The following is a 55,247-nucleotide window of genomic DNA, read 5'->3' as shown; positions in this document are numbered from 1 at the left end:
CCTTCTGCTTGATGTCGACGCCGACGCCCGGGTCGGACAGGGCGACCTCCACCCGGCTTTCGCTGTTCTTGCCGCGTCGGAAGACCACGTCCTGCACACTGGCGGTCGCCGAACTGGCGCTCGGTGAACTGTCGAAGTGAGCCGGCGCCGCGGTACCGGGAGCGTTGTCCGATCCACGCAAGGTGACAAGTACCCGGTTGCCTTCGTTCTTGAGATCGTAGGTGGCTGGCCCGGTCAGGTCGACGACCACACGGGTCCGGTCGGCGGTCTGGGCGATGTTGTAGCCCCGGATGACGCCGGTGTTGACCGTTTCGGACGCGCGCCCCTGCGGGTTCTGTATCCCCGGCAGGTCGATGACGATACGGTGCGGGTTCGTCGTGGTGAAATGCATCGGCGTGCTCGTCAACCCCTCGCTCAGGGCGATGGTGAGCACCTGGGCCTGGCCGCCTCCCTGGCCAACCTTGACGGATTGCAGGGTATTGGCCAGCGCGGAAGCTGCCACCAGTAGCATGCTGACCGCGGCGGCCATGCTGAAAATCCGGGTCCCGGTCGATTTCGCCATAGTGAGCCTCAATTCATTTGCTGTATGCAGAGTCGCCATCTTCATTGGGTATCCTGGGTCATGCTCATGACCGCCTTGGACGCCGCCCATTCGCCATTGGCGTCCTGGATGAGTTCGCTGATATCCAGGCCGTCTTCGTGGATGGCGGTAACCTTGCCATAGTTCTGCCCGATGTGTCCGCCCACCAGGATCATGTGCAGCGTGCCTTTCGGATCCTTGACTACGGCACGGACTGGCTGGCCAGGCTTCTTCAGTGTCCCCACCATGCGCAACGCATCGAGCGGGAATTCCTCGAGGGGCTCCCTCGGCCGCGACGCATCCGGGGCGCCCTTTCCCGTCGGCCGCAGGGTGCGCGCCGCGAACGGATCGAGCAACCCGTCACCCTGGTATACGAAGGCGTCCACCTTCTTGATCGCGGGCAAGGGTTCGATCTTGGCTCCGCCATCCTTGCCGGTTTCCGCCATGAAGGTGCGCAGATCGTCGAAGCCGTCGTCACCGCATCCGGACAGTAGCGCCAGGCTCAACAACAGGGGGGCCGGAAACGAAGCTATTCTCATGTCTTCTTACCCTTGGCCTGGTTCTTGCCCGCGGCTTTCGGCTTCGCGGGCATTTCACTCGGATCGAGGTAGCGATAAGTGCGCACCGTGGCCTCCATGACGAGACGGCCGGATTTGTTCGGTGTCAGGATGATGTTGTGTATGGTGACCACGCGCGGCAACTTGGCAATGTCACTGACGAAATTGCCCAAGTCGTGGTAGCCGCCATTGACCTTGATGGTCACCGGCAGGGTTGCGTAGAAATCCGCCTTCTGTTCGTTGCCCGGGCGGAACAGGTCGAACTCCAGCCCGCGACCGATGCCGATCTGGTTGACGTCGGAGAGCAGGTTGTCCATCTCGGACTTGTTGGGCAACTGCTTCAGCAACGCCGACAACGCCTTCTCAGTGTCGGCTAGGCGTTGCTTGTAGGCTTGGTAATGGATGGCTTGCCGTTTCTTTGTCGTATAGGTATCGCGCAGGCGCATCTCTTCGGTCTGCGCCACTTTCAGGCTGTCCATGGCCGGCGACCAGTCCATGTAATAGCCGACGGCGACGATGGCAATCAGGATGAAGCCGGCAACGACGGCCTTCACCGCCATGGGTGCCTGGGCCAGCTCGTTCGGGTTGAGACTGATCTCGTTGAAGTCGGACAATTTCATGATTGGCCGCCCTTCTTCGTGTCGGTAGCCCCCTGCTTGGCGGCCGTGCTGCCGGTGCCCTTGTTCGCGTCATCTGGCGCACCGGGCACGTTGGGAATCTTCTGCATCGCCTCGAGGCTGAACTCGTTCACGCGCATCTTGTTTTGCGAGGACACCTTCACCTCGATCAGGCGTGGCGCGGTAAGCCACTGCGAGCTCTCGATGTTACGCATCAACGCCGAAACCCGGGCACTGGATTGCGCATAGCCGCTGAGCGCGAGTTTATCCCCGGTCTGCTTGAGCGACTTGAGGTACATGCCGTCCGGCATCTCGCGTGCCAGTTCGTCAAACAGGTGCACCACCTGGGCGCGATTGACCTGCAAGTCTTCCACGACCTGCTTGCGGGCAAGCAGGGCGTTGGTCTTTTCCTTGAGCTGGGCGATTTCCTTGATCTGGGCGTCCAACTTGGCGATTTCGACTTTCAGGAATTCGTTACGTTTGTCCTGATGATCCTTCATGCCGGCAATGACGAAGTGGCCAAGCAAGACTGCGGCGAGGCCGGCCACGGCGGCACCGCCCAGCATGGCAAGCAGCGCCTTTTGCTGGAGCGCGCGACGTTGTTCGCGGTGCGGGAGCAGGTTGATGCGGATGGCGGTCATGCTGGATCGAACCTCCGCAAGGCGAGGCCGCAGGCGACGAACAGCGCCGGGGCGTCAACGGCGAGTTGGCGCGCTTTGACGTGATTGGAGACCGCCATCTTGGCAAACGGGTTGGTGATGACGGTGCTGATCTGGGTCTTGCCGAAGATGGCTTCGTCCAACCCGGGCACCGAGGAGCAGCCACCGGCAAGCAGCAGATGATCGACCTGCTGTTGGGGGGATGAGGCGAAAAAGAGCTGCAACGCGCGGCTGATCTCCTGTGCCGCGGAATCCAGGAAGGGACGCAGTACCTCCGATTCGAAACTTTCCGGAAGCAAGCCCTTGCATTTCGCGTCCTCGGCCTCTTCCCACGGCAGGCCGAAGCGGCGGCTGATCTCCTGGGTCAGTATCTGGCCGCCGAACGGGTGTTCGCGCTGATAGACGGGTTTGTTGTCGTGCAGGATGTTGATATGCGTGGTGGTGTGACCGATGTCCAGGATCGCGACGGTCTGGCCCTTGCCGCCGTTGGGCAGTTGGAAAGCGATCTGGTCGAAAGCGCTCAAGGTCGCGTAGGTGTCGACATCCATTACCGTGGTCTTGAGCCCGGCCGACTCGGCCACGGCGACACGCTCGTCGACACGATCCTTGCGCGTGATGACGACCAGCACCTCGTTGTCGTTCGGGTTGCGCTCGGAGGGGCCGAGGACCTGGAAGTCCAGCGTGATTTCCTCCATCGGGAAGGGGACCACCTGGGTGGCTTCCGAGATCGCCTGGGCCTCGAGGTCGGCGTCGGTGGCCTCCTTGGGCAGAATCAGCTTCTTCGCCGTTACGGCCGACGCCGGCAGGGCGAGCACGATGTCCCGCGTGCGCGTATCCAGCGCTTGCCAGGCTTCGCGCATTGCCACCTCGACCGCTTCGGGCTTGGTGAGGTTGCCTTCCGTGACGGCCTCGCGAGGCAGACGGGCGATCGCATAGCGTTCGACGCGATAGGAGCCGTCACCGCCAGCGCCGAGCTCAAGCATTTTCACCGCTGATGAGCTAATATCGACGCCGATCAACGGTTTCGACTTGCTGCTGAATAATCCGAAGCCCAAGATTTCCCTTTCATGCGGCCTGGTTAGCGCTTTTATTTAAGTTTCTTCTGCAAATCCTAGCAACAAATTTTTTTAAGGCGCAACTATATTTTCGCGCCGTGGCGTGGTCATGGCGGTGCGGGGATTGGCTTTGGGTCTGACCGAAGGAATGGCTTGATGCATAAGAAGTGGTGGTATTTCGCCCTATTGACCGGCGCGGGGTTGCTGGTTGGGGCGGTGGCCCTGGCGGGTGTCGCCGTGGCCATGATCTATCCCTCCCTGCCTAGCTTAGATGCCTTGACGGACTACCGGCCCAAGATGCCGCTCAAGGTGTACTCCGAAGACGGCGGGCTGTTGGCCGAGTTCGGCCAGGAGCGGCGCTCCGTGGTCCGTCTGAAAGACGTGCCGCTGGTTCTGCGACAGGCGATCCTGGCGGCCGAGGATGAGCGCTTCTACGAGCACGGCGGGGTCGATACCCAGGGTGTGTTGCGCGCCACCGTCGCCAACCTGCTCTCCGGCGGCGTCAAGGAAGGTGCCTCGACGATCACCATGCAGGTCGCGCGCAATTTCTTCCTGTCCTCCGAGCGCACCATGCGGCGCAAGTTGAACGAGGTGTTGCTGGCCTTCAAGATCGAGCACGCCCTGTCCAAGGACGAAATCTTCGAGCTGTACCTCAACCAGATATACCTGGGCCAGCGTGCCTACGGTTTTGCGGCGGCGGCGCAGACCTACTACGGCAAGCCGATCGGCCAGATCAACCTGGCTGAAGCGGCCATGCTCGCCGGCCTGCCCAAGGCCCCCTCCTCATATAACCCGGTGGTGAACCCGGCCCGCGCCAAGGCGCGGCAGCAGTACGTCCTGAACCGCATGCGCGAGCTGCGCTATATCAGCGCGGCCGACCTGGCCAAGGCCAAGGCGACCCACCTGGTGATCCGCGGTTCGGCTCAGATGTACGGTGCCGCGGCCAGCCATATCGCGGAGATGGCCAGGCAGTATGCCTACCAGCGTTACGGCGACCAGATCTACGTGAGCGGGATGCGTATCTACACCACCATACGCATGACCGAGCAGCGGGCGGCCGAGGATGCCGTGCGGGCCGGCGTCGTCGACTTCAACCGACGCCGCGGCTACCCGGGGCCCGAGGCCCAGGTCGCCCAGACCGGGGACGCCGACGCGCTGGCGCGGTCAGAAGCCGACGCACTTGCGCGCGACGAGGTCAACGGGATGTTGCCGGCCATCGTTACCGAGATCGGCAAGAAGCAGATCCGGGTACGGCTACGGAGTGGTGATGTGGTCTCCCTGGGCGAGAGCGAAGTCAAGTTCGCGCGCAATGCCCTGGCCGCCAAGACGGCCGCCAAACGCCTGCGGGTCGGCTCGCTCGTGCGGGTGGTGCAACTGGGCGCGGGGCAGCCCTGGCAACTGACCTATCTGCCCCAGGTCGAGGCGGCCCTGGTGGCGATCTCGCCGGATACCGGTGCGATCCGTGCGCTGGTCGGCGGCTTCGACTTCGCGCGCAACCAGTTCAACCATGTGACCCAGGCATGGCGTCAGCCGGGCTCCTCGTTCAAGCCGTTCATCTATTCTGCGGCGCTCGAACGAGGCATCACGCCGGCAACTGTCTTCGACGACGCGCCGCTGGAAGTCGACCCGGCGCAAACGGGCGACCAACTGTGGGAACCGAAGAACTACGACGGCGAAACCGATGGCCCGGTCACGGTGCGTACCGGCTTGATCAAGTCGAAGAACCTGGTGGCGATACGGGTCCTGCAGGCCACTGGTGTCGAGTTCGCCCAGGCCCATGCGCTCCGCTTCGGCTTCACGCCCGGGCGCATTCCCCCCTATCTGACCATGGCCCTGGGGGCCGGCGAGGTGACTCCGCTGCAGTTGGTCGCGGCCTACGGCGTGTTCGCCAATGGTGGCACGCTGATGCGGCCGTACTTCCTGACCAAGGTGACGGACAAGGACGGCAACGTCCTGGAGTCGTTCACCGCCCAGGCCGGCGAGCGAGTGCTGGAGCCGCGCAACGCCTTCGTGATGACAACCCTGATGCAGGACGTGGTGCGCCGCGGCACGGCCGCGGCCGCGTCCAGTCTGGGTCGCACGGACCTGGCGGGGAAGACCGGTACGACCAACGATCATCGCGACACATGGTTCGCCGGATACAGCCCGGATCGCGTCGCCGTGACCTGGATGGGATACGACCAGCCGAGGCCGCTCGGGCCCGGCGAGACGGGCAGCCAGGCGGCCCTGCCGATCTGGATGCGCTACATGGCTGCGGCATTGCGGAACGTGCCCGTGAAGACCTATGTGGTGCCGGATGGGGTGGTCACCGTGAACGTGAATCCGGATACCGGTGTACCTGACGCGTTCGGACAGCCGGAATATTTCTATCAGGAGTTCACCCCGGTTGCGCCTTTGCCGTTCGGTATCGGCGTCGGGGGCGTGAATGCCCCGTGATGGCCAGCGCAACCAGCACCTGCGCCAGCGTGTCGCCCAGTTGGCGGCCCAGTTGATGATGGAACACGGCATCAACGACCATGCCCAGGCCAAGCGTAAGGCGGCCAGGCAGTTGGGGCTGCCGGCGGGGACCGGGTTGCCGAGCAACGAGGAAGTCGATTCGGAACTGCGCCTGTATGCGTCCCTGTACGAAACAGACCTGCTCGACAATGAACTCGAGGTTCGCCAGCGCCAGGCCTTGGAAGTGATGGAGACCTTGGCCGCGTTCCAGCCGCGCCTCGTGGGGGGGCTGGCCCAGGGTATCGCGGCCCGGCATGGCGACATCGAGTTGGAGGTGTATGCGGATTCGAGCAAGGAATTCGAGCAATTCCTGCTCAACGCGGACATCGAGTTCAAGTCCGAGGAGCGCCGCGGGGGGTCGTTCTTTAACTTGTTTTCACATCCGGCCGATGTCCAGATTCGCGTATTGCCGGTACAGTCGATGCAAAGTGCCTCCAGGAATCTCCCGGAATCGCGCCGTCGGTTGACCGCGGACCAGTTGCGGCACCAGATGTCGGCCCAGATCGTCGGGCGGGAGGCCGAAGACGACGAGGCCGCGATGGACGTGACTGCTTATCCCGATTCCGACGCTTCGGCGACAGGCCGAGGCAGAACATGAACCTGGACGCCTGCACCCCCGAGGAGATCGAACGTTTCCGCATCGATCACGCCGGGGAGATCGAACGGATCCTGCGTGCGGTCATGGCCAAACGGGCTCTGGTGACCGCCTATTGCGAAGACGAACGGGACTTCCTGGTGACCACCCTGGTCGCGCTGGACAGCGCCAAGCACGCGCTGTACTTCGGCACCGGGCCGGATGCGGCGATCGACCGGGCCCTCACGGTCAGTCGCGTGGTGACCTTCAACACTTCGCACGATCAAGTCCGCGTCGTCTTCAAGACGCCGGCCATGACCGTGGTCGAACGCGACGGCGAGAAATTGCTGCGCGCCGACATGCCTGCCGAATTGCTGCGCTTTCAGCGGCGTGAATACTATCGGCTGCCGACGCCGATGACGCACCCGGTCAAGTGCCAGATCGACCTCGGCGGTTACGTCCTCGACGCCGTGGTGGTGGACATCAGCATCGGCGGCGTCGGGCTGCTGGCGTACAGCCAGGATGCCGCGCTCAAGGAAGGCGAGGTCCATCACGGCTGCCGATTGTCCTTGCCGGATGCCGGCAGCTTCGCCGTCAGTCTGCGGGTCAGGACGGTCTATGAACAGGTCATGAAGAACGGGCTCGCCTCGCGCAGGCTGGGCTGCCAGTTCATCGATCTGGCCCCCAGCCTGGAAACGGACATCCAGCGTTACATCATCCGGGTCGAGCGCGACCGCCGTCTGCACGGGCTCTGAACCGGCCCGGCAAGGTCCTCAGGCGGTCAGCCAGCGTGCTGCGTCGAGGGCGAAATAGGTCAGCACGGCGTCCGCGCCGGCGCGCTTGAAGCCGAGCAGGCTCTCCAGCACGCAGGCCCGCTCATTCAGCCAGCCGTTCTGTGCCGCGGCTTTGAGCATGGCGTATTCGCCGCTGACCTGATAGACGAAGGTCGGTACCTTGTAGGTCTCCTTGACCGAGCGGACGATGTCCAGATACGGCATGCCCGGCTTGACCATCACCATGTCGGCGCCCTCCTGGAGGTCGAGGCCGACTTCCCAGAGTGCCTCGTCGGCATTCGCCGGGTCCATCTGGTAGGTGTACTTGTTGCCGGCGCCCAGGTTGGCGGCCGAACCGACGGCATCGCGGAAGGGGCCGTAGAAACTGGACGCGTATTTCGCGGAATAGGCGAGGATGCGGGTATGGATGTGCCCGGCGGCGTCGAGTGCCTCGCGGACGGCGTGGATGCGCCCGTCCATCATGTCCGAAGGCGCCACGATGTCGGCGCCGGCCCCGGCATGGCATTCCGCCTGGCGGGTCAGTACGGCGATGGTCTCGTCGTTGAGCACGTAACCGCTGACGTCGATCAGACCGTCCTGGCCGTGGCTGGTGTAGGGGTCGAGGGCGACGTCGGTGATGATGCCCAGTTCCGGGAAACGGGCCTTCAGGGCCGCCACGGTGCGCGGGACCAGACCATCCGGATTGAAGGCTTCTTCGGCGCCGTCCGACTTGAGCGGGGCGTCGATGACCGGAAACAAGGCCAGTGCCGGCACGCCCAGGCGCAGGCAATCCTCGGCGACCGTGTACAGGCGGTCCAGGCTGAGGCGCTTCACGCCCGGCATCGAGACGATGTCCTCCTCTCGGTTACTGCCGTCGAGGACGAATACCGGCAGGATGAGATCCGCACTGGTCAGGGTGTGTTCCCGCATGAGGCGCCGGGAAAAGTCGTCACGGCGCATGCGGCGCATGCGCTTGCGGGGGAAACGGGCTAGGTCGAACATGAATCGGTCCAATCGTTCGGAAGATGAAAAATACTAACGAATACGCCACGGCGTCGGGGAACTTCTTGGTGACGCCCGTGGTCATTTAGCCAGACGGTCCCCTTCGTCTCCCGCTTTCTCCCTGAGCGGGTGTCCCGGCGCAAAGCCGGGGCGCAGTTCGCCCGGTTCTCATCCCCTTGAGCCGGGTTTTTTTTTGCCATCCTGTCCGGTCGCTGGCTTGGCAATCGGTTTCGGCATGTCGAGCCAGATCCGCAACTGTGCTTCGGCTTCTTCGACGCCAACCCGCTTGGTGCTCGAAAAAAGCTGTGCGGTCCCTTCCAGGCCGAGTTCCTGGAGCGTTGCGCGTGCCTTGCGCAGCGTCAGCGTGCATTCACTCCGGTTTAGCTTGTCGGATTTTGACAGCAGCACCAGCACCGGTTTGCCGGTCGCCCGGAACCACTCCAGCAACTGCACGTCCAGGTCGGTGAAGGGGTGGCGCGCGTCCATGATCAGGACCAGTCCGCGCAGCGGGGCACGGGAGGCCAGGTAGCCGCCGATCAACGACTGCCAGCCGCGTTGCTGTTCCAGCGGCGCGCGTGCGAAACCGTAGCCGGGCAGGTCGACCAGAAAACGCTGGTCGGCGACGCGGAAGAAGTTGAGGTGCTGCGTGCGCCCTGGGGTCTTGCTCACGAAGGCCAGCCGCTTGTGCAGCGCCAGCGTGTTGATCGCACTCGACTTCCCCGCGTTGGAACGGCCGGCAAAGGCGACCTCGGCGAGGCTCTCGGTCGGCAGGTCGGCAATGTGGGCGACGGTGATGAAGAACGAGGCGTTGAGCAAAGGCGGGAGTCCGGGGTGGTTGGCAGGGCTGAATCAATGCCGCTAGAATGCACAGGTTTGAATGTCCCGCGCAAGAATAACAGGAGCCATAGTGATGAAGCACCTTATTGTATTGCTGAGCAGTCTTTTTGTGGCCGGCGTCGCCTCGGCGGAAACCGGCGATGCGGCCAAGGGCCAGCCGATCGTCGACAAGGTCTGTGGCGCCTGCCACGGTGCCGACGGCAACAGCACCTCGCCCATCTACCCCAATCTGGCCGGCCAGCATCCGGAATACATCAACAAGCAGCTGAACGATTTCAAGGCCGGTCTGCGCAAGAACGCGACCATGGCGCCGAACGTGGCCAACCTGACCACCCAGGACATGCTCAATCTGGCCGCCTACTTCTCCGCCCAGCAGCCCAAGGTGCGCATGGCCAAGGACGCCGCGCTGGTGGCCGAGGGCCAGAAGATCTACAAGGGTGGCAACCCCGGCAGCGGTGTCCCCGCCTGTGCTTCCTGCCACGGGCCGACGGGTGCCGGCATCCCGGTGCAATTCCCCCGCCTGGCCGGCCAGCATTCCAAGTACGTGCTGAGCCAGCTGAAGAACTTCCGCAGTGGCGATCGTGCCAACGACGGCGGCAAGATGATGCAGGTCATTGCCCGCAAGCTGACCGACCACGAGATGCAGGCGGTGGCCGAGTACATTTCCGGCCTGCGTTGAGGCGAGCCATTTCGCGCACGTATCAAGAAGGCGGTTTCAACCGCCTTTTTTCGTTGTCCGCCCCGTATGAACATTCGTTGCACGGGGGTACTATTCGCCGTCGGATTTCGTGATGTTTGTACCGTTAACATTCGGCGCTGAATCGACGTTAATGCAGCTGGATTAGGACAGATCCGAAACCCGCTCGAGGAGGGCGGTTTGTAACACTCAACTAGGAGACACTGTATGAACAACGATCGCAGAAACATCCTGAAGGGCGCGGGTGCCGCCAGTGTGGTGACGGTGGCGGCGGCGGCCGGGCTGCTGAAGCCGGGGACGGTATGGGCGGCCGGGTGGAACAAGGCGGCGTTCGAGGCCAAGGATATGGCGGGTGCGCTGTCGAGCGAGGGAGCGAGTGGCGGCGCGGACAGCGGCCAGATCACGGTGAAGGCGCCGGACATTGCCGAGAACGGCGCGGTGGTGCCTGTGGAAGTGATTTCGGCGATTCCGGGCACGGAACACATCATCATTCTGGCGGAGAAGAACGGTTTTCCGCTGATTGCCGATTTTGGTCTGCAGAACGGAGCGGAAGGCTACGTGTCGACGCGGATCAAGATGGGAGCGACGTCGAACGTTGTTGCGGTCGTGAAGGCTGGCGGCAAGGTTTACAAGGCGGCGAAGGAAGTCAAGGTCACCATTGGTGGCTGCGGCGGCTGATCGGCAACGGATAGAGAAAGGAAGACAAGATGGCTGGGATGAAGATTCGTGCCTCGATGGCTGGAGATGTTGCTGAGATCAAGGCGCTGATGAACCACGTGATGGAGACGGGTCTGCGCAAGGATGCGAAGACGGGCGAGATCGTGCCGGCGCACCACATCACGAACGTGACGGCGACGGTGGGTGGCAAGGTGGTGCTGGACGCGCAGTGGGGCGGCGGCATTTCCAAGAACCCGTACCTGGCGTTCAAGGTGAAGGGTGCCAAGGCGGGCGACAAGGTCGTGATCGAGACCCTGGACAACAAGGGCGAGAAGGATAGCGCTGAAGCCGACATCGGCTGATTGCTTCCCGCTAGAGGAAGGGCCCGCCCGGCTCGGGCCGGCCCTTTTTTTGCGCCTGCTGCGCGCTGCCTCGTCGCCACCTGCCCTGGCGTTCGACCGAAAGTCCGTCATGTCTGCAAAGCTTGCAGTAACGCTGTGCGGCCTGCTGGCCGGCATTGCCGTTTCCGCCGCGGCGGAAGGCGTCAAACCGGTCAACATCACCCGCGACCTTCCCAGGGTCGAGGTGTTGCACCGCGGCATCAAGACTGTCATCGAACGCAATCCGGATCCCGACAACATGGTCGACCCGGATTATTCGCTCACCTCGCGGCCGTGCCCACCGTATTGCATCCAGCCGATGCAACTCGCCCCCGGCGTGGAAACCATCGGCGAACTGGAGATGCTGAATTACCTGCAGCGTGCCGGCCGCGATGATTCTGTCCTGGTCATCGATTCCCGAGACGGCGACTGGCCGTTGCGCAGTGGCGTCATTCCCGGGGCCGTGGTGATTCCGTGGACCGAATTGCACCCGGCGCACAACGACCCGGACAAGATCGCCGACATCCTGGCGCTACGTTTCGGGGCCGCGCGTGCCGGCGGGTTGTGGAACTTCGAGAATGCGCGTACCTTGATTTTCTACTGCAATGGCCCCTGGTGCGGGCAGTCGCCGACCAATATCAAGCAGTTGTTGGCCTACGGCTATCCGGCCCACAAGATCAAGTGGTACCGGGGTGGCATGCAGGATTGGAAGTTGCTGGGGCTGACCACAGTCCCGGCGAAATAGCTGTTTCGAAGCAAATAACTAAAGGAAGAGACAGATGAAACGAGTCGTCCCGTTGGTGTTGTCGCTGTCCCTGGCTGCTGCCGTTTGTGCGGCGGACCCCGCTCCCCTCCAGAATCCCTACCTTGCCAACGTCCCGATCTCCACCGGCCCGATGGTCTGGCCCATCACGCCGGGCAGTCGCGGCGTCGGGCCGTACGAGATGTCTCGCATCATCGCACCTGAAGAAAAGATGAAGATGATGAAGCAGATGATCCCGATGATGAACATGGCCACCCGCATGGACGTCAAGGATGTCATGAACATCATGACCACCAAGTACAAGGCCAAGGCGGGACTTTCCTTCGACGAAGTCGTCGAGTCCATGAAGCTGCGCGCCAACATGGACAACCTCAAGCTGGTCGGCCATTCGCCGATGTGGAAGGACATCCAGGCGGTGCTCGGGGATACCTCCGCCCCGCGCGTCGAGGTGTTCCATTTCTGCGACATCGCGGCTGGCCGCGAGGTCCTGAAATACGCCCCCGAGGCGGTCGTGTTCCTGCCTTGCCGGATTGCGGTCATGGAAGACGGCGAGAAGAACGTCTGGATACTCACCCTGGACTGGGACGTTTCCTGGCTCGATTCCATCTCGGGCCGGATGGGCTTGGACAAGCAGGCTGACGCGCTGGTCAAGTACGCCGCCCAGATCCGCAGCGAGATCGACGATGTCATGAAGGCGGCCGCGAACGGCGACCTTTGATGTGCTTCGGAAAGGAAAATCCATGAAATCCAAATACTTGGTCATCGCCCTGGCGCTGACCGCAGGACCTGCCGCGGCGGGATTCGAGAGCATGATGAACCCGATGGCCATGATGAACCCGGCTGGCATGATGAATCCGATGAGCATGGGCGGCATGATGAATCCCATGACCATGATGATGCCGATGACCATGATGGCGGCGCCCATGGGCATGGGGATGATGAACCCCATGGGCAGCATGATGAGCCCCATGGGCGGCATGATGAACCCGATGACCATGGCGGCACCGATGATGGGCATGGGCAGCGCCATGTATCCGGCCATGCAGATGGCCCCCAACATGATGAGCTTCGGCTATCAGGCGCCCCAGATGATGACCAATCCGTACATGGGTGGTCCGGCATCGGCCATGCCCTCGGGCATCATGCCCATGCCGTTCCAGAGCCAGGCCGCCCCGGCGGCCGCGGCGCCGTCGTTCATGCCGTTCATGCCCATGCCGCAGGCCGCCCCGGCTCAGCCGGCCGCCGTGGCGCCCGCTCAGGCGGCGACCCCGTTCGACCCGATGATGTGGATGAACATGTTCGCTCCGCAGCCGGCCCAGCCGGCCAAGTAGCAGGGCGCGGTCCCGCCCCGGAAAGGCACGCATCGCGTGCCTTTTTCGTTTCCGGGTTCAGGCCAGGCTGCGCAGGTCGGCCAGGATTGGGGCGATGACGGGTTCCAGCTTGCGCCGCATAAGGGAGCCGATGGCCGTACTGCGGCTGAATACCGGGTCGGCCAGCTTCGCGCCGACCTCGGCCAGCCGGGCCCGCGCGGCATCGCCCGGCTCGGGGTGGCCGGAGAAGTGCCGGCCGATGGCGTTGAGCGTGCGGCTGACCACCTCCTGGGTGTCCGGCCTGACCAGTATCTCGACGCAGGCATCGACGAACGCCCGGCTGTCCGCCCCGGGCAGGTCGTCCGGGCAGGACTCCAGGAAGGCCACGTAATAGCTGTTCTGACGCTTGCCTCGGCGCCAGATGGCGTCGCGCTGCTCGGCGGAGAGGGTGCCGGCGTAGAGCAACACCGCCACGGTGTCCATTATGGCCAGGTGATCCTCCTGGAGGAAGGGCAGGTGTTCGACCAGGAAATCGGTCAGGACCGGCCCCATGCGACCCTTGGCCACGGCTTGGCGCATCAGCATCAGGCGGGCGTGCTCGATGGTGGGCATGGCCCACCAGGCGTATTCGGCCAGTTGGTCGGTGAGGGCGGGCGAGTGGACGACCGCGACCACCGCCTCGGGTTCGCCGATCATCAGCAGTTGGCCCAGGTTGGCGCTTTCCATCTGGCCGTGCCGGGTCCAGCGCGACAGGTAGACGGGATAGCCGCCCGGCGAGCCGAGGGCGTGGCCGGACAGGGCTTCGCGGGCTAGGCGCAGGTATTTGTCGGCCCGGCAATCCGGGTGGAGTGGCATGGAGGCCTCCTCCCCGTTGCCGAGCAAGGCATGCAGGACCAGGCTGCCCTCATCCAGGCGTACCGCCTTGACGTCCTGGGCGAGCAGGACGTTGAGGCGGAACTGGTCCTCGTGGCTGAGCTCGTCGTTCATGGCGCCAGCTTGGCGAACACCCTGGCTGCGGCCGCGATGGTGGCGTCGATGTCGGCGTCGCTGTGGGCCGCGGAGACGAAACCGGCCTCGAACGCCGATGGCGCCAGATAGACGCCCTCGAGCAGCATCATGTGGAAGAAGCGGTTGAAGGACTCCTTGTCGCAGGCCATGACCTCGGCGTAGGAAGTGGGCGGAGCGGCCCGGAAGTAGAGGCCGAACATGCCGCCCACCGACTGGGCCGAGAACGGCACGCCGGCGTCGCGGGCGGCCTGCGCGAGGCCGTCGACCAGGCGCTGGGTGCGCGCGGTCAGGGTCTCGAAGAAACCGGGCTGGGTGACCTTGTGCAGCGTGACCAGGCCGGCCGCGACGGCCACCGGGTTGCCGGACAGCGTGCCGGCCTGGTAGACCGGGCCGGTCGGGGCCAGCTTGGCCATGATCTCGGCCTTGCCCCCGAAGGCGCCTACCGGCATGCCGCCGCCGATCACCTTGCCGAGGGTGGTCAGGTCGGGGGTGATGCCGTAGAGCCCCTGGGCGCACTTGGGGCCGGTCCGGAAGCCGGTCATCACCTCGTCCAGGATCAGCACGGCGCCGTGCCGGGTGCAGTTCTCGCGCAGGCACGCCAGGAAGCCGGGCGCCGGCTTGATCAGGTTCATGTTGCCGGCGACCGGCTCGACGATGACGCAGGCGATCTCGCCGCCGCGTTCGGCGAACACCCGGTTCACCTGGTCGATGTCGTTGTAGTCCAGCACCAGGGTGTGCTTGGAGGTGTCCGCGGGCACGCCGGCCGAACTGGGCGAACCGAAGGTGAGCAGGCCGGAACCGGCCTTCACCAGGAGGCTGTCGGCGTGGCCGTGATAACAGCCCTCGAACTTGATCATCAGGTCGCGGCCGGTGTGGCCACGGGCCAGCCGGATGGCGCTCATCGTCGCCTCGGTGCCCGACGACACCAGGCGTACCTGGTCGAGGCCGGGCAGCCAGGCGGTGAGGAATTCGGCCATCTCCAATTCGCGCGCCGTCGGGGCGCCGAAGGACAGGCCGAGGGCGGCCGTCTCCTGGACCGCCCGGACGGCGTCCGGATGCGCGTGGCCGAGGATCAACGGGCCCCAGGAACCGACGTAGTCGAGGTATTCCTTGCCGTCGGCGTCCCAGACCCGGCTGCCCAGGCCGCGCTCGAAGAAACGCGGCGTGCCGCCCACCGAGCGGAAGGCACGCACCGGCGAGTTGACGCCGCCGGGGATGTGTTTCTGGGATTCTGCGAATAGCTGGTCGTTGCGGGAGGTCATGGGCGGTGAGTCTCAAAGAGTTTCGTAAAGTCGCGGCTGGCGCGTTCCGGGTCCGGGCTATTGTATACGGCGCTGATAACCGCCAGCAGGTTGGCGCCGGCCGCCACCAGGGGCGCGGCGTTGCCGAGGTCGATGCCGCCGATGGCGCACACCGGCAGACCGGTGCGGGCCTTGGCGGTTCCGATCAGGCCCGGGTCGGCACGCTTGGCCAGCGGCTTGGTCGGCGAGGCGTAGAAACTGCCGAAGGCGACGTAGTCGGCACCCGCGCCCGCCGCCGCCTCGGCCAGGTCCAGGCTCTGGTAGCAGGAGGCGCCGAGCAGGCGCGCCGGCCCGATGCGCTTGCGGGCCTCGGCCAGGTCGCCGTCCTCGCCGCCCAGATGGACGCCGTCCGCCGCGCAGGCCTCGGCCAGTTCGATGTCGTCGTTGACGATCAGCAGGGCGCCGTAACGCCGGGTCAGGCCGCGCAGGGCCGCCGCCTGTTCGTCCCGGTGGCAGGCCGTGGTGGCCTTGTTGCGGTATTGCAGGATGCGGCAGCCACCCTTGAGGATCGCTTCGGTGACCGTGACCAGACGCGCCGTGTCGCCCCAGTCCGGGGTGATGGCATAGAGCCCTTCAGGAAGCATCGGCCTCGTCGCGCGCCCAGAACAGGCGGTCAGGGATATTCTGGCCCATGCCGATGCGATAGCCGTTGCGCAGGGCCTCCCAAGTGTACTCCTGGGCCGACTTGACGGCGTCGGCGATGCCCAGCCCCTGGGCGAGGAGGGCGGCGGCGGCCGAGGCCAGGGTGCAGCCGGAGCCGTGGTAGCCGCCCGGCAGGCGCTCCCATTCCAGGGTCTGGATGACCCCTTCGAGGCCGTACAGGGTGTTGATCACTTTGGGCGTCTGCTCGTGCGAGCCGGTGATCAGCACGTATTCGCAGCCCAGGTCGATGAGGCGGCTGGCACACTCCTCCAGGTCGAGGTCGTCCTCGCCCAGTTCGTCCTCGGCCAGGCGCCGGGCCTCCATGCTGTTGGGCGTGATCAGGGTGGTTTGCGGCAGGAGCAGGTCCTGCATGGCGGCGATCAGGTTTTCGCCGGCCAGCTCGTCGCCCCGGCCGGAGGCCAGTACCGGGTCCAGGATGAGCGGGATGTCGGGATAGTCCGAGACGATCTCGGCGATGGTGGCGACCGCCTCGACGCTGCCCAGCATGCCCAGCTTGAAGGCCGCGACCGGCACGTCCTCCAGGACGCCGCGCGCCTGGTCGGCGATCCAGGTGGCGTCGAGGGGCAGGAAATCCTCGACCCCGACCGTGTCCTGGACGGTGACCGCGGTGACCACGGTGAGCGGGTGACAGCCCAGACTGACGATGGTCAGCAGGTCGGCCTGCGAGCCGGCTCCGCTGGTGGGGTCGGTGGCGGCAAAGCTCAGAACGGTGGGCAGTTGTGGAGACATGGTTTGAGGCTTATGGTACAAATCAGTATGAGTAATTATCCCATATGCAAACTGCGGACGATGTCGTACGGGTGGGCACGCTGGGATCGAGGAGCATCAATGGTAAAGCGTTGGTTGCCGCTGCTGGGGGCCGCCCTGATCGGCGTCTCCCAAGGTGCGTGGGCTCTGGTCATGAACGTTACCCTGGATTATGACCAGGATCGCGACCATGTCGCCACACAAAGTGCCTTCAACGAACTCGCCGCGCGCATCGGCAAGTCGCTCGGCCAGCCGGTGCGCCTGGTCATGACCCAGAATACCGAGCGGGTCGGCGAAGAGGTGCGCCAGGGCGGCTACGACATCCTCCTCGCGCCGGCCCAGATCGTCGGCCTGGCCATGCGCCACGGCTACGTCCCGGTTGCCCGTACCGAGGCCGAGGCGCGCATCGTCCTGGTGACCGACAAGTCCAGCGGGGTCCGGACCTTCGAGCAGGCCAAGGGGCACAGCGTCGCGCTGCCCAATCCGGAGTCCCTGGTCAGCTACATGGTCAAGGGTGAACTCAACGCCCAGGGGTTGTCGATCGGCGGTTACTTCGGCCCGGTCACCTACGTGAACCGCTATGGCGCGGTCCTCTATGCCCTCGACATCGGCCAGGCCGAGATCGGGGCGGTCAAGGAAGGCCCGGCCAAGGACTGGCTGGTGCGCCATCCGGGCGCCCTCGTGATCAAGGCCTACGACCCCGTGCCGCTGGCCGGCGTGGTGGTCAGCGGGAAACTCGACGAGGCCATGCGCGACAAGGTCGGGCGTGCTTTCGTCGGCCTCGGGGCCGACATGGCCGGTCGCCTGGCGAAGAGCGGCATGGGCGCGTTCGACCAGGCCGACAGTGCCGATTTCACCAAGGTTTCCACGCGCGGTTTCTATACTCCGGAAGTGCTGCCCGGGGCGACCATCGTGACGGCCGAGCAGGCCCGCCGGCTCATGGCCCAGGGAGTACCCCTGTACGACGTGCGTCCGGACAGCCATTATCGCGAAGGCCACATCAAGGGGGCGCGCCACGTGCCGTATGAGATCAACAGCCCGAAGGAGCCGGACTACGACGACTCGGTCGACAAGTTCAACCTGGCCAAGCTGCCGCAGGACAAGGGCGCGCCGATGATCTTCCAGTGCAACGGTGCCGAATGCTGGTACAGCTACAAGGCGGCCCGCTACATGCTGAAACGCGGCTACAAGCAGGTCTACTGGTTCCGCACCGGGTTGCCGGCCTGGAAGGCGGCGGGTTACCCGGTCGAATAGGGAGGTCGATGGCATGGATCTGCAAGGCACCCGCGTGATGGTGATCGACGACAGCAACACCATCCGGCGCAGCGCGGAAATCTTCCTGCAGCAGGCCGGCTGCGACGTCATCCTGGCCGAGGACGGCTTCGATGCCCTGGCCAAGATCGCCGACCATCACCCGGACGTCATCTTCGTCGACATCATGATGCCGCGCCTGGACGGTTACCAGACCTGTGCCCTGATCAAGAAGAACAGCCGCTACCGCGAGACGCCGGTGATCATGCTGTCGTCCAAGGACGGCCTGTTCGACCGCGCCCGCGGCCGCCTGGTCGGCTCGGACGAGTATTTGACCAAACCATTTTCCAAGGATGCCCTGCTGTCGGCGGTGAACCGCCACCACGGCGGGGCCGGGACGGACAGCTAGGAGTGGAGTGAATGCCGATCAAGAAAGTGCTGGTGGTGGACGATTCGCCGACTGAACGATTCCACCTGGTGGAAATCCTGCAGCGGGGCGGATTCGAGGCGGAGACCGCCGAGAACGGCGAGGAGGGCATTGCCAAGGCCAAGCTGGTTCGTCCGGACCTGATCCTGATGGATGTCGTGATGCCGGGCGTCAACGGCTTCCAGGTCACCCGCACGCTGTCGCGCGATCCCGATACCAAGGACATCCCGGTCATCATGTGCACCTCCAAGGGACAGGAGACGGATCGCGTCTGGGGCATGCGCCAAGGGGCGGTCGCCTACCTGGTCAAGCCCATCGTCGCCGAGGACCTGCTGGACAAGATCGAGCACCTAAGCTGATGGAAGAACGGCTCAACCTGAGGGAATTCCAGAGCCGCCTGGCGGAACGCCTGAAGGCGAGCGCGGAGCAGACCGGCGAGGCCGCCAAGCTGGGCTTCCTGGCCGGCGGCCGCTACTGGCTGACCGCCCTCGACCAGGTCAGCGAGGTGGTGACGGTGACGCGCCTGGCGCGCACGCCCTGGACCCGGCCCTGGTTCCTCGGCGTCGCCGGGGTGCGCGGCACCATCTACGGATGCACCGACCTGGCCGCCTTTCTCGGCCTCGCCTCCGCCGAGACGCCCGACGAGGTGCGCCTGCTGCTGGCCAATCCCCGGTTCGGCGCCCACGCCGCGTTCCGGGTCGACCAGGCGCTCGGTCTGCGCAACAGCGCGGACATGGAGCGCATCCCGCGCGCGGACGACGACGCCCCCTGGTTGCTGACGCGTTTCCGCGATGGCGACGGCACCGAATGGACGGAAATCGCCCTGGAGGGCATGCTGGCAGAACCGCGCTTCCTGCGGGTGGCTTGACAGTGGCGTAACAGGCTCTTGACGGAGATGAGAACAAAATGGACAAACCGCAAGTGAACGCGGCCAGCGGCGAGCAGGGCAATCTGGGCGCAAGGCTGTCGGCCTGGCAGGAACGCATGTCGAGCCTGGACCCGCGCCGGTTGAAGATGCTCCAGGGCATGACTTCGGAGCGCCGCTACCAGGTCCTGGTGCTGACCATGATCCTTTCCGTGCTGCTGACGGCGGTGTTCATGCTGCTCTACGTGGTCCAGGTGGGACACCGCACCGAACGGGTGGAGGTCGCCAGCCATCTGCAGATGTTGTCGCAGCGTTATTCGAAGACCGCCCTCCAGGCCGCGCTCGGCAACAAGGCCGCCTTCGGCCAACTCAAGGAAAGCGAGCAGGCCTTCGTGAAGGGCCTGGATGCCCTGACCGCGCGCGCCGCGGTGTTCTCGGGCCAGGCCGAGCTGGCGGGCTTGAAGAAGCGCTGGGAGACCTCGCGCAAGGACATCGACACCCTGCTGACCCAGCAGGATGTCCTGGTCGCCCTGGGCCAGTCGATCAGCCAGATCAACGCACGCAACAACGACCTGCTCGACCTTACCGAGCAGGTGACCGCCCTGCTGCCGCCCGGGCGAGCCTTGTCGTTTGCCCACCAGCAGGCCCTGTGGACCCAGCGCATGGCGAAGAACGCCAATGCGCTGGTGGCCGGCGAGGTCATCAACCCCGAGGTGGCTTATCAACTGGGCCAGGACGTCAAGACCTTCGGCGACGTGCTCAACGGCATGCTCAACGGCGACGCCGAACTGGGCATCGCGGCCGTCGGTGCCGGCGCGGCGCGCGACAAGCTGCTCGAGCTCAAGGAGTCCTTCGGCGCCTTCTCCACCCAGGTCAACCTGATCCTGAACAACATGCCCAAGCTGCTCGGCGCCAAGCGTGCGGCGCGCGAGTTGTTCGACGAGAGCGAGCAGATCCTGGCCATGACCGGCAAGCTCACCGCCGCCTACCAGAACGATTCCAGCTGGGTCTTCCTCACCCTGGGCGTGTTCATGGGCCTTGCCGCCCTGGCCAGCCTGGTCATGCTGGCCCTGACCAACGTCGCCGAGTCGCGTCTGCGCGCCGAGCAGGCGGCGCATGAGCAGGAGGCGGCGGCGCGCGAGAACCGGCGCAACCAGGAGGCCATCCTGCGCCTGCTCAACGAGATGGGCGACCTCGCGGACGGCAACCTGACCGTGCGCGCCACGGTGACCGAGGACATCACCGGCGCCATCGCGGACTCGGTCAACTTCGCCATCGAGGAATTGCGTACCCTGGTCGACAACGTCAACCGGGCGGTCCACCAGGTGACCCAGGCCACCGAGGACGCCAAGCAACTGTCGGAAGGCATGCTGGCCACGACCGAACGTCAGGCCGGCGAGATCGGCCAGGCCACGGACTCGGTCGCGGTCATGACCGAGTCGGTCAACCGGGTGGCCCTGAACGCCTCCGACTCCGCCCACGTGGCCGAGCAGTCGCTCGAGTTCGCGCGCAAGGGCGGCGACTCGGTGCGGGCGGCCATCGCCGGCATGAACGCCATCCGCGACCAGATCCAGGAGACCTCGAAGCGCATCAAGCGCCTCGGCGAGTCGTCCCAGGAGATCGGCGAGATCGTCGAGCTGATCGGGGACATTACCGAACAGACCAACGTCCTCGCCCTCAACGCCGCCATCCAGGCCGCGGCGGCCGGCGAGGCCGGGCGCGGCTTCTCCGTGGTGGCCGAGGAAGTGCAGCGCCTGGCGGAACGCTCCGGCCAGGCGACCCGGCGCATCGGTGCCATCGTCAAGACCATCCAGACCGACACCCAGGACACCATCAACGCTATGGAGGCGAGCACGCGCGGCGTGGTCGAGGGCGCGACCCTGTCGGACAACGCCGGCCACGCCCTGCAGGACATCGAGTCGGTGTCGGACGAACTGGCACGCCTGATCCAGAGCATTTCGGACGCCACTCAGGAACAGGTCGACATCGCCAACCGGATCGCCGAGACCATGCAGCAGGTGCTCGGCCAGACCCGCGAGGCGGCCGACGGGGCCCGCAAGAGCGCCGAATCGGTCGGCCAGCTCACCGTGCTGGCCGACGACCTGCGCGTGTCGGTGGCGGGCTTCACCCTGTAAGGGATAGGTGAACGTGAACAGTCTGAACGATTTCGATCTCGGTCCCCTGACTTGGGTCAAGGGTGAGATCGACGTGGCCTGCAACGCCGGGATCGCCGCCTTGCAGGCGTGGAACGGCGAGGACCTGACCCCGCTCAAGCAGGCGTTGACCTATTTGCACCAGGTCTCCGGGGCCATCCAGATCGTCGGCCTGCAAGGCGTCCACCAGCTCGGCAGCGCCATCGAGGGCCTGCTCGCCGACATGCAGAGCAGAGCGGACTTGCGCAACGCCGACAGCGCCGCCCTGGCGGTGCGCGCGGTGCAGGCGCTCCAGGGCTACCTGGACAATCTCATGGCCGGGGCGGCGAATGCGGAACTGGCCCTGATGCCGATCTACGGCGAGGTGCAAATCCGGCGCGGCGCGGAGGCGCCGCCGCCGAGCGAGCTGTTCTATCCGGATACCGGCCTGCGCGCACGCCGGCCGGGTGGCGAACCCGCCCTCGACGACGGCGAGCGCGGACGCGCCATGCGCCAGGTCCGCAGCAAGTACCAGAAGGGTTTGTTGCGCTACCTGCAGAACCAGGATGCCGCTGCCGGCCTCGCGGCCATGGCGGAGGCGGTACGCGAACTCCAGGCCCTGGTGCCCGGCGCCGCCCAGTACACCTTCTGGTGGACGGCCGAGGCCATGCTGGAGGCGCTCGCCGCCGACGGCGCCGCCCCCGACGCCTGGCTCAAACGCCTGCTCGGCCGTCTGGACCTGCAGATGCGCCGGCTGGCCGAAGGCGCCCGGCAGTTGGCCGACAGCCTGTTCCGCGATGTCCTCTATTGCCTGCTGCGCACCCCGGGCGGGGGCGAGCGGGCCGATGCGGTGCGCGAGCTGTTCGAGCTCGAACGCTACCGCCCGGCCGCCTGGAGCGGCGTCGACGAGCAGCGTGCCGAGGCCCTGCGGCCCATGCTGGGCCGTCTGCGCGAGGTGCTCAATGCCGCCAAGGATCACTGGCTGCACCTGTGTTCCGGGCGCAAGGACAGCCTCGATCCCCTGCGTGCCAGCGTGGCCCAGATCGGCGACAGTGCCGGCCGGATCGGCGACCCCGCCCTGTCGACGCTGGCCGACGCGATCCGCCAGGTGATCGCCGGCCATGCCGACGAGGCGGCCCAGAACGAGGCCCTGCAGGTCGAGATGGCCACGGCCATGCTCCTGCTGCAACACGGCGCCGAGAACTATTTCAAACTCGGCCAGGACTTTGGCAGCCATGCCGAGGTACAGGCCGGGCGCCTGCGCGCCGCGGTGTCGGGCGAAGCCCCGCTGGTCGCCGCGCCGGGCGAACCGCTGCTCGACGAGATCGCCCGCCAGGCCCAGGAGAAGCTCCTGCTGGCCCAGGTGACGCGGGAGATCCAGAGCAACCTGAACCAGATCGAGGAGATCCTCGACAAGTTCTTCCGCAACCAGCAGGACCGTGGCAGCCTGCCCCTGGTACCGAGCCTGCTGAAGCAGGTCCAGGGGGCGCTCAGCATCCTGCAGCTCGAACCCGCGGTCGAGCTGGTCCGCGTCGTCACCGACCGGGTCGGCCTGATCTCCGAGGCGGACCATGCCATCGTCCCGGACGAACTCAACTGGATCGCCGAGGCGGTCTCCACCCTCGGCCTGTATGTCGAGGCCTTGCGCAACGGCCGTGACGACCCGGCCGGACTGATCCGGCTGCTGCACCCCGAGGCCGAGGCGGAACCGGCGGAGACGAGCGTCGAGGAACACCTGGCCGCGCTCAAGGAAGGCCTGGTCGCCACCGTCGACCGCCTGGCGGAAGGCGGCGAGGCGGACACCCTGCGCGGCGAGTTGCGCGCCGATCTCCAGCGCATCGCCCAGGATGCCGATCTGGTCGGCGACGCGGCCCTGCGCGGCCAGGCCGACGAGGTCAGGCGCCTGCTCGACGACAACGCCGCCACCGACACCGTGCGCGTGGCGACCCACGCCCTGGCGGGGTACCCCTGCCGGCTCCGGTCGTCCCCGAGGCGCCCGCCGCCCCGGCGCCGGCGAGCACCCAGGAGGTCGACAGCGAGCTTCTGGAGATCTACCTGGAGGAGGCCAAGGAGGTTCTCGCCGGCATGGCCGAGCGCCTGGCCCGCCTGCGCGAATCGACCCAGGCCCACGACGACTTCGTCGACATCCGGCGCGGTTTCCATACCCTGAAGGGCAGCGGCCGCATGGTCGGGCTGATCGACCTCGCCGAGGTGGCTTGGGAGGCCGAGCAGACCCTGAACCTGTGGCTGCGCGACGAACGCGCCATCAACGTCGCGATACTCGACTTCGTCGACCAGGCGGCGACCGGCTTCCGGCGCTGGGTGGGCGAACTCGCCGAGACCGGCGCGATAGGCCGGCTCGATGCCGACGCGGTGGTCGCCCTGGCCCGCCGCCTGCGCGGCGAGGAGGTCGAGGCGCCCACTGCACCAGCGGCCCCGCCGGCCATGCCGGAGGCCCCGGTCGCCGCGCCCGCGGCGGTCGCGCCGCCTGAGCCGGAGATCGTGCAGATCGGCCGGCACAGCCTGTCCGCCGCCCTGTTCGCCATCTTCTCGGACGAGGCGACACGCCGCCTCGCCGATCTCCGCCAGCATCTCGCCGACCTCGCCGTGGTCGCCGACGAACATGTCTGGGCCGAGTTCGCCCGCGCCGCCCATACCCTGGCCGGCATCGCCCGGACCACCGGGCTGACCCCGCTGGCCGAGGCCGCCTACGCGCTGGAAACCTGGATCGGTGCCTGGCCGGACAAGCAGCGGCCGCTGGCGGCCGAGCCGGAGGGCGTGTTGTCGGGTGTCGTCGACCTGCTCGGCAACGGCTTGGAGCAGATTGCCCGGCACGAATGGCCGAGCTTCCCGGATGACCTGGCCGAGCGCCTGACGGGCCTGAGCCCGGCACCGGCGGAGTCCGCGACGGGGGCTGCGGAGGAGGAACTGTTCGCCGCCCTGCTGGCCGAGCCGGAACTGCCGGAAGCCGGTTCGGAGCCCACCCCGGAACCTGTCCCCGAGCCTGTCCCGGAACCCCTCGTTGCGCCCGACTGGCCGGCCGAGGCGCCGCTCGAAATTCCCTTCCAGCCGGCCCTGGAACCGGTTTCGGAGCCGCCCTTCGAGCCGCTGCCGGAGGCCGTGCCGCCGGCCCCCGAGCCGCCCGTGCCGGAGCCCTGGGTGCCCGTGCCGACCCCGGAATTCCCCGTCGAGCCGGTACCCGTCGAGTTCTTGCCGGAGACGGTCCCCGAATTCCAGCCCGAAGGCATGCCGGCGTCCTTCGCTCCGGTGGCCGAGCTGGCTCCGCCAGTCGCCCCCGAGGTGCCGGTCGAGCCGGCCCCGGCGATCGCGGCCGAACCGCCCGAGGAGTGCGACCCGCAACTGCTGCCGATCTTCCTCGCCGAGGCCGAGGAATTGCTGCCGCGCATCGGCGACAGCCTGCGCCGCTGGCGCGCCGCGCCCACCGATGCCGAGCCCTGCCAGGCCCTCCAGCGCACCCTGCACACCCTCAAGGGGAGTGCCCGCATGGCCGGTGCCATGCGCCTCGGCGATGCCACCCATGCCATGGAGACGCGCATCGTCGACCTCGGCACGCTGGCCCCGGAAGCGGCCTTCCTGGACAGCCTGGAGCACGACTACGACGCCCTGGCCGAGCGTGTCGACCGCCTGCGCCAGCCGGCGCCGGTGGCAGCCGTCGCGCCGGCGGTCGGCGTCGCCGCGCCGGAGGCGGCTCCGGTCGCCGTGCCGCTGGCCCCGACCGCGGAGGACGACAACGCCCTGCGTCAGGCCTTCCGGGCCAATGCCAACATACTCGACGCCCTGATCAACGAGGCCGGCGAGGTCAGTATCGCCCGTTCGCGTATCGAGGACCTGGTCACCCACTACAAGCTCACCGCCCAGGAGTTGACCGCCAACGTCGAACGCCTGCGTGGCCAGTTGCGCGAACTGGAGATCGAGGCCGAGACCCAGATCGGCGCCCGCATGTCGAAGCTGGACGAGAGCCATTTCGACCCCCTGGAGTTCGACCGCTACACGCGCCTGCAGGAACTCACGCGCCTGATGGCGGAGAGCGTCAACGACGTTTCGACCGCCCAGGAGAACCTGCTCGGCAGCCTGAACGACGTCGAGTACGCGCTGCTCCAGCAGTCGCGCACCACGCGCAGCCTGCAGCAGGAACTCATGCACATCCGCATGGTGCGCCTGAACAGCCAGGCCGAGCGTCTGCACCGCATCGTCCGCCAGGCCGCCAAGGAGGTCGGGCGGCGCGCCCACCTGCTCATCGAGGGGGGCGACATCGAGCTCGACCGCTCGGTGCTCGACAAGGCCATGGCGCCCTTCGAGCATCTTTTGCGCAACGCCGTCGCGCACGGCATCGAGGCGGCCGAGCGGCGCCAGGCGCTGGGCAAGCCGGAGTACGGCGACATCCGCCTGACGGCGCGCCAGGACGGCACCGAGGTGGTGTTGACCCTGAGCGACGACGGCGGCGGCATCGACCTCGACAAGGTGCGTGCGCGCGCCGAGGCCATGGGCTGGGTGACGCCGGACGACAGCGTGGAACGCGAACGCCTGGAGTCCTTCCTGTTCATGCCCGGCTTCTCGACCATGGAGACGGTCACCCAGGTGGCCGGCCGCGGCGTCGGCTTGGACGTGGTGCGCAGCGAGATCGCCTCGGTGGGCGGTCGTATCCGTCTCGACAGCGAGGTCGGTCGCGGCACCCGGTTCACCATCCGCTTGCCCACCACCCTGGCCCTGACCCAGGTGGTCCTGGCCCGGGCCGGCGACCAGGTGTACGCCTTCCCGGCCGGCATGGTGGTGCTGGTGCGCGAGGTCAGGGAGGCCGACTGGCATGCCATCGTCAGCGCCAGCGGGGTCGAACTGGACGGCCAGAACTACCCGCTCCGTTCCCTCGCCGAGCTCACCGGCCAGCAGCCGCAGCCTGCCGAGGGACACTACCGGACGGTGCTCCTGCTGCGTTCGGGCGACGAACGCGTGGCCATGCGCGTCGACAAGTTGCAGGGCAACGTCGAAGCGGTGGTCAAGGCGATCGGCCCGCAGCTGTCCCGGGTGCCCGGGGTGGCCGGTGCCACCGTCCTGCCGGACGGCCGCGTCGCCCTCATACTCAACCCGTTCGCGCTCATGGAAAGCGCGCCGGGGCAGGCCTTGTCGGTGGTCGAAGGGGTCCGCACGGAGGCCGTCCAGCCGCTGGTGCTGGTGGTCGACGATTCCCTGACCGTGCGCAAGATCACCGGGCGCCTGCTGCACCGCGAAGGCTACCGCGTGGCCACCGCCAAGGACGGCGTCGAGGCCCTCGAGTACCTGCAGGGCGAGGTGCCGGCGGTCATGCTGCTGGATATCGAGATGCCGCGCATGGACGGCTTCGAGGTCGCCCGCCACGTGCGGGCCGATGTCCGTACCCGGGGCGTGCCGATCGTCATGATCACCTCGCGCACGGCGGACAAGCACCGCGACCATGCCCTGGACCTCGGGGTCAACCTGTACATGGGGAAACCCTACCAGGAAGAAGAACTGCTGGCGGCAATCGCCGGCTTCGTCGCAGGACAAGGCTGATCGGCGGGCCTGGGCAGCGCGCCTGCCCGGCCCGACCGTCCCTGCACCATTTCGGAACGCGGTCGGCCGCCCCGGTCCCGGCCGCGACCTAACAATCATCTCCCCAGGATCGCCTCGGCGATGCGAACGGCCAGATGTTCGCTACGAGGCTTACGTATGTAAAAAACATTGCCGTTATGTCGTTCGTTTCGTAACGGCACGGCCCTGGTGCGCCCGGTCCGCCGATAGTGCGGTGGTTGGGGATGAAATCCGATGGATTTTCTCAGTTATTGCATTGTATCCATTTAAAACAATTGGATACGTAATAAAAAAGGTGTTGGCACAGTGCTTGCTGAACGCTCGACCGGCAGTTGTTAAACCGTTTCATTTGTTAGGAGCGTTCCATGTCGGGTGTAAATCACAAAGACAAGCTGGCCGAGGTTCTCGCGAAGGGGTTGGATCGCCGCGGCTTTCTCAAGATGGTCGGTGCGGGTGCCGGCCTGGCGGCGGCCAACGCCCTGACCGGCGGCGGCCTGGTACAGGGTGCCATGGCGGCGGCGCCGAAACGGGGCGGCACCATCAAGCTGGCCTGGATCGACGCGGTTGACACCCTGGATCCGCATTTCACCTCCTCGCTGGGTTCGGTGAAGATCCTGAACAACATCTACAACGGCCTGCTCAAGGTGGCCTACGACGGCAAGAAGGTCTCCTTCGTGCCCGACCTGGCGACCAAGTGGGACATGCCGGACGACAAGACCCACGTCTTCACCCTGCGCAAAGGGGTGAAGTTCCACAACGGCGACCCCTGCGACGCCGCCGCCGTGAAGTGGAGCCTGGAACGGGTCAAGGACCCGGCCGTGGCCTCGCCCCATGCCTGGAAGTTCGAACAGCTGGCCGGCATCGACATCGTCGACGACCACACCATCCGCATGCGCTTCAACAAGCCCTACGCCTTCCTGCCCGTCGCCCTGACCGGCAGCACCGGGCGGGCCGGCACCATCGTCAGCAAGAGCGCGGTGGAGAAGTACGGCAAGGCCTTCGGGCGCAACCCGGTCGGCACCGGCCCGTTCAGGTTCGTCGGCTGGCGCGAGAACGAGTCGATCACCCTGGAACGCAACCCTGACTATTTCGAGCCGGGCCTGCCCTACCTGGACGGCGTCCAGATCCTCCTGATCAAGGAGCCCACCGCCGCCGTGGCCGCCATGATGGCCGGCCAGGTGGACGGCATGAGCCTGTCGCCCTTCCAGTTCATCCCCCAGTTGCGCGCCAACAAGGACCTGCGCGTCTACGGCGAGGTGGAAGGCAACTACAGCTACGTCGGCATGAACAACCGCCGCGCCCCGTTCGACGACCCCATGCTGCGCAAGGCGGTCGCCTACGCCATTGACCGCAATGTCATCGTCAAGCAGGGCTACTTCGGCGAGGCCATCCCGGCCTACAGCCCGATCTCGCCGCCCATGACCGGCTTCTACGACAAGAACATCGGCAAGACCGGGCGCGGCCAGTTCCTCGACCTCAAGAAGGCCATGGAGTACCGCAAGAAGTCCAAGTACCAGGGCGAGGTGAATCCGGTCTACATCGTCAGCCAGGGCTTCACCGGCTCGGGCGGCAGCGGCACCCGCAACTCCCAGCTCCTGCTGCCCATGCTGGAGAAGATCGGCATCAAGCCGAAGATCGAACTGCTCGACCGGGCGGTCTGGACCAAGCGGCGCAACAGCGGCGACTTCGACATGTACGACGAGGCCTGGATCGCCGACCTGGACCCGGACGAGACCATCTACCCGGAATGGCACTCGGGCAAGCCGTGGAACTTCGTCGGCTACAGCAACGCCGAGTTCGACAAGCTGATCTCGGACGCCCAGGACACCCTCAACCAAGGCGTGCGCAAGAAGCTCTACACCAAGGCCGAGGACATCCTCATGGCCGATGCCCCCCTGGCGGTGCTGGCCCACATGAAGGTGTTCAAGATCCTGCACAAGCGGGTCCAGGGCTTCCAGTACATCCCGGTCGACCTGCTCAACCTGCATTCGGTCTGGCTGCCCTGATGCTCGGTTCCGCCGCCGCCAAACTGGGCCAGACCCTGCTCGTGCTGCTGATCGTCTCGGTGGCGAGCTTCGCCTTCCTGAAGCTCGCCCCGGGCGACCCGGTCAGTATCATGCTGGGTTCAGACTTCTCCCAGGGGGCCTACGACCAGCTGGTCCACGACCTCGGCCTCGACCGGCCCATGGCCGTGCAGTACTGGCATTGGCTGGCCGCGTTCGTCAAAGGCGACTGGGGTACCTCCTACATCACCAGCCAGGACATCTTCGAACTGGCGGTCATGCAGGCCCTGCCGGTGACCCTGACCCTCGCCGCCCTGTCCCTGCTGGTGGCGCTGGTGATCGGCATCCCGGCCGGCGTGCTGGCCGCCCTCCATCGCAACAGCTGGGTCGACGTTGCCGCCACGGCCCTGGCCATCGGCGGCAACGCCTTCCCCAGCTTCTATCTCGGCATCATCCTGATCTGGGTGTTCGGCGTCGGCCTCGGCTGGTTCCCCACCCTCGGTTTCGTCGCGCCCTGGGAGGACTTCTGGCAAGGCCTGTGGCACCTGGTCCTGCCGGCCATCACCCTGGGCGCCTGGTACGTCGGCCTGATCGCCCGCATCACCCGCTCCAGCCTGCTGGAGGTCCTCGGCCAGCCCTACATCCAGGCCGCCCGGGCGCGTGGCGAGCCCGGCTGGCGGGTGGTCTGGGTGCACGGCATGCGCAACGTGCTGATGCCCCTGGTCACCGTGATCGGCCTACAACTGGGCGGCATGCTGCGCGGCGCCGTGATGACCGAGGTGGTGTTCGCCCTGCCCGGCCTGGGCATGATGGTGACCACCGCCGTGCTCAACCGCGAATACATCGTCGTGCAGGCCGGCATCATGCTGACCGGCCTGCTGTTCGTCGTCGTCAACCTGGCCGTGGACCAGACCTACCAGTTCCTCGACCCCCGCCTGCGGAGGCGCACATGAGCGACGCCACCCCCATGCCGGCGTCCGCCTGGCGGCGCCGCTTCCTGACCCCCATCGCGCGCCAGCGCACCGCCATGGTCGGCCTCGCCATCCTGGCCGTGTACGTGGTCGGGGCCCTGCTGGCGCCCTGGATCGCCAGCCACGATCCGACCGCCCAGGACCTCATGGCCGCCCTGCAGGGGCCGAGCGCCCAGCACTGGCTGGGCACCGATTCCTTCGGTCAGGACCTCTATTCGCGCCTCCTCTACGGCGCCCGCCTGGCCCTGGTGATCGGCTTCGCGTCCGTCGCCCTGGGCCTGGTGGTGGGCGTGGCCATCGGCCTCGCCGCCGGCCTCATCGGCGGCCGCACGGAGTGGCTGCTGATGCGCATCACCGACGGTCTCCTGGCCTTCCCGGAACTGATCCTGGCCATGGCCTTCATGGCCGTGCTGGGGCTCGGCACCGAGAACCTGGTCTACGCCCTGGCCCTGTCCTTCGTCGGCCCCTTCGCCCGCATGACCCGCTCGGACGTGCTCCAGGTGAAGAGCCAGCCCTACATCGAGGCGGCCCGCCTGATGGGCGTGCCCACTGCGGCGGTGATCTGGCGCCACGTCCTGCCCAACGTCGTGTCGCCCATCCTGGTCCAGGGCGGCATGCGGGTGAGCATCGCCATCCTGCTGGAGTCGGGCCTGTCCTTCCTGGGCATCGGCGTGGTGCCGCCCACCCCGGACTGGGGCCTGATGATCGCCGAGGGGCGCGCCTTCATCACCATGGCGCCCTGGATCTCCGGCGTGCCCGGCCTCGCCCTGGCCATCCTGCTGGTGGCCCTCAACCTGGTGGGCGACGGCCTGCGCGACGCCTTCGACCCGAGCACCCAGAGGGAATGATGCAGACCGCCACGATCCAAACCGCCGCGCCCCTGCTCGAAGTGAGCGACTTCAGCCTGCACCGCGGCGCCGCCGCCGTGCTCGACCGGGTCGGCCTGACCCTGCGGCCGGGCGAGACCCTGGGCCTGATCGGCGAGTCCGGCGCCGGCAAGTCCACCCTGGCCATGGCCGTGATCGGCCTATTGCGCGAACCCGAGGTGGGCCTGTCCGGCAGCCTGCGCTTCCATGGCGAGGAACTCACCGGCCTGGCCGAGGCCCGTTACAGGAAGTTACGCGGCAACCGTATCGGCCTCATCTTCCAGGACGCCACGGCGGCCCTGAACCCCTGCTACACGGTGGGCGCACAGATCGCCGAGCCGTTGCGCCGGCACCTGGGCCTGTCCAAGTGGGACGCCCGCGAACGCGCGGTCGAGCTGATGACCAGCGTCGGCATTCCGGAACCGCGTCTGCGCCTGAATGCCTATCCCCACGAACTGTCGGGCGGCATGCAGCAGCGCGTGATGATCGCCATCGCCCTGGCCTGCAACCCGGAGCTCCTGCTCGCCGACGAGCCCACCAGCGCCCTGGACGTCACCATCCAGGCCCAGATCATGGAACTGATCCTGGAACGGGTGCGGGCGCTCAACTCCAGTGCCATCTTCGTCCTCCACGACCTCGCCCTGGGCGCCCAGGTGTGCGACCGCATCGCCGTCATGTACGCCGGCCAGATCGTCGAGGAAGGCCCCAGCGCCGAGGTCCTGGCCCGGCCCCTGCACCCCTACACCCGGGGCCTCAAGTCCTGCGTGGTGGAACTGGGCTCCGAGGACCTGCAGCCCATCCCCGGCCAGGTGCCGCCCCTCAACGCCATGCCCGAGGGCTGCCGGTTCGCGCCGCGCTGCCCGAAGGCCCAAGACGTCTGCCGGCGTGAACGGCCGGCCCCGGAGACGCGGGACGGCCGCCAGGTCGCCTGCTGGTTCATAGACTGACAGGATCATGGAACGACAGACCGTATTCACCCTGCTCGACGTCGAGCGCACCTACGAACTGGGCAAGGCCGGCTGGTTCGGCAAGTCGCGCGGCCGCCTCAAGGCCCTGGACGGCGTCCGCCTGGAACTCCGGCGCGGCGACAGCCTGGCCCTGGTGGGCGAGAGCGGCTCCGGCAAGTCCACGCTGGTGCGCATCATGCTGGGCCTGGAGCCGGCCAGCGACGGCCGCGTCCTGTACGGCCAGCACGACCTCGGCCAGCTCGACCCGGCGGCGCGCAAGCGCTTCGCCCGCGAGGTGGCCTTCATCTACCAGAACGCGCGCGGTTCCATGAACCCGCGCCTGCGCATCGCCGACATCCTGGCCGAACCCATCCGCCTGCACCGGCTGCGCCCGGAGGCCGAGATGACCGGGCGGGTCGCCGAGCTGCTGGCCCGGGTGGGCCTGCCGGCCGAGATGGCCGAGCGCTTCCCCAACGAACTGTCCGGCGGCCAGATCCGCCGCGTCGCCATCGCCCGCGCCCTGGCCGCCGAACCCCAGGTGATCATGGCCGACGAATCGGTGGCCGGCCTCGACGTCTCGGTCCAGGCCCAGGTCCTGAACCTGCTGCGCGACCTTTGCCGCGAGGGCGGCATCACCCTGGTGTTCATCACCCACGACCTGGGGGTCGCCAGTTACCTGTGCGAACGCATCGCCGTCCTCTACCTCGGCCGCATCGTCGAGCAGGGGCCCACCGGCGCCATTCTCGGCAACCCCCGTCACCCCTACACGCGCGGCCTGATGCAGGCCTTCCCGAAGTTCGGCGCGCCCCTGACGGCGCCGCTCAAGGGCGAAATACCCAGCCCGGTCAACCTGCCCCAGGGCTGCCGGTTCGCCGGCCGCTGTCCGGAGGCACGCGACGCCTGCCGCGAGACCGACCCCGTCCTGGCCGAGCAGGCGGGCCGCCAGGTCGCCTGCCATTTTCCCCTGGAGGTGGCGCAATGAGCCGCTATGCCCGTTCCGCCGGCGGCGCCGTCACCGCTCCGCACCACTTGGCCGCCGCGGCCGGCGCCGAGGTCCTGGCGGCCGGCGGCAACGCCATCGAGGCCGCTCTGGCGGTGGGCTCCACCCTCACCGTCGTCTATCCGCACATGAACAGCCTGGGCGGCGACGGCTTCTGGCTCATCTCCGATGCCGACGGCCGCCTGCTCGGGCTGGACGGTGCCGGGCCGGCCGGCCAGCGTTACACCCCGGAGGTCTACACGGAACGGGGGCTGGACGGCGTGCCCATGCGGGGTGCGTTGGCCGCCAACACGGTGGCCGGACTGGTGTCGGTCTGGGGCGAGGCGTTCCGGTTCAGCCGGGAGGCCTGGGCCGGCCGGCGGGCCTGGGACGAGCTGCTCGCCTCGGCGCACGCCTATGCCCGCGACGGCTTCCCCTGCAGTGTCGGCCAGGGCGCCTTCCTGGGCCAGAAGTGGGACGAACTGGGCGGCTTCGACACGCTGGTGTCGACCTTCGCGCCGGACGGACGCCTGCCCGAGGCCGGGGCGACGTTCCGCCAGGCCGGCCTGGCGGCCTCCCTGGCCCTGCTCCAGCGCGACGGCGCCGACGGCTTCTATCGCGGCGAACTCGGCTGGCGGGTGGCGGAAGGCCTCGCGGCGGCCGGGAGCCGGCTGACCTCGGACGACCTGGCCGGCTTCCGCTGCCGTCTCGTACAGCCCATCGGCGTGCCTTACCGGGGTGGCCGGGCGGTCAACATGCCGCCGCCCACCCAGGGGCTCGCCTCCCTGCTCATCCTGGGCCAGCTCGACCGCTTCGACCTGACCCGGCGCGGCCACCTGTCCGCCCGCTACGTGCACCTGGTGGTGGAGGCCACCAAGCAGGCCTTCCGTCTGCGCGACCGCCACGTGGCCGATCCGGAACGGGTCGCCGTGCCCGTGGACCAACTTCTTGCCCCGGCCAGCCTCGACGCCCTGGCGGTGGCCATCGACCCCGAGCGCGCGGCACCCTGGGGCCGCGGCGTCGGGCCGGCCGACACGGTGTGGTTCGGCGTCGTCGACGCCCAGGGCCGCGCGGTGAGCGCCATCCAGAGCATCTACCACGAGTACGGCAGCGGCATCGTGGCCGGCGACACCGGCATCGTCTGGCAGAACCGGGGGGCCTCTTTCTCCCTCGACCCGAGCCATGTCAACGCCCTGGCGCCGGGCAAGCGGCCCTTCCACACCCTCAACCCGGCCATGTACCTGCGCGACGGCCGGCCGCACCTGGTCTACGGCACCATGGGCGGCGACGGCCAGCCGCAGACCCAGGCCGCCGTGGCCACCCGCGCCCTGGACTACGGCCTGCCCCTCGACCAGGTGCTCGACAGCCCGCGCTGGCTGCTCGGCCGCACCTGGGGCCAGAGCAGCGACACCCTGAAGTTGGAGGGCCGCTTCTCCGATTCCGTGTTCGCCGACTTGGCCGGGCGCGGCCACGCGGTCGAGCGGGTCGAGGACTACGCCCAGATGATGGGCCACGCCGGCGCCCTGCGCCGGCTGCCCGAGGGCGGCTTCGAGGCCGCCTCCGATCCCCGCAGCGACGGTGCCGCCATCGCCGTCTGAACCTCAGTCGAATAGGAAACCCTATGTTGGACATCGCTTCCTTCCTGGCCCTCGGCCTGGTCGCCGGCCTCCTGGCCGGCATGCTGGGCATCGGCGGCGGCGTGGTCATCGTGCCGGCGCTGATCTGGATATTCCAGGCCGAGGGAATGTCCGGGGAGATCGTCCCGCACTTGGCCATCGGCACCTCCCTGGCCACCATCGTGTTCACCTCGCTCTCTGCAATTAGGGCCCAGCAGAAGCGCGGCGCCATCGACTGGAGCGTGGTCAGGCTGCTCGCCCCGGCCACCCTGCTGGGCGGCTTCGCCAGCGGCTACCTGGCCGGCTACGTGCCGGCCGCTACCCTGAAGGGCCTGTTCGCCACCTTCCTGCTGTTCGTCGGCACCCAGTTCATTCTGGACTGGAAGCCGGCCGCCCACTGGCGCCTGCCGGGCCGGGCCGGACTGTGGTCCACCGGCCTGGGCATCGGCGCCTTGTCGGCCCTGCTGGGCATCGGCGGCGGCAACATCACGGTGCCCTTTCTGCACGCCTGCAACATGGAACTGAAGCGGGCCATCGCCATCTCCACCGCGCTGGGCTTCCCCATCGCCCTGTTCGGCGCCGCCGGCTTCCTGGTCACCGGGCTGGGCAACGCCACCCTGCCGGCCGGCAGCGTCGGCTACGTCTCCCTGCCGGCCCTGGCCGCCGTGGCGGCCGTGTCCATGCTCACCGCCCCCGCCGGCGTGCGCCTGTCGCACGCCCTGCCGGTGAAGAAGTTGAAGCGCATCTTCGGCGTATTGGTGCTGCTCATCTCCCTGCGTATGCTGTGGAACGTGCTGATGTAGACGGACGGACTTCGATGAACGACATGGATCAGAAGATTTTGGCGATGCTGGTGGACGATGGCCGCATGAGTTTCGCCGACATCGCCCGCGAACTGGGCGTCTCCCGGGTGCACGCCCGCGACCGGGTGCAGCGCCTGATCGAGGAGGGCGTGATCGAGAAGTTCACCGTCATCGTCAACCCGGAAAAGATCGGCACCACGGTGTCGGCCTTCTTCGACGTCGAGGTGGACCCCCAGGGCATCGAGTCGGTGGCCCAGGAGCTGGCCAGCCAGCCCGAGGTGCGCAGCCTCTACATCATGAGCGACATGCGCAGCCTGCACATCCACACCCTGACCGAGAACAACGAGGCCCTGGAGCAGTTCGCCCGGCGCAACCTGCTGTCGCGCCGCCACATCGTCCGGGTCGACTGCAAGCAGCTCCTGACCCGGGTCAAGCACCGCCGGGGCGGCACCCGCATCTAGCCGTTTCGGACCCGCGCTAGTCCATTTGTGCTATAGAGACAGGGCCGGCGGCCTGGCTGGACGGCCGTCGATCGACAGGAAAGGGAATGCCCATGAGTGCAACGTCTGCCCGCGCATATATCGAACGGATGCGCAACGATGAGCTTTTCGCCCGGCGGGTTCTGGCCTGTGCGGATGCCGAGCAACGCACCGCGCTGGTCCGGGCCGAAGGCTATGATTTCAGCCGCGCGGAGATCGGTGTCCTGGCCCAGGGCCTGAACGACGACCTGCTGCGCCGGGCCACCTCGCAGGAGTCCCGCCTGGGCTACGACTCCGAGCTCGGCCACGGCGTCGATCCGCCCAAGAAGATTCGTCCGGCCCACTGACGGGGCGTCCGGTCAAAGGAAATCCAGGGGGCAGGGCCGCGCCGGCAGGATGTCGGCGGCGCGCAGGAAGCCGACCTCGTCCGGCGTCAGCCGGCTGACCACCCAGGCGGCCAGTTCGAACTGGCGGCGCCGGATTCGGCACAGGTCCGGCGCCGGCGTGGTGTCGGACCCGGTCGCGGCGAGATGGTCGTGCCGGCAACCGCCCGCGCAGTAGCGCCGGGCGACGCAGCCGGCGCAGTCGGCATTCGCCACCACCGGGCTGGTCGCGTAGCGGGCGCGCCGGAGGCCGCCGCCGGCGATCGAGCCGAGACGGAATTCCGCCGCGCCGACGAAACGCTGGCAGGGATACACCTCGCCGGTCCGGTCGATCGCGACCATGCCCATCCCGGCACCGCACGGGTAGTCGCTCGTCTGGCCGTTGAGGAACGAGACGATGCCGGCATACAGGCTGGTGGACGACACCAGGATGCCCAGCCGGTCCGCGTCGCGCGCCCGTATCGCCGCCAGCCAGTCCTCGGCGCCCGCTTCCAGCCAGTGCATGTAGGCGGGGCTGTCGCGCCCGGCGTCGCCGACGGGCGCGGCCGGCGTCGCCGGCAGGATCGATATCTCCCGGAAGCCGAGGTCGAGCAGCGCCCGGACCACCGTCGCCGGGTCGCTGTCGCCGACCAGGGTCGCATGGGCGCCGCTCCCGGGCAGGGCCGCGAGCAGGGCCTCGACGCCGGGCACGATGTGGGCGTGGGAGGCGCGCCCGTTGGCGAACGGGCGCTGGCGGTCGTGCAGGCCGGCCGGGCCGTCCAGACTGACCTGTACCTTGAAGCGGTGCGCCTGCAGGAAGGCAACGATCTCGTCATCGAGCAGGGTGCCGTTGGTGGTCAGGTAGAAGTCGACGTCCTTGCCCTGTCCGGCGGCCGCCGCCAGCGCGTAGTCGGTCACCTCGCGCAGGAGCGGGAAGTCGAGCAGCGGCTCGCCGCCGAGGAAGCCCAGGTGCACGACGGTGGCCGTCCCGGCCTGCGCCAGGAGCCAGCGCACCGCCTGGCGGGCCGTGTCGGGGTGCATCCGGCCGGCCGCCCCGTATCGGCCATGATCGCCGTAGCAATAGGTGCAACGCAGGTTGCAATACTGGTTCAGGAACAGCACGGCGTTGGTGACCGGCGGCAGCTCAGCCGGGGGCCGGCGGGCGGGCGCGCCGTCGTCCAGCATGGCCAGCGCGTCCAGGCGGTCTCGTGCGGCGGCGTCCAGCCGGGCGTCCGGGTCAACCAACAGGGCGGCGAGCTGGCCGGCCAGCCCGGCCTCGATCGGCCAGGCGCGCATGGCCTCGATGTCGATCAGGCCGTGTTCGCCGTGCCTGGCGACCAGGTGGAAGGGCTTGACCGCTCCGGTCACGCGGCGCGTTTCCGAGCCCGGGCCCGGCTCAGCCGGTCCAGTCGATGATGCCGGTATACGCCGTGGCCAGGACGATGACGCCGAAGCCGATGCGGTACCAGGCGAAGGGGGTGAAGTCGTGGCTGGAGATGAAGCGCAACAACCAGCGCACGCACAGGAACGCGCTGACGAAGGAGGCCACGCCGCCGACCGCGAACAGGGGCAGGTCGGCGGCGCTGAACAGCTCGCGGTGCTTGTAGACGTCGTACAGGGTGGCCGCGAACATGGTCGGGACGGCCAGGAAGAAGGAGAACTCGGTGGCCGCCTGGCGCGACAGGCCGAAGAACAGGCCGCCGATGATGGTGGCGCCGGAGCGCGAGGTGCCCGGGATCATGGCCAGCGCCTGGGCGAAGCCGACCTTGAGGGCGTCGCGCCAGGTCATGTCGTCGACCGTCTCGGCCCGGATGGTGTGCTGCCGGCGTTCGGCCCAGAGGATGAGCAGGCCGCCGACGATGAACGCCGAGGCCACCACCAGCGGGTTGAACAGGTAGGCCTTGATCTGCTTCACGAAGAGCAGGCCGAGCACCGCGGCGGGCATGAACGCGACCACCAGGTTGAAGGCGAAACGGCGCGATTCCGGCTCGCGCGTCATGCTGGCGAGGACGTGGCCGAGCCGTTGCCGGTAGACCCAGACCACGGCCAGGATGGCGGCGAGCTGGATGGCGATGTCGAACACCTTGGCCTTGTCGTCGTGAAAGCCGAGCAGCTGGCCGGCGATGATCAGGTGACCGGTGGACGAAATGGGCAAAAATTCGGTCAGGCCCTCGACGATGCCGAGTATGAGGGCCTTGAGTAGTAATAGGGTATCCAAGATGGGCCTCCGCGAGAGGCCCGATTATAGCCGCTCAGGTTTCCGGTTTTGTGTCGGCCGGCGCGTGCACCACGGCATCCAGGCTCTCGGCTTCCCAGTCCGGCCCGGGCGCGGCGGCAGGCGTCGCGGCGGCCTTGCGGGTCCGCTTGGGCGCATGGCTGCCGACGCTGACCGGCTTGCGCGGCGGCGCCGGCTGCATGCTGCCCAGCATGTTGCCGACCAGATCCTTCACCGAATGGCTCTCCAGGCGGAATTCCGCCCCGCACTTGGCGCAGGTGAAGGTCTTGTAGGGCAGCAGTTCCACCAGGGCCAGCAACTGGCTCAGGCTCTGGTTGCGTACCAGGCCGGCCAGGTTGTCCAGGTTGAACTCCGGCGCCGGCGCGTGCGCGGGCACCGGCAGCCTGGCCTCCGCCTTGGCGCGGGCGCCGCAGTACGGGCAGGTCTTGCTGAGCAGGATGGAGTGGGAACGCATGGCCGGATTGTGAACCTTTAGGCCGGCTTCGGCACCCGCTCCGGCGGGATCGGTGCCCAGACCGTCTTGCGCCGCGACTTGTCGCCGCGCAGGAGCTTGAGGTCCCGTTTGGGCAGGGCGAGCCAGGCGGCCAGGAAGTCCAGTACGGCGGCGTTGGCGGCCCCCTCGACCGGGCGGGCGCTGATCCTCAGCTTGAGGGCGTCGCCGTGCAGGCCGGCCAGTTCGCTCCGGGAGGCACCCGGCTGCACGTGCAGGGTGATTTCGCAGCCACCGCCGGCCCCGGCCGCGAGCCAGACCGGGTAGGCGCTCATGGCAGGCCGAACGCCAGGCGGTGGGCGAAGGTCTCCAGGCCGGCCACCGGCACGATCAGGATCAGCTGCAGCACCACGAAGGCGGCCAGGGGCGACAGGTCGATCCCCGAGATCGGCGGGATGAAACGCTGGAAGGGTGCCAGGACCGGCCGCGCCAGGGCGTAGAACACCGGCGCCGCGGGCGAGAACGGGTTGACCCAGCTGATGATCGCCTGCACGAAGATGAGGGCGATGAGCAGGTAGATGACCAGCTTGACCGCCGCCGCGACGGTCAGGAGCAGGAAGGCCGGCCAGACCGCCGCGCCGGCGGCCAGGAAGGGATAGCCCGCCAGCCAGTGGCTGGCCACCACCCAGACGAACTCGGCGAGCAGGAAGAACATCAGGCTGGCGAGGTCGAGCCCGAACAGGCCGGGGATCAGCCGGCGGGCCGGGCGGACCGCGAAATTGGTCACCTTGACGACGAACTGGGCGAACGGGTTCTGGAACGGCACCCGGGTCAACTGCATGTAGAAACGCAGCCAGAACGCCGTGGCGGCCAGTTCGCAGGCCATCCGGAGGAGGAATTGCGCGGCGTCCTGGAACATCACTCGGCGCCCAGTTGGTCGCCCAGTTCACGGGCCCGCGCCGCCGCCGCGGCGGCGGCGGCGGCGACCGCGGCGCGGACGCCGTGCTCCTCGAGGGCGGCGACCCCGCGCTCGGTGGTGCCGCCCTTGGAGGTGACCCGGGCGCGCAGTTCGGCCGGTTCGCTGCCGTCCTGCACGGCCAGGGCGGCGGAACCGTAGACGGTGCCGAGGGCGAGCGTGCGGGCGGCGTCGGCGTCGAGGCCGAGCGCGCGGCCGGCGCTCTCGAGCGCCTCGATGAACAGGAAGACGTAGGCCGGGCCGCTGCCGGAGATGGCGGTGACGGCGTCGATCAGGGCCTCATCGGCCACCCAGACCGTCTCGCCCACCGCCTTGAGCACGGTCTCGGCGCGCGCCTGCTGCTCGGCCGAGACGTCGGGCAGGGCGTACAGGCCGGCGATGCCGGCACCGACCAGGGCCGGGGTGTTGGGCATGGCGCGGACCACCGCCTTGTGCTGGTTGAGCCAGCGCGCGATGTCGCCGGCGCGCACGCCGGCGGCGATCGACAGCACGCAGGTCTCGGGCGCCGGGCGCGGCAGGCTGGTGAGCACCGCGCGCAGCACCTGCGGTTTCACCGCCAGGACCAGGACGTCGACGGCCAGCGTCGCGGCCGCCTCGGCCTCGACCGTGATGCCGTAGCGGGTCGCCAGGGCGGCGCGGCGGTCCGGGTTCGGCTCGGTGACGCGGATGTCCGCGGCCGCGAAACCCTGGCGCAGCATGCCGCCGATCATGGCCTCCGCCATGTTGCCGCCGCCGATGAAACCTACCTTCATATGTACTCTCTCTTTCCGAAGATCGCGGTGCCCACGCGTACGATGGTGGCACCTTCCATGATGGCCGCCTCGAGGTCGCCCGACATGCCCATGGACAGGGTGTCGAGGCCGAGACCGGCCGCTTGTTCGAACAGGCCGCGCAGGCGCGCGAACTGGCCCCGCTGCTCGGCGGGGTCGTCCGTCTCGCGCGGGATGGCCATGAAGCCGCGCAGCTTCAGGCGCGGCAACGCCGCCACCTGGCGGGCCAGCGTCAGGGCTTCCTCCGGTGCGACGCCGTGCTTGCTCGCTTCGCCGCTGACGTTGACCTGGATGCAGACGTTCAGCGGCGCGGCCTCGCCCGGGCGGGCTTCGGCCAGGCGCTCGGCGATCTTCAGGCGGTCGACGCCGTGCACCCAGGCGAACCGCTCGGCGATCGGCCGCGTCTTGTTGCTCTGGACCGGGCCGATGAAATGCCACTCGATGGCCAGGTCGGCGAGTTCGTCCAGCTTGGCCAGGGCCTCCTGCAGGTAGCTCTCGCCGAAGGCGGTCTGGCCGGCCTGCCAGGCCTCGCGCACGGCGGCGCCCGGGAAGGTCTTGCTGACGGCCAGCAGCATGACGGCGCGCGGATCGCGCCCGGCCGCGGCACAGGCCTTGGCGATGCGCTCCCGGCAAACTTGCAACCCCGCCGGAATTGCACCCATAATGGTTTCAGACCTTTGCCCGTCTTTATTCATAACTACGCGAATTATAAGATGGAAATTTCCGACCTCCTGACTTTCGCGGTAAAGAACAAGGCGTCCGACCTGCACCTGTCGGCTGGGCTGCCGCCCATGATCCGGGTACACGGCGACATCCGCCGCATCAACGTGCCGGCGATGGACAACACCCAGGTCCGGGCGATGATCTACGACGTCATGAGCGACGCGCAGCGCAAGGCCTACGAGGAATTCCTGGAAACCGACTTCTCCTTCGCCCTGCCCGGCGTGGCGCGTTTCCGGGTCAACGCCTACAACCAGGAGCGGGGCGCCTCGGCCGCCTTCCGGACGGTGCCCTCCAAGGTGCTCACTCTCGAGGAACTGGAGGCGCCGCGCAGCTTCAAGGAGATTTCCGACCAGCCGCGCGGCATCGTCCTGGTCACCGGGCCGACCGGCTCGGGCAAGTCGACCACCCTGGCGGCCATGATCGACTACGTCAACGACAACCTGCACGGCCACATCCTCACCATCGAGGACCCGATCGAATTCGTGCACCAGAGCAAGAAGTGCCTGATCAACCAGCGCGAGCTGGGACCGCACACCAAGAGTTTCGAGAACTCGTTGCGCTCGGCCCTGCGCGAGGACCCGGACGTCATCCTGGTGGGCGAAATGCGCGACCTGGAAACCATCCGCCTGGCCCTGACCGCGGCCGAGACCGGCCACCTGGTGTTCGCCACCCTGCACACCAGTTCCGCCGCCAAGACCATCGACCGGATCATCGACGTGTTCCCGGCCGCCGAGAAGGACATGGTCCGGTCCATGCTGTCGGAGTCGATCCGTGCCGTCATCTCGCAGGCCCTGATGAAGCGCAAGGACGGCAGCGGCCGGATCGCCGCCCACGAGATCATGATCGGCACCCCGGCCATCCGCAACCTGATCCGCGAGAACAAGGTGGCGCAGATGTATTCCTCGATCCAGACCGGCCAGGCCCTGGGCATGCAGACCCTGGACCAATGCCTCACCGACCTGGTGCGGCGCAACTACGTCGATCCCGGCGAGGCGCGCACGGTCGCGGTCAACAAGGACCTGTTCAGATGAGCGGCACGAACCCCGTAGCCGGCTGGCTGCGCACCATGGTCGAACGCAAGGCGTCCGACCTGTTCCTGACCGCGGGTTTTCCGCCCGCCCTGAAGGTGGACGGCAAGGTGGTGCCGCTGTCGGAGGTCAAGCTGACCCCCGCCGAGACCCAGTCCCTGGCCAAGTCGGTGATGACCGAGAAGCAGTGGAACGGTTTCCTGAACAACAAGGAAGCCAACTTCGCCATCTTCGACGATGCCATCGGCCGCTTCCGGGTCAGCGCCTTCATGCAGCAGAGCCGGGTCGGCATCGTCTTCCGGACCATCAATACCACCATCCCCGAGATCGCCGATCTGCACCTGCCGCCCATCCTGAAGGATGTCGCCATGATGCCGCGCGGCCTGATCCTCATGGTCGGCGCGACGGGCAGCGGCAAGTCGACCTCGCTGGCGGCCATGATCGGCTACCGCAACCAGCGCCGGGCCGACCACATACTCACCGTCGAGGACCCGATCGAGTTCGTGCACCAGCACGGCCAGAGCATCATCACCCAGCGCGAGGTGGGTACCGACACCGAGGACTGGCACACCGCCCTGAAGAATTCCCTGCGCCAGGCCCCGGACGTGATCCTGATCGGCGAGATCCGCGAGCGTTCGATCATGGAATTCGCCATGTCCTACGCCGAGACCGGCCACCTGTGCCTGTCCACCCTGCACGCCAACAACGCCAACCAGGCCCTGGAGCGGATACTGAGCATGTTCCCCCTGGAGCGGCGCGAGCAGTTGCTGCTGGATCTATCCATGAACCTGCGCGGCATCGTCTCGCAACGCCTGATCCCGCGCGCCGACGGCAAGGGCCGCATCCCGGCGGTGGAGGTCCTGCTGGGTACGCCGCTGATCGCGGACATGATCCAGAAGAACCGCCTGGACGAGATCAAGGGCCTCATGGCGAAGTCGCGCGACCTCGGCATGCAGACCTTCGACCAGTCGCTCTACGACCTCTACGCGGCCGGCGTGATCAGCCAGGAAGAGGCCTTGCGCAACGCCGATTCCTACAACGACCTGCGCCTGCGCATCAAGCTGGGCGGCCAGCAGGAGGACGACCTCTCGAACCGGGCGACCGGTCCGTTCGGCGTCGTCTAGGCGGCCGCGGCCGTCACAGCGTCTTGTCGAGCCAGGCGCGCACCTGACCCAGGAGGGGGCCGTCCTTGCCCTCGAAGAAGTGGTCGGCACCCGGCACCACGACCTGGGTCGAGCCCTTCTGTTTCAGGCCGGCCGCCCGGGTGGCGGCGCCGGCGAGCACCGCGGGCAGGTCGTTCTGGCCGTACAGGTCGAGGATCGGCATCCTCAGCTTCGCCGTGTCCAGGGCCGCGGGCGCCCCGATGGCGACCCAGGCGACGACCGGCGTGGCGGGGGTCTGGCTGAGGTAGTGGTAGCTCATCCGGGTGCCCAGGCTGTGGGCGACGATGGCGACCTTCGTGTAGCCCTTGTCCTTGAGGAACTGCACCGCCAGTTTCAGGCGTTCGGCCGCCTCGTCGAAGGTGGGCAGGTAGTCGTCCACCTTGGCGTCGGCGGCGAGCACCGGCATCTGCACCGACAGGGTGGCGTAGCCGGCCTCGGGCAGTTGCTGGCGCAGGGCGCTCACCAGGCCCCAGTCCGGGTGCACGCCGATGCCGTGCACCACGACCAAGCCGGCCTTGGCGTTGGCGACCGGCGTGTACAGGCCGAGGAACTTGTGGCCGTTGGCCTGGGCGAGCCAGACCGGGTCGCCGACCAGGACCGAGGGCAGGACCTCGTCGGCCCACTTCTGTTCGCGGGCGTAGTCGGCGGCGCAGGCATTCAGGCTGGCCAGCAGGGCGGCCAGGGCAAGCAGGTAACGCATGTCATCTCCTCTCGATCGTCACGTAATGAGTCCGTACAGCATGCGCAGGCCGAGGACATAGAGCAGGCCGGCGAATATCTTCTTCAGGCGCGGCACCGGCAGGCTGTGGGTCAGGCGGGCGCCGAGCGGGGCGGTCAGGATGCTGAACAGCGCCACCCCGGCGAGCGCGGGCAGGTAGACGAAGCCGGCGCTGTGGGCCGGCATGCCGGCGGCGACCTGGCCGGACAGCGAGTAGCCCAGCGCGCCCGAGACGGCGATCGGGAAGCCGATCGCCGCGGAGGTGCCGATGGCCTCCTGGAAACGCACGTTGCACCAGTTCAGGAACGGCACCGACAGGGTGCCGCCGCCGATGCCGACCCAGCTCGACACCAGGCCGATCACCGTGCCGGCCGCGGTCATGCCCGGCCAGCCGGGCAGCTCGCGCTGCGGATTGGCCTTGAAGCCGAGCAGCATCTGGGTCGCGGCGTAGAACAGGAAGGCGACGAAGAACCAGCGCAGGCCGCGGTCCGGCAGCCAGGCCGCGGCGATGGCGCCGGCCAGGGTGCCGAGCACGATGCCCGGGGCGATCCGGCGCACCGCCGGCCAGCGCACGGCGCCGTGGCGATGGTGGGCGCGCAGGCTGGACAGGGAGGTCAGGACGATGACCGCCAGCGAGGTGCCTAGGGCCATGTGGATGTTGTAGGCGGCCGGAAAGCCCTCGTAGGCGTAGATCCAGGACAGCACCGGCACCAGGACCAGGCCGCCGCCGACCCCGAGCAGGCCGGCGATGAAGCCGGACACCAGGCCGAGCGCGGCGTAGGCGGCCAGAAAGGTCAAAGCCGGGCCTGGATGAAGTTCCACTCGTCCGGGTCGACCGGGGTGATCGAGAGCCGGTTGCCCCGGGCCAGGATGCGCATGTTGGCCAGCTCCGGACAGGCGCGGATCTCGGCCAGCGGCAGCAACCGGGTCTTGCGCACGATCCTGACGTCGACGTTGAACCAGCGCGGGTTGTCCGGGGTCGCCTTGGCGTCGTAGTACTTGCCGTCGGTGTCGAACTGGCTGGCATCCGGGTAGGCCGCCTTGGCCACCTCGGCGATGCCGGCGATGCCCGGCTCGGCACAGGACGAGTGGTAGAAGAGGACGCCGTCGCCGACCTTCATCTGGTCGCGCATGAAGTTGCGCGCCTGGTAGTTGCGCACGCCGAACCAGGGCACGAAGCCATCGCGCACCAGGTCGTCGATGCCGAATTCGGAAGGTTCGCTCTTCATCAGCCAGTACCGCATCCGTCGTTCTCCAATCTATAATCCGACAAAATCTCTCGGATATTCTGCCATGACCGGTTTCGATCTGGACGCCATTGTCGGGGCTATCCGGCAAAACTGCCACATCTCGGACGCCCAGCACGCCGGCGACCTGACCCTGTGCACCTTCCTGCTCAAGATGCGCGAACTCTACCGCTGGGAACACGCCATCCCGCTCAGCCGCGAGATGGCCCGCGCCGAGGTGGGCGACTGGATGAACCTGCGCGGCCAGCTCTGGGATGGCCTGGAGGCCGTCCCCTACGAGCCCGTGCCCCTGCCGGACGGCCCGGTCGACCCGTTCGAGGCGGCGCGCATCAATGCCGTGCTGCTCGAACACGGCTATGTCTACAGCGGAGGCTACGGCCGCCACTGCAAGCCGCACTTCTTCCTCGGCGAGCTGCTCCGGCGCGAACGCCGGCACGGCTTCGACGTCTACGTCACCGGCCACGAACTGGCGCGCGACCTCGAGGCCCCGCCGGGCATGTACCTGGACCGCACCCTGTTCATCCGGACCGAGGCGCTGCGCCGCTGGCTCTGGGAGAAGTACGAGGAATGGCGCTGGAGCCGCAAGAACGACGCCATGGCCAGGGCGCTCGCCTGCTACCCGTTCGACACCGCCCCGGAGGCGGCCCTGGATGCCATGACCGCCACCGAGATGGAATCGGTGCTCCTGCACGAACTCGGCGAGGCCCGCGTCGGCGCCGCCCTGGGCGAGGCCTGGGAGGGCCTGCTGCTGACCGTGATGCGGAGCCGGGCCGAGATCATGGTGCGGGCGGTACGCGACCTCTACGCGGACTGCCTGTCCACCTTGCCGGGCCTGGTCGAGCGCGGCGACCCGGCGGCGCTGCACTTCTTTTTCGCCAACTTCGTCGGCATGCGCCGCAAGCTGGCGCCCGAGCTGGCGCAGGCCTACGAGCATTGGCAGGCGGGCGGCGACCTGGCCGGCATCGAGCAGGCGGCGCGCCAGGGCCTGGCCCGCTGGCAGGCCGAGACCGAGGCCCTCCTGGCCATGCACGCGGAACTGGGCGACGCGACGGTGGCGGCCGTCGAGGTCCGCTACGACGGTCCGCGCCGGGACCGCAGCTGCCCCGAGCAGGCCCGCGCGGCCTAGCCAGGACGGTCGGGCATGGGTATAGAATCCATGCCATGGCGGCGCCTCGACCGTCGCCGCAGACAAATCCAATACCGTTTCGCTGTATCCCGGCCGGTGCCGCGTTGTCCCCGCGGTCGCACCTCCGGGCCGTTCGTCCGGCGCCATTTTCGAGATGGAGGAGACCGCCATTGACCGAGTTGTCGACCATCCTGGTCGTTGACGACGAGCCGCGTTCGCAGGAGGCGTTGCGCCGCACCCTGGACGAGGACTTCAACGTCCTTACCGCGTCGGGCGCCGCCGAGGCCCTCGCCCTCATGGAGGACCACCGCGTCCACGTCGTGCTCACCGACCAGCGCATGCCGGGCATGAGCGGCGTCGCCTTCCTGCGCCAGGTGCGCGAGGCCTGGCCGGACACCGTTCGCATCATCATCTCCGGCTATACCGACAGCGAGGACATCATCGCCGGCATCAACGAGGCCGGCATCTACCAGTACCTGCTCAAGCCCTGGCACCCGGACCAGTTGCTGCTCACCCTGCGCCGGGCCGCCGAACTGCAGCGCCTGGAGACCGAGAACCACCGCCTGACCCTGGAATTGCGCGCCGCCGAACCGCATCTGCGCGGCCGCGTCGGCGAGAACCGGGCGCGCCTGCGCCAGGCCTTCGCGCCGGATGCCATCGTGCGCGCGGCGGACAGTCCCATGCAGGCGGTCTGCCAGCTGGTCGAGCGGGCCGCGAACTACGACGTGCCGGTGCTGATCGAGGGCGAATCGGGCACCGGCAAGGAACTCCTGGCGCGCGCCATCCACTACGGCGGCGGCCGCGCCGAGCAGCCGTTCGTGGTCGAGAACTGCGGCGCCCTGCCCGACACCCTGCTGGAGTCCGAACTGTTCGGCCACAAGAAGGGCGCCTATACCGGCGCCAGCCAGGACCGCGTCGGCCTGTTCCAGCAGGCCCATGGCGGCACCCTGTTCCTGGACGAGATCGGCGAGACCTCGGCGGCCTTCCAGGTCAAGCTCCTGCGCGTGCTCCAGGAGGGCGAGTTCCGGCCCCTGGGCAGCAGCCGCACGGTCGCGGTGGACGTGCGCGTGGTCGCCGCGACCAACCGCCACCTGGAGGACGAGGTCCGCGCCGGGCGTTTCCGCGAGGACCTCTACTACCGCCTGGCGACGGTGCCCGTGCGCGTGCCGGCCCTGCGCGAGCGGCCCATGGACATCCCCGAACTGGCGCGCCGCATCCTGGCCAAGGTGAGCGCCAACCTGGGCCGCCGGGTCGACGGCTTCGCCCCCGAGGTGCTGGCCTGCATGCAGGCCTACGCCTGGCCCGGCAACGTGCGCGAACTGCAGAACGAGATCCAGCGCATGCTGGTGGTGTCGGACCGGGCCCTGCTCGATCTCGACGCCCTGGCCCTGGCGATCCGCCAGCAGGCCAGCCTGGCCGGCCTGCGCCCGCCGCGCGACGAGGCCGGCACGCCGGCCGGCGGCCGCCTCGACGCCATGGAGGCACGCCTGCTCTGCGAGGCCCTGCGCAAGCACGACGGCAACCTCACCCATGCCGCCAGCGAGCTCGGCCTGTCCCGGCCGGGCCTGCGCGCCAAGCTGCGCCGGCTCGGCGTCAGCGTCCCGGTACGCGGGCGCGGGCGTCCGGCCAGGACGCTGGGGAGGGAGGATGGCTGAGCCGCTCAACCTGCTCTGGCTGCAGTCGGGCGGTTGCGGCGGCTGCACGCTGTCCCTGCTCAACGCCGAGCAGCCCAACCTGGTCGACCGCCTGGCCGACGCCGGCATCCGGCTGCTCTGGCATCCGAGCCTGAGCGAGGCCAGCGGCGACGAGGCCCTGGCCGTCCTGGCCGCCTGCGCGGAGGGCCGCGAGCGCCTGGACATACTCTGCCTGGAAGGCTCGCCCATGACCGGCCCGCACGGCAGCGGCCGTTTCCACATCCTGGCCGGCACCGGCCGGCCGATGATCCACTGGCTGCGCGAGCTCGCCGGCCGTGCCCGTCACGTCGTCGCGGTGGGCAGCTGTGCCGCCTGGGGCGGCATCAACGCCGTCGGCGGCAACCCGGGCGGCGCCACCGGCCTGCAATACGACGGCGAGACCCCGGGCGGCCTGCTCGGGCGCGACTTCCGGGCCGGCGCCGGCCTGCCGGTGATCAACGTCGCCGGCTGTCCGATCCATCCCGGCTGGCTGCTCGACACCCTGCTCGGCATCGGCCTGGGCCGTTTCGGCATGGACCAGCTCGACGCCTACCGGCGCCCGCGCCTGTACACCGACCACCTGGTCCACCACGGCTGCCCGCGCAACGAGTACTACGAATTCAAGGCCAGCGCCGGCAAGGCTTCCGACCAGGGCTGCCTGATGGAGAACCTGGGCTGCAAGGGCACCCAGGCGCACGCCGACTGCAACATGCGGCTCTGGAACGGTTCCGGCTCCTGCCTGCGTGGCGGCTATGCCTGCATCCGCTGTACCGAGCCCGGCTTCGAGGCCCCCGGCCACGCCTTCGAGCAGACGCCCAAGCTGGCCGGCATCCCGGTCGGCCTGCCGGTCGACATGCCGCGCGCCTGGTTCGTGGCCCTGGCCGCCCTGTCCAAGTCGGCGACGCCCAAACGGGTGCGCGACAACGCGGTGTCCGACCACATCGTGGTGCCGCCGGCCAGCAAGGCGGGGGCGAAATGACGCGCGAACGCCGGATCGTCGGGCCCTTCAACCGGGTCGAGGGCGACCTCGAGGTGCGCCTGGACATCGAGGACGAGCGCATCGCGGCGGCCAGCATCAGCGCCTCGCTGTACCGGGGCTTCGAGGCCATGCTGCCGGGACGGCCGAGCGAGGACGCCCTGACCATCGTGCCACGCATCTGCGGCATCTGCTCGGTCTCGCAAAGCATCGCCGCCGCCGCCGCCCTGCGCAACCTGGCCGGCGCCGCGGCCACCCGCAACGGCCTGTTGGCGGAGTGCCTGGTCGGCGCCTGCGAGAACCTGGCCGACCACCTGACCCATTTCTACCTCTTCTTCATGCCCGACTTCGCGCGCCCGGCGTACGCCGGGCGGCCCTGGTACGACGAGGCCGCGGCGCGCTTCCGGGCGGTCGAGGGCACGGCGGCGCGCGACGTCCTGCCGGCACGCGCCGCCTTCATGCACCTGATGGGCCTGATGGCGGGCAAGTGGCCGCACACCCTGAGCCTGCGCCCGGGCGGCAGCGCGCGCCCGCTCGCCGCGGGCGACGTCCTCCAGCTGGTGGGCCTGGTGCGCGACTTCCGGCGTTTCCTCGAGCAGCACCTGTTCGGCGACCGCCTGGAGGCGGTCACCGGCCTGGCCGGGCTCGACGACCTGGCGCGCTGGCGCCGTGCCGGCGGCGGCGACCTGCGCCGCTTCCTCGCCATTGCCGACGACCTCGGCCTGGACCGTGCCGGCCGCGCCGGCGACCGTTTCCTCAGCTACGGCGCCTATGCCGGGCCGGATGGCCGCCTCTGGCCGGCCGGGGTGTGGCGCGACGGCCGGGTCGCCGGGCTGGACGTCGAGGCGGTCAGCGAGGACGTCAGCCATGCCTGGCTGGAAGGCGGCACCCTGCCGCCCCTGCTCGGCCGGACCGTGCCGGACCCGGACAAGCCCGGGGCCTACACTTGGTGCAAGGCACCGCGTTATCGCGGCGAGGTCGTCGAGACGGGCGCCTTGGCGCGCCAGATGGTGGCCGGGCAGCCGCTCGTGCGCGCTCTGGTGGCGGAGCGGGGCGGCAGCGTCACGGCGCGGGTGCTCGCGCGCCTGCTCGAACTGGCCGCCGTGGTGCCGGTCATGGAGGACTGGGCGCGCGCCATCGAGCCGGGCGCACCCTGGTGCGACGCCCTGGCCCTGCCCGACGACGGCGAGGCGGTCGGCCTGGCCGAGGCGGCGCGCGGCAGCCTGGGCCACTGGCTGGTGGTGCGCCAGGGCCGCATCGCGCGCTACCAGGTCGTCGCCCCGACCACCTGGAACTTCTCGCCGCGCGACGGCGCCGGCACGCCCGGCGCCCTGGAACAGGCGCTCGCCGGCCTGGCGGTGCCGGGCGGCGACCTGACGCCGGTCCAGCACGTCGTGCGCTCCTTCGATCCCTGCATGGCCTGCACGGTGCACTGATGGACAAGCTGCGCAAGCCCGAACCGGTACTGCCGACGGCGATGCTCGAGGCGCTCGGCGCCGAGGACGGGCTGGGCGGCCTCGGCGAGGAGGTCTGGATCGAGGTGATCCGGAAGATGGACGAGGTCTACAACGACCTGCTCCAGTACGAAGTCGCCCTGGAGGAGAAGAACGCCGCCCTCGAGGAGTCGCAGCGTTTCGTGATGTCGGTGCTGTCGTCGATGTCCGACATCCTGGTGGTGTGCGACCACGACGGCCGCATCGAGGAGGTCAACCCGTCCCTGCAGGCCTGCTCGGGCGACACCCCGGAACGGCTGATCGGCCGGCCGATGTTCGAGCTGTTCGCCGACGACGGCTCGCGCGCCGCCGCCGAGCGCATGTTCACCGGCCACGGCGACCGCTCCGTGCACGACTGCGAGTTGAACCTGCGTGCCGCCGACGGCGGCGCCATGCCGGTCTCGCTCAACTGCACGCCGCGTTTCAACCACGCCGGCGCCCGCGTCGGCATGGTGGTCACCGGGCGCCCGGTGGGCGAGCTGCGCAAGGCCTACCAGGCCCTGCGCGAGGCGCACGAGGACCTCCAGAAGACCCAGCAGCAGCTGCTCCACGCCGAGAAGATGGCCTCGCTCGGGCGCCTGGTCGCCGGGGTCGCCCACGAGCTCAACAACCCGATCAGCTTCGTGCTCGGCAACGTCCATGCCCTGCAGCGCTATACCGGGCGCCTGGAACGCTACCTGGCGGCGATCCACGGCGGCGCCCCGGCCGAGGCCCTGGCCGGCCTGCGCGCCGAGCTGCGCATCGACCACCTGCTCGCCGACCTGCCGTCCCTGATCGAGGGCACCGTCGAGGGGGCCGAGCGCACGCGCGACATCGTCGACAGCCTGAAGCGCTTCTCGGCGGTCGACCGCAACGCCTTCCAGGCCTTCAACCTCACCGACGTGATCGAGCGCGCCGTGCACTGGGTGAGCAAGGCGGCGTCGGACGGTTTCCGGGTCGACATGGACATCCCGGAGGGCATCAACGTATTCGGGTCGCCGGGCCAGATGCAGCAGGTGATCATGAACCTGGTCCAGAACGCCTGCGACGCCACGGCCGGGCAGCCGGAACGGGTCCTGCGCATCCACGCCGCCCGGGTCGGAAACCGGGTCGAGGTGCGTTTCCACGACAGCGGGCCGGGCATCCCGGAGGACAGCCTGGCACACGTGTTCGAACCCTTTTTCACGACCAAGCCGGTCGGCCAGGGCACCGGCCTGGGCCTGGCGATCAGCTACGGCATCGTCGAGCGCCACGACGGCCGCCTGAGCGCCGGCAACCACCCCGACGGCGGCGCCGAATTCGTCATGACCATGCCCCTGGCGCGGCCATGACCAAACTGCCGGCGGCGAGCCGGACATAACGACGACGATCAGCAGAGAAGAGGGCAACGACAAATGAGCTTCAAGAAGAAACTTACCCAGGGCGTGCACCGCTACATCGAATTCGGCGAGTACGATCCGGAAGGCAAATACGCCGGCGAGGAGCAGGAGGGCAACATGAGCTGGAGCGGCGGCACGCTCGGTTACATCAACAGCAAGTCCAAGCTGCCCATGCTGCCGCTGCCGCCGGCCATGCAGAAGATGCTCGACCACGCCTGGACGGCGGCCAGCCCAGCGGCCGGGGCGAGCCGGAGCGGCGTGCAGATGGGCGGGCACCGCCAGGGCGTAGCGGTCAAGCAGCCGGCCCCGGGCTACCAGAAGATCAACACGCCGGCCATCATCGCCAAGGCCGACCAAGGCTTCCACAACAGCCAGGTGGCCAGCGGCGCCACCCACCTGAAGAGCACCTTCGCGACCGACTGGGCGCTGCACAAGGGCTTCGACCGGGTGCGCGCGTTCACCTTCCGGGGCGACAAGCGCGACCCGCTGGCGATCAAGAACGCGGGCGGCTTCAAGCCGCCCATCACGCGCACGGACGACTGGTACGTCGAGAACGTCGTCTACAAGCAGTTCAGCCGCTGGTTGAAGGACCGCGCGGGGATGGACATCACCTGGCCGCAGTTCCGCGATGCCATCCAGAAGTCGATCCCCGACCAGACCATGAAACAGGCGGTCTGGCACTACGGCACCTGGCGCATGATGGTCGACCTGGAGCAATTCCACCTCGGCCGGATGCTGGCGGAAGAGGCCATGAAGGGCTTCATCTCCACCACCCGGGCGGTCACCGTGGCCAAGGGCTACGCCTCGAACAGCAGCACCGCGGGCTGGGTCTACGTGACCCGGATCGACGGCGGCTACGTCGTGCCGGACCAGGCCAAGCACCAATGGACGACCATCTTCGGCGAGCAGGAGATCGCCATGCCGGGCGCCGTGACCTGGGAGAACGTGATGGGCTTCCGGCAGGTGACCAAGGGCGCCTTCCCGAAGTTCACCGGTCCGATCTACCTGCGCGACCACTTCGTCAGCGAGGAGAAGGACGCCGCCGAGAAGGTGTACAAGCTGTTGAGCGGCAAGAAACAGGCCTGACCGGCCGGGGCCGCCCGGCGGCCGTTCCGTGAAGGGAGCCTAGCGATGAACGGGTCCAGGAGCAGCGGTAGCGCGGCCGATACCGGCCCGGCGACGGCCGGGGTGGCCGCCATCCCGTTCACCGAGGTCGCCGGGCGCCTGCTCAACGCCGTGGCGCTGGTCGACGCGGCCGGCCTCATCCGCTACGCCAATCCGGCCTGGGACGCCATGTTCGGCTACCCGGCCGGCGAACTGGTCGGCCTGCCGCTCGACCGCCTCCACCCCGGTTGCAGCGAGCAGGACACGGCGGCCCAGGCCGGCCAGGCGACCTGGCAGGGCGAGCTCAGGAGCCGGCGCAAGGACGGCACCGAGTTCTGGGTCGACGCCCGCATCTATCGCCTCGACCATCCCGAGCTGGGCCGCGTCTCGGTGCGCGTGCAGTGGCAGATCCCGGAGCGCCAGCCCCAGTTCGACGATATCGTCGAAGCCATCGCCGAGGCCGTGCTGGTGGTCGCGGAGGACGGCCGCATCGTGCGCGCCAACGGCCGCGTCGCCGAGGTGTTCGGCTATGCCGAAGCCGAGCTGGTCGGGCAGGCGGTGGAACGGCTCATGCCGGAGCATCTGCGCCGGCAGCACGCCGGCCTGCGCGCCCGGTTCGCCGAAGAGACCCGGCCGCGCGCGATGGGCGCGTCGCGGGAGCTGTTCGGCCGGCGCAAGGACGGCAGCGAATTCCCGGTCGAGATCGGCCTCGGCCCCATGCGGGTCGGCGCCCGTCGCTACACCGTCGTCAGCATCGCGGACGTCACCAAGCTGCGGGCATCGGAACGCGAGGTGCTGCGCCTGAACAACCAGCTGACCGACCGGCTGGCCGCCCGGCTGGCCGATACCGAGTCGGAACTGCGGGCGAGCGAGCGCAACCTGCGCGAACTGGCCGAACACATCAACGAGGTGTTCTGGCTGGTGTCGCCGGACTGGCGCACCGTCCACTACGTCAGCCCGGCCTACGAGACGGTCTGGGGGCGCGACCGGGCCTCGCTGTACCTCGACGCCGGGGCCTGGCTGGCCGCCGTGCGGGCCGACGACCGGGCCCGGGTGTCGGCCTACCTGGCCGCGAAGAAGGCCGGCGACCAGAGCGAGATCGACCTGCCCGAGTACCGGGTGGTGCGGCCCGACGGCAGCGAGCGCTGGATCAAGGCGCACGGCTACGGCGTGCGCGATCCGGCCGGCCGCATCTGCCGGATCGCCGGCATGGCCGAGGACATCACCGAGCGCAAGCTCATGGACGAGCGCCTGCGCGCCAGCGAGGAGCGCCACGCCGAGGCGGAGCGCAACAAGGTGGAGGAGGAGCGCCGCCGGCTCAGCCTGGAACTGCACGACGAGGTCGGCCAGATGCTGGCGGCGCTGAACATCAACCTGGAGATGGTCCGGCGCCGGCAGGCCGGCCCGGAGGCCGCCGAGCCCTTGCAGAACGCGCGCCAGATCACCGCCGAGCTGATGAAGACGGTCCGTCGCATCGTGCACCAGCTGCGCCCGCCGCAGCTCGACGACCTCGGCCTGGCCGCCGCCGTGCGCGGGCACCTGGAGCTGCTGCGCAGCCACGCCATGATGGCGGTCAGCCTGTCCGAGAACCTCGGCCTGGAGCGCCTGCCGGGGCCGGTGGAGATGACCTGCTTCCGGGTCGTCCAGGAAGCCCTCACCAACGCCGTGCGGCACGCCAGTGCGGCGACCGCGGCGGTCGTCCTGACCCGTAGCGCGGACGCCCTCAGCCTGTCGGTCAGCGACGACGGGGTCGGCTTCGACCCCTCGGCGGCGCCGCCCGGCGGGCCGAATTCGGATCATCTCGGCCTGCGCGGCATGCGCGAGCGCGTGCACGGCCTGGGCGGCGAGTTCGAGGTCCGGTCCAGCCCGGGTAAAGGCTGCCGGATAACTGCCGTTATTCCCCTTGGCAAGGATGGTTAAAGACGGGGGAGCAGGGCGTCATGACGGTGTGCATCGCGATTGCGGACGACCACAAGCTGGTCCGGGCCGGCCTGGCCATGCTGATCCGGGAGATCCCGGGCTACGAGGTGGTTGCCGAGGCGGGGGACGGCCAGGAGGCGCTGGAGCAGGCCCTGGCCCTGCGCCCCGACCTGATCCTCCTGGACATCCAGATGCCGCGCCTGTCGGGGCTGGACTGCCTGGCCCGCCTGCGGGCCGCATTGCCGGACACCAAGGTGCTGATGCTGTCCATGCATGCCAACGAGGAACACGTGCGGCGCGCCCTCGAACTCGGCGCCCTCGGCTATCTGCTCAAGGATGCCACCCCGACCGAACTGGAACTGGC

General features: G+C 68.2%; 56 protein-coding genes (2 of these 56 only partly in view). 35 read left to right on the top strand and 21 right to left on the bottom strand.

The genetic code is table 11. From position 1 onward, the window contains the following. From EZJ19_RS04590 to EZJ19_RS04570, 5 genes are all read right to left on the bottom strand, one after another. On the bottom strand, positions 1-529 hold the start of the coding sequence (locus EZJ19_RS04590) for a type IV pilus secretin PilQ (protein ID WP_240754650.1). Its footprint begins 1,610 nt before the window's first position; only the first 529 of its 2,139 coding nucleotides appear in the window; its start codon is at positions 527-529; its stop codon lies beyond the left edge, outside the window. Between the two features lie 74 nt (positions 530-603). Then, positions 604-1,089, bottom strand: coding sequence for a pilus assembly protein PilP (locus EZJ19_RS04585; protein WP_165873461.1), 486 nt, complete (start codon positions 1,087-1,089; stop codon positions 604-606). 26 nt (positions 1,090-1,115) lie between these two features. Then, positions 1,116-1,757, bottom strand: coding sequence for a type IV pilus inner membrane component PilO (locus EZJ19_RS04580; protein WP_131445118.1), 642 nt, complete (start codon positions 1,755-1,757; stop codon positions 1,116-1,118). Next, positions 1,754-2,395, bottom strand: a complete 642-nt coding sequence (locus EZJ19_RS04575) for a PilN domain-containing protein (RefSeq protein WP_131445117.1) — start codon at positions 2,393-2,395, stop codon at positions 1,754-1,756. The genes EZJ19_RS04580 and EZJ19_RS04575 overlap by 4 nt, the downstream gene beginning before the upstream one ends. Next, positions 2,392-3,432: a pilus assembly protein PilM gene (locus tag EZJ19_RS04570; protein ID WP_338069410.1), complete on the bottom strand. Its 1,041-nt coding sequence runs from the start codon at positions 3,430-3,432 to the stop codon at positions 2,392-2,394. Before EZJ19_RS04570 ends, EZJ19_RS04575 begins: the two co-directional genes overlap by 4 nt. Before the next feature lie 192 nt (positions 3,433-3,624). Between EZJ19_RS04570 and EZJ19_RS04565 the strand changes: the two genes are divergently transcribed. From EZJ19_RS04565 to EZJ19_RS04555, 3 genes are read left to right on the top strand one after another with little or no spacing between them, the layout of a single operon-like run. Continuing rightward, positions 3,625-5,904, top strand: a complete 2,280-nt coding sequence (locus tag EZJ19_RS04565) for a penicillin-binding protein 1A (protein WP_131445115.1) — start codon at positions 3,625-3,627, stop codon at positions 5,902-5,904. Next, on the top strand, positions 5,894-6,562 hold the full coding sequence (locus EZJ19_RS04560; RefSeq protein ID WP_131445114.1) for a hypothetical protein: 669 nt from the start codon (positions 5,894-5,896) through the stop codon (positions 6,560-6,562). The genes EZJ19_RS04565 and EZJ19_RS04560 overlap by 11 nt, the downstream gene beginning before the upstream one ends. Then, positions 6,559-7,293, top strand: a complete 735-nt coding sequence (locus tag EZJ19_RS04555; protein ID WP_131445113.1) for a flagellar brake protein — start codon at positions 6,559-6,561, stop codon at positions 7,291-7,293. Before EZJ19_RS04560 ends, EZJ19_RS04555 begins: the two co-directional genes overlap by 4 nt. 18 nt (positions 7,294-7,311) lie before the next feature. Here EZJ19_RS04555 and hemB read toward each other — a convergent pair whose 3' ends face one another. Both hemB and yihA read right to left on the bottom strand, forming a co-directional pair. Further along, positions 7,312-8,313 carry a porphobilinogen synthase gene (gene hemB / locus EZJ19_RS04550; RefSeq protein WP_131445112.1) on the bottom strand — a complete coding sequence of 334 codons (1,002 nt, stop codon included), beginning with the start codon at positions 8,311-8,313 and terminating at the stop codon, positions 7,312-7,314. A gap of 168 nt (positions 8,314-8,481) precedes the next feature. Continuing rightward, positions 8,482-9,129 (bottom strand): ribosome biogenesis GTP-binding protein YihA/YsxC, encoded by a 648-nt coding sequence (gene yihA / locus EZJ19_RS04545; protein WP_131445111.1) that lies wholly within the window; start codon positions 9,127-9,129, stop codon positions 8,482-8,484. A gap of 94 nt (positions 9,130-9,223) precedes the next feature. Here yihA and EZJ19_RS04540 point away from each other — a divergent pair, with 94 nt between their 5' ends. The 6 genes from EZJ19_RS04540 to EZJ19_RS04515 all read left to right on the top strand — a co-directional run bounded on the left by EZJ19_RS04540 (position 9,224) and on the right by EZJ19_RS04515 (position 12,978). Continuing rightward, the gene (locus EZJ19_RS04540; RefSeq protein ID WP_131445110.1) at positions 9,224-9,829 is read left to right on the top strand and encodes a c-type cytochrome; all 606 of its coding nucleotides are present in this window, start codon (positions 9,224-9,226) and stop codon (positions 9,827-9,829) included. Positions 9,830-10,054: 225 nt separating this feature from the next. Beyond that, positions 10,055-10,525 (top strand): thiosulfate oxidation carrier protein SoxY, encoded by a 471-nt coding sequence (soxY, locus tag EZJ19_RS04535; RefSeq protein ID WP_131445109.1) that lies wholly within the window; start codon positions 10,055-10,057, stop codon positions 10,523-10,525. Positions 10,526-10,563: 38 nt separating this feature from the next. Further along, complete coding sequence (soxZ, locus tag EZJ19_RS04530; protein ID WP_420813100.1) at positions 10,564-10,866, top strand: thiosulfate oxidation carrier complex protein SoxZ; 303 nt, start codon at positions 10,564-10,566, stop codon at positions 10,864-10,866. A 49-nt stretch (positions 10,867-10,915) separates the two neighbouring features. Continuing rightward, the gene (locus EZJ19_RS04525; RefSeq protein WP_240754648.1) at positions 10,916-11,629 is read left to right on the top strand and encodes a rhodanese-like domain-containing protein; all 714 of its coding nucleotides are present in this window, start codon (positions 10,916-10,918) and stop codon (positions 11,627-11,629) included. Positions 11,630-11,663: 34 nt separating this feature from the next. Next, positions 11,664-12,365 carry a DUF302 domain-containing protein gene (locus tag EZJ19_RS04520; protein WP_240754647.1) on the top strand — a complete coding sequence of 234 codons (702 nt, stop codon included), beginning with the start codon at positions 11,664-11,666 and terminating at the stop codon, positions 12,363-12,365. A 22-nt stretch (positions 12,366-12,387) separates the two neighbouring features. Beyond that, positions 12,388-12,978 carry a hypothetical protein gene (locus EZJ19_RS04515; protein ID WP_131445107.1) on the top strand — a complete coding sequence of 197 codons (591 nt, stop codon included), beginning with the start codon at positions 12,388-12,390 and terminating at the stop codon, positions 12,976-12,978. Positions 12,979-13,035: 57 nt separating this feature from the next. On the opposite strand, the gene EZJ19_RS04510 is transcribed toward EZJ19_RS04515, so the two are convergent. The 4 genes from EZJ19_RS04510 to thiD are packed head-to-tail and all read right to left on the bottom strand — an operon-like array spanning position 13,036 to position 16,658. After that, complete coding sequence (locus EZJ19_RS04510; RefSeq protein WP_131445106.1) at positions 13,036-13,944, bottom strand: hypothetical protein; 909 nt, start codon at positions 13,942-13,944, stop codon at positions 13,036-13,038. Further along, positions 13,941-15,227, bottom strand: a complete 1,287-nt coding sequence (gene hemL / locus EZJ19_RS04505; RefSeq protein WP_131445105.1) for a glutamate-1-semialdehyde 2,1-aminomutase — start codon at positions 15,225-15,227, stop codon at positions 13,941-13,943. The genes EZJ19_RS04510 and hemL overlap by 4 nt, the downstream gene beginning before the upstream one ends. Continuing rightward, complete coding sequence (gene thiE / locus EZJ19_RS04500; protein WP_131445104.1) at positions 15,224-15,850, bottom strand: thiamine phosphate synthase; 627 nt, start codon at positions 15,848-15,850, stop codon at positions 15,224-15,226. Before thiE ends, hemL begins: the two co-directional genes overlap by 4 nt. Beyond that, positions 15,840-16,658: a bifunctional hydroxymethylpyrimidine kinase/phosphomethylpyrimidine kinase gene (thiD, locus tag EZJ19_RS04495; protein WP_131445103.1), complete on the bottom strand. Its 819-nt coding sequence runs from the start codon at positions 16,656-16,658 to the stop codon at positions 15,840-15,842. Before thiD ends, thiE begins: the two co-directional genes overlap by 11 nt. A 99-nt stretch (positions 16,659-16,757) precedes the next feature. On the opposite strand from thiD, the gene EZJ19_RS04490 reads away from it, so the two are divergent. The 16 genes from EZJ19_RS04490 (at position 16,758) to EZJ19_RS04415 (ending at position 35,927) form a co-directional block, all read left to right on the top strand. Continuing rightward, the gene (locus EZJ19_RS04490; RefSeq protein ID WP_165873460.1) at positions 16,758-17,930 is read left to right on the top strand and encodes a PhnD/SsuA/transferrin family substrate-binding protein; all 1,173 of its coding nucleotides are present in this window, start codon (positions 16,758-16,760) and stop codon (positions 17,928-17,930) included. A gap of 13 nt (positions 17,931-17,943) precedes the next feature. Beyond that, a complete protein-coding gene (locus EZJ19_RS04485) occupies positions 17,944-18,336 on the top strand; it encodes a response regulator (RefSeq protein ID WP_131445101.1) in 393 nt (130 codons plus the stop codon). A gap of 11 nt (positions 18,337-18,347) precedes the next feature. After that, positions 18,348-18,713 (top strand): response regulator, encoded by a 366-nt coding sequence (locus tag EZJ19_RS04480; RefSeq protein ID WP_131445100.1) that lies wholly within the window; start codon positions 18,348-18,350, stop codon positions 18,711-18,713. Next, positions 18,713-19,222 carry a chemotaxis protein CheW gene (locus tag EZJ19_RS04475; RefSeq protein ID WP_131445099.1) on the top strand — a complete coding sequence of 170 codons (510 nt, stop codon included), beginning with the start codon at positions 18,713-18,715 and terminating at the stop codon, positions 19,220-19,222. The genes EZJ19_RS04480 and EZJ19_RS04475 overlap by 1 nt, the downstream gene beginning before the upstream one ends. Before the next feature lie 38 nt (positions 19,223-19,260). Beyond that, positions 19,261-21,354 carry a methyl-accepting chemotaxis protein gene (locus EZJ19_RS04470; RefSeq protein WP_131445098.1) on the top strand — a complete coding sequence of 698 codons (2,094 nt, stop codon included), beginning with the start codon at positions 19,261-19,263 and terminating at the stop codon, positions 21,352-21,354. A 13-nt stretch (positions 21,355-21,367) separates the two neighbouring features. Then, positions 21,368-23,521 (top strand): FimL-related protein, encoded by a 2,154-nt coding sequence (locus EZJ19_RS04465; protein WP_131445097.1) that lies wholly within the window; start codon positions 21,368-21,370, stop codon positions 23,519-23,521. Then, on the top strand, positions 23,437-26,898 hold the full coding sequence (locus EZJ19_RS04460) for an Hpt domain-containing protein (RefSeq protein WP_131445096.1): 3,462 nt from the start codon (positions 23,437-23,439) through the stop codon (positions 26,896-26,898). The genes EZJ19_RS04465 and EZJ19_RS04460 overlap by 85 nt, the downstream gene beginning before the upstream one ends. 383 nt (positions 26,899-27,281) lie before the next feature. Then, positions 27,282-28,922, top strand: a complete 1,641-nt coding sequence (locus EZJ19_RS04455) for an ABC transporter substrate-binding protein (protein ID WP_131445095.1) — start codon at positions 27,282-27,284, stop codon at positions 28,920-28,922. Then, complete coding sequence (locus tag EZJ19_RS04450) at positions 28,922-29,872, top strand: ABC transporter permease (RefSeq protein ID WP_131445094.1); 951 nt, start codon at positions 28,922-28,924, stop codon at positions 29,870-29,872. The genes EZJ19_RS04455 and EZJ19_RS04450 overlap by 1 nt, the downstream gene beginning before the upstream one ends. Beyond that, positions 29,869-30,738: an ABC transporter permease gene (locus EZJ19_RS04445; protein ID WP_131445093.1), complete on the top strand. Its 870-nt coding sequence runs from the start codon at positions 29,869-29,871 to the stop codon at positions 30,736-30,738. Before EZJ19_RS04450 ends, EZJ19_RS04445 begins: the two co-directional genes overlap by 4 nt. After that, a complete protein-coding gene (locus tag EZJ19_RS04440; RefSeq protein ID WP_206199310.1) occupies positions 30,735-31,703 on the top strand; it encodes an ABC transporter ATP-binding protein in 969 nt (322 codons plus the stop codon). The genes EZJ19_RS04445 and EZJ19_RS04440 overlap by 4 nt, the downstream gene beginning before the upstream one ends. 7 nt (positions 31,704-31,710) lie before the next feature. Then, positions 31,711-32,685 carry an ABC transporter ATP-binding protein gene (locus tag EZJ19_RS04435; protein ID WP_131445092.1) on the top strand — a complete coding sequence of 325 codons (975 nt, stop codon included), beginning with the start codon at positions 31,711-31,713 and terminating at the stop codon, positions 32,683-32,685. After that, positions 32,682-34,280: a gamma-glutamyltransferase gene (ggt, locus tag EZJ19_RS04430; protein WP_131445091.1), complete on the top strand. Its 1,599-nt coding sequence runs from the start codon at positions 32,682-32,684 to the stop codon at positions 34,278-34,280. Before EZJ19_RS04435 ends, ggt begins: the two co-directional genes overlap by 4 nt. Positions 34,281-34,303: 23 nt before the next feature. Continuing rightward, positions 34,304-35,101, top strand: a complete 798-nt coding sequence (locus EZJ19_RS04425) for a sulfite exporter TauE/SafE family protein (protein ID WP_131445090.1) — start codon at positions 34,304-34,306, stop codon at positions 35,099-35,101. 14 nt (positions 35,102-35,115) lie between these two features. Continuing rightward, complete coding sequence (locus tag EZJ19_RS04420) at positions 35,116-35,562, top strand: Lrp/AsnC family transcriptional regulator (RefSeq protein ID WP_131445089.1); 447 nt, start codon at positions 35,116-35,118, stop codon at positions 35,560-35,562. Between the two features lie 92 nt (positions 35,563-35,654). Then, on the top strand, positions 35,655-35,927 hold the full coding sequence (locus tag EZJ19_RS04415) for a Nif11-like leader peptide family natural product precursor (protein ID WP_131445088.1): 273 nt from the start codon (positions 35,655-35,657) through the stop codon (positions 35,925-35,927). A gap of 12 nt (positions 35,928-35,939) precedes the next feature. On the opposite strand, the gene EZJ19_RS04410 is transcribed toward EZJ19_RS04415, so the two are convergent. From EZJ19_RS04410 to EZJ19_RS04380, 7 genes are read right to left on the bottom strand one after another with little or no spacing between them, the layout of a single operon-like run. Next, complete coding sequence (locus EZJ19_RS04410; RefSeq protein WP_131445087.1) at positions 35,940-37,310, bottom strand: radical SAM/SPASM domain-containing protein; 1,371 nt, start codon at positions 37,308-37,310, stop codon at positions 35,940-35,942. Positions 37,311-37,338: 28 nt separating this feature from the next. Further along, complete coding sequence (locus tag EZJ19_RS04405; RefSeq protein WP_131445086.1) at positions 37,339-38,160, bottom strand: undecaprenyl-diphosphate phosphatase; 822 nt, start codon at positions 38,158-38,160, stop codon at positions 37,339-37,341. Between the two features lie 34 nt (positions 38,161-38,194). After that, positions 38,195-38,632: a hypothetical protein gene (locus EZJ19_RS04400; protein ID WP_131445085.1), complete on the bottom strand. Its 438-nt coding sequence runs from the start codon at positions 38,630-38,632 to the stop codon at positions 38,195-38,197. 17 nt (positions 38,633-38,649) lie between these two features. After that, positions 38,650-38,943 (bottom strand): DUF167 domain-containing protein, encoded by a 294-nt coding sequence (locus tag EZJ19_RS04395; RefSeq protein ID WP_131445084.1) that lies wholly within the window; start codon positions 38,941-38,943, stop codon positions 38,650-38,652. Then, the gene (locus EZJ19_RS04390) at positions 38,940-39,527 is read right to left on the bottom strand and encodes a YggT family protein (protein WP_131445083.1); all 588 of its coding nucleotides are present in this window, start codon (positions 39,525-39,527) and stop codon (positions 38,940-38,942) included. Before EZJ19_RS04390 ends, EZJ19_RS04395 begins: the two co-directional genes overlap by 4 nt. Further along, complete coding sequence (gene proC / locus EZJ19_RS04385; RefSeq protein ID WP_131445082.1) at positions 39,527-40,336, bottom strand: pyrroline-5-carboxylate reductase; 810 nt, start codon at positions 40,334-40,336, stop codon at positions 39,527-39,529. Before proC ends, EZJ19_RS04390 begins: the two co-directional genes overlap by 1 nt. Further along, a complete protein-coding gene (locus EZJ19_RS04380; protein WP_131445081.1) occupies positions 40,333-41,016 on the bottom strand; it encodes a YggS family pyridoxal phosphate-dependent enzyme in 684 nt (227 codons plus the stop codon). Before EZJ19_RS04380 ends, proC begins: the two co-directional genes overlap by 4 nt. 51 nt (positions 41,017-41,067) lie before the next feature. Here EZJ19_RS04380 and EZJ19_RS04375 point away from each other — a divergent pair, with 51 nt between their 5' ends. Beyond that, positions 41,068-42,108, top strand: coding sequence for a type IV pilus twitching motility protein PilT (locus tag EZJ19_RS04375; protein WP_131445080.1), 1,041 nt, complete (start codon positions 41,068-41,070; stop codon positions 42,106-42,108). Then, a complete protein-coding gene (locus EZJ19_RS04370) occupies positions 42,105-43,229 on the top strand; it encodes a PilT/PilU family type 4a pilus ATPase (protein ID WP_131445079.1) in 1,125 nt (374 codons plus the stop codon). The genes EZJ19_RS04375 and EZJ19_RS04370 overlap by 4 nt, the downstream gene beginning before the upstream one ends. A 13-nt stretch (positions 43,230-43,242) precedes the next feature. Here the strand turns inward: EZJ19_RS04370 and EZJ19_RS04365 are convergent, their stop codons facing one another. Genes EZJ19_RS04365 through EZJ19_RS04355 form a run of 3 tightly spaced genes read right to left on the bottom strand, consistent with a single transcriptional unit; the run spans position 43,243 to position 45,230 of the window. Beyond that, positions 43,243-43,968, bottom strand: a complete 726-nt coding sequence (locus EZJ19_RS04365) for a DUF3530 family protein (RefSeq protein ID WP_131445078.1) — start codon at positions 43,966-43,968, stop codon at positions 43,243-43,245. 18 nt (positions 43,969-43,986) lie between these two features. Further along, positions 43,987-44,784, bottom strand: coding sequence for a sulfite exporter TauE/SafE family protein (locus EZJ19_RS04360; protein ID WP_131445077.1), 798 nt, complete (start codon positions 44,782-44,784; stop codon positions 43,987-43,989). After that, positions 44,781-45,230, bottom strand: a complete 450-nt coding sequence (locus tag EZJ19_RS04355; RefSeq protein ID WP_131445076.1) for an EVE domain-containing protein — start codon at positions 45,228-45,230, stop codon at positions 44,781-44,783. The genes EZJ19_RS04360 and EZJ19_RS04355 overlap by 4 nt, the downstream gene beginning before the upstream one ends. A gap of 49 nt (positions 45,231-45,279) precedes the next feature. Between EZJ19_RS04355 and EZJ19_RS04350 the strand changes: the two genes are divergently transcribed. From EZJ19_RS04350 to EZJ19_RS04315, 8 genes are all read left to right on the top strand, one after another. Next, on the top strand, positions 45,280-46,359 hold the full coding sequence (locus EZJ19_RS04350) for an Sfum_1244 family protein (protein ID WP_131445075.1): 1,080 nt from the start codon (positions 45,280-45,282) through the stop codon (positions 46,357-46,359). A gap of 170 nt (positions 46,360-46,529) precedes the next feature. Next, positions 46,530-48,014 (top strand): sigma-54-dependent transcriptional regulator, encoded by a 1,485-nt coding sequence (locus tag EZJ19_RS04345; protein ID WP_240754646.1) that lies wholly within the window; start codon positions 46,530-46,532, stop codon positions 48,012-48,014. After that, complete coding sequence (locus EZJ19_RS04340; protein ID WP_131445073.1) at positions 48,007-49,011, top strand: NADH-quinone oxidoreductase subunit B family protein; 1,005 nt, start codon at positions 48,007-48,009, stop codon at positions 49,009-49,011. Before EZJ19_RS04345 ends, EZJ19_RS04340 begins: the two co-directional genes overlap by 8 nt. Then, positions 49,008-50,444, top strand: coding sequence for a nickel-dependent hydrogenase large subunit (locus tag EZJ19_RS04335; protein ID WP_131445072.1), 1,437 nt, complete (start codon positions 49,008-49,010; stop codon positions 50,442-50,444). Before EZJ19_RS04340 ends, EZJ19_RS04335 begins: the two co-directional genes overlap by 4 nt. Continuing rightward, positions 50,444-51,811, top strand: a complete 1,368-nt coding sequence (locus EZJ19_RS04330) for a PAS domain-containing sensor histidine kinase (RefSeq protein ID WP_240754645.1) — start codon at positions 50,444-50,446, stop codon at positions 51,809-51,811. Before EZJ19_RS04335 ends, EZJ19_RS04330 begins: the two co-directional genes overlap by 1 nt. Before the next feature lie 63 nt (positions 51,812-51,874). Beyond that, positions 51,875-52,945 (top strand): scabin-related ADP-ribosyltransferase, encoded by a 1,071-nt coding sequence (locus EZJ19_RS04325; RefSeq protein WP_131445071.1) that lies wholly within the window; start codon positions 51,875-51,877, stop codon positions 52,943-52,945. A gap of 45 nt (positions 52,946-52,990) precedes the next feature. Next, positions 52,991-54,883, top strand: a complete 1,893-nt coding sequence (locus EZJ19_RS04320; protein ID WP_131445070.1) for a PAS domain-containing sensor histidine kinase — start codon at positions 52,991-52,993, stop codon at positions 54,881-54,883. A 20-nt stretch (positions 54,884-54,903) separates the two neighbouring features. Next, positions 54,904-55,247, top strand: the 5' portion of a protein-coding gene (locus tag EZJ19_RS04315; protein ID WP_131445069.1) for a response regulator transcription factor. The gene runs 292 nt beyond the window's last position; 344 of the gene's 636 nt are visible here — the first part of the coding sequence; it begins with the start codon at positions 54,904-54,906; the stop codon falls past the right edge of the window.

Source organism: Parasulfuritortus cantonensis, from assembly GCF_004337445.1.
Lineage (GTDB): Bacteria > Pseudomonadota > Gammaproteobacteria > Burkholderiales > Thiobacillaceae > Parasulfuritortus > Parasulfuritortus cantonensis.
The sequence above is the reverse complement of the archived record's forward strand: the minus strand, read 5'-3'. Positions and strand labels throughout refer to the sequence as shown.

What these genes read in the sequence shown, in the direction of transcription:
- thiE (WP_131445104.1), bottom strand. Translation starts at nt 15,850, where the DNA reads ATGCTTCCTGAAGGGCTCTATGCCATCACCCCGGACTGGGGCGACACG.
- hemL (WP_131445105.1), bottom strand. Translation starts at nt 15,227, where the DNA reads ATGACCTCCCGCAACGACCAGCTATTCGCAGAATCCCAGAAACACATC.
- EZJ19_RS04560 (WP_131445114.1), top strand. Translation starts at nt 5,894, where the DNA reads ATGCCCCGTGATGGCCAGCGCAACCAGCACCTGCGCCAGCGTGTCGCC.
- EZJ19_RS04510 (WP_131445106.1), bottom strand. Translation starts at nt 13,944, where the DNA reads ATGAACGACGAGCTCAGCCACGAGGACCAGTTCCGCCTCAACGTCCTG.
- EZJ19_RS04375 (WP_131445080.1), top strand. Translation starts at nt 41,068, where the DNA reads ATGGAAATTTCCGACCTCCTGACTTTCGCGGTAAAGAACAAGGCGTCC.
- EZJ19_RS04485 (WP_131445101.1), top strand. Translation starts at nt 17,944, where the DNA reads ATGGATCTGCAAGGCACCCGCGTGATGGTGATCGACGACAGCAACACC.
- EZJ19_RS04440 (WP_206199310.1), top strand. Translation starts at nt 30,735, where the DNA reads ATGATGCAGACCGCCACGATCCAAACCGCCGCGCCCCTGCTCGAAGTG.
- EZJ19_RS04395 (WP_131445084.1), bottom strand. Translation starts at nt 38,943, where the DNA reads ATGAGCGCCTACCCGGTCTGGCTCGCGGCCGGGGCCGGCGGTGGCTGC.
- EZJ19_RS04435 (WP_131445092.1), top strand. Translation starts at nt 31,711, where the DNA reads ATGGAACGACAGACCGTATTCACCCTGCTCGACGTCGAGCGCACCTAC.
- EZJ19_RS04555 (WP_131445113.1), top strand. Translation starts at nt 6,559, where the DNA reads ATGAACCTGGACGCCTGCACCCCCGAGGAGATCGAACGTTTCCGCATC.
- EZJ19_RS04490 (WP_165873460.1), top strand. Translation starts at nt 16,758, where the DNA reads ATGGTAAAGCGTTGGTTGCCGCTGCTGGGGGCCGCCCTGATCGGCGTC.
- EZJ19_RS04390 (WP_131445083.1), bottom strand. Translation starts at nt 39,527, where the DNA reads ATGTTCCAGGACGCCGCGCAATTCCTCCTCCGGATGGCCTGCGAACTG.
- EZJ19_RS04365 (WP_131445078.1), bottom strand. Translation starts at nt 43,968, where the DNA reads ATGCGTTACCTGCTTGCCCTGGCCGCCCTGCTGGCCAGCCTGAATGCC.
- EZJ19_RS04445 (WP_131445093.1), top strand. Translation starts at nt 29,869, where the DNA reads ATGAGCGACGCCACCCCCATGCCGGCGTCCGCCTGGCGGCGCCGCTTC.
- EZJ19_RS04520 (WP_240754647.1), top strand. Translation starts at nt 11,664, where the DNA reads ATGAAACGAGTCGTCCCGTTGGTGTTGTCGCTGTCCCTGGCTGCTGCC.
- EZJ19_RS04380 (WP_131445081.1), bottom strand. Translation starts at nt 41,016, where the DNA reads ATGGGTGCAATTCCGGCGGGGTTGCAAGTTTGCCGGGAGCGCATCGCC.
- soxZ (WP_420813100.1), top strand. Translation starts at nt 10,564, where the DNA reads ATGAAGATTCGTGCCTCGATGGCTGGAGATGTTGCTGAGATCAAGGCG.
- EZJ19_RS04420 (WP_131445089.1), top strand. Translation starts at nt 35,116, where the DNA reads ATGAACGACATGGATCAGAAGATTTTGGCGATGCTGGTGGACGATGGC.
- EZJ19_RS04400 (WP_131445085.1), bottom strand. Translation starts at nt 38,632, where the DNA reads ATGCGTTCCCACTCCATCCTGCTCAGCAAGACCTGCCCGTACTGCGGC.
- EZJ19_RS04330 (WP_240754645.1), top strand. Translation starts at nt 50,444, where the DNA reads ATGGACAAGCTGCGCAAGCCCGAACCGGTACTGCCGACGGCGATGCTC.
- EZJ19_RS04325 (WP_131445071.1), top strand. Translation starts at nt 51,875, where the DNA reads ATGAGCTTCAAGAAGAAACTTACCCAGGGCGTGCACCGCTACATCGAA.
- EZJ19_RS04480 (WP_131445100.1), top strand. Translation starts at nt 18,348, where the DNA reads ATGCCGATCAAGAAAGTGCTGGTGGTGGACGATTCGCCGACTGAACGA.
- EZJ19_RS04575 (WP_131445117.1), bottom strand. Translation starts at nt 2,395, where the DNA reads ATGACCGCCATCCGCATCAACCTGCTCCCGCACCGCGAACAACGTCGC.
- proC (WP_131445082.1), bottom strand. Translation starts at nt 40,336, where the DNA reads ATGAAGGTAGGTTTCATCGGCGGCGGCAACATGGCGGAGGCCATGATC.
- EZJ19_RS04580 (WP_131445118.1), bottom strand. Translation starts at nt 1,757, where the DNA reads ATGAAATTGTCCGACTTCAACGAGATCAGTCTCAACCCGAACGAGCTG.
- hemB (WP_131445112.1), bottom strand. Translation starts at nt 8,313, where the DNA reads ATGTTCGACCTAGCCCGTTTCCCCCGCAAGCGCATGCGCCGCATGCGC.
- EZJ19_RS04320 (WP_131445070.1), top strand. Translation starts at nt 52,991, where the DNA reads ATGAACGGGTCCAGGAGCAGCGGTAGCGCGGCCGATACCGGCCCGGCG.
- thiD (WP_131445103.1), bottom strand. Translation starts at nt 16,658, where the DNA reads ATGTCTCCACAACTGCCCACCGTTCTGAGCTTTGCCGCCACCGACCCC.
- EZJ19_RS04540 (WP_131445110.1), top strand. Translation starts at nt 9,224, where the DNA reads ATGAAGCACCTTATTGTATTGCTGAGCAGTCTTTTTGTGGCCGGCGTC.
- EZJ19_RS04355 (WP_131445076.1), bottom strand. Translation starts at nt 45,230, where the DNA reads ATGCGGTACTGGCTGATGAAGAGCGAACCTTCCGAATTCGGCATCGAC.
- EZJ19_RS04455 (WP_131445095.1), top strand. Translation starts at nt 27,282, where the DNA reads ATGTCGGGTGTAAATCACAAAGACAAGCTGGCCGAGGTTCTCGCGAAG.
- EZJ19_RS04470 (WP_131445098.1), top strand. Translation starts at nt 19,261, where the DNA reads ATGGACAAACCGCAAGTGAACGCGGCCAGCGGCGAGCAGGGCAATCTG.
- EZJ19_RS04415 (WP_131445088.1), top strand. Translation starts at nt 35,655, where the DNA reads ATGAGTGCAACGTCTGCCCGCGCATATATCGAACGGATGCGCAACGAT.
- EZJ19_RS04340 (WP_131445073.1), top strand. Translation starts at nt 48,007, where the DNA reads ATGGCTGAGCCGCTCAACCTGCTCTGGCTGCAGTCGGGCGGTTGCGGC.
- EZJ19_RS04475 (WP_131445099.1), top strand. Translation starts at nt 18,713, where the DNA reads ATGGAAGAACGGCTCAACCTGAGGGAATTCCAGAGCCGCCTGGCGGAA.
- EZJ19_RS04350 (WP_131445075.1), top strand. Translation starts at nt 45,280, where the DNA reads ATGACCGGTTTCGATCTGGACGCCATTGTCGGGGCTATCCGGCAAAAC.
- EZJ19_RS04370 (WP_131445079.1), top strand. Translation starts at nt 42,105, where the DNA reads ATGAGCGGCACGAACCCCGTAGCCGGCTGGCTGCGCACCATGGTCGAA.
- EZJ19_RS04335 (WP_131445072.1), top strand. Translation starts at nt 49,008, where the DNA reads ATGACGCGCGAACGCCGGATCGTCGGGCCCTTCAACCGGGTCGAGGGC.
- ggt (WP_131445091.1), top strand. Translation starts at nt 32,682, where the DNA reads ATGAGCCGCTATGCCCGTTCCGCCGGCGGCGCCGTCACCGCTCCGCAC.
- EZJ19_RS04450 (WP_131445094.1), top strand. Translation starts at nt 28,922, where the DNA reads ATGCTCGGTTCCGCCGCCGCCAAACTGGGCCAGACCCTGCTCGTGCTG.
- soxY (WP_131445109.1), top strand. Translation starts at nt 10,055, where the DNA reads ATGAACAACGATCGCAGAAACATCCTGAAGGGCGCGGGTGCCGCCAGT.
- EZJ19_RS04425 (WP_131445090.1), top strand. Translation starts at nt 34,304, where the DNA reads ATGTTGGACATCGCTTCCTTCCTGGCCCTCGGCCTGGTCGCCGGCCTC.
- EZJ19_RS04460 (WP_131445096.1), top strand. Translation starts at nt 23,437, where the DNA reads ATGGCCGAGCGCCTGGCCCGCCTGCGCGAATCGACCCAGGCCCACGAC.
- EZJ19_RS04515 (WP_131445107.1), top strand. Translation starts at nt 12,388, where the DNA reads ATGAAATCCAAATACTTGGTCATCGCCCTGGCGCTGACCGCAGGACCT.
- EZJ19_RS04565 (WP_131445115.1), top strand. Translation starts at nt 3,625, where the DNA reads ATGCATAAGAAGTGGTGGTATTTCGCCCTATTGACCGGCGCGGGGTTG.